51 protein-coding genes (2 of these 51 running past the window's edge) are annotated in these 56,705 nt (G+C 63.2%); 29 read left to right on the forward strand and 22 right to left on the reverse strand.

The window, feature by feature from the left end; translation table 11 throughout:
- From ACR0DA_RS13675 to ACR0DA_RS13685, 3 genes are all read right to left on the reverse strand, one after another.
- A protein-coding gene (locus ACR0DA_RS13675) for a bifunctional 2',3'-cyclic-nucleotide 2'-phosphodiesterase/3'-nucleotidase (protein WP_480754468.1) crosses the window boundary here: on the reverse strand, positions 1-1,811 show its 5' portion. 169 nt of this gene lie to the left of the window's left edge; the window shows 1,811 of its 1,980 coding nt (coding positions 1-1,811); its start codon is at positions 1,809-1,811; its stop codon lies beyond the left edge, outside the window.
- Positions 1,812-2,034: 223 nt separating this feature from the next.
- Positions 2,035-2,754 (reverse strand): glutathione S-transferase family protein, encoded by a 720-nt coding sequence (locus ACR0DA_RS13680; protein ID WP_480754471.1) that lies wholly within the window; start codon positions 2,752-2,754, stop codon positions 2,035-2,037.
- Complete coding sequence (locus ACR0DA_RS13685; protein ID WP_170435746.1) at positions 2,741-3,349, reverse strand: NAD(P)H-dependent oxidoreductase; 609 nt, start codon at positions 3,347-3,349, stop codon at positions 2,741-2,743. The genes ACR0DA_RS13680 and ACR0DA_RS13685 overlap by 14 nt, the downstream gene beginning before the upstream one ends.
- A gap of 128 nt (positions 3,350-3,477) precedes the next feature.
- Here ACR0DA_RS13685 and ACR0DA_RS13690 point away from each other — a divergent pair, with 128 nt between their 5' ends.
- Positions 3,478-3,843 carry a winged helix-turn-helix transcriptional regulator gene (locus tag ACR0DA_RS13690; protein ID WP_480754474.1) on the forward strand — a complete coding sequence of 122 codons (366 nt, stop codon included), beginning with the start codon at positions 3,478-3,480 and terminating at the stop codon, positions 3,841-3,843.
- A gap of 4 nt (positions 3,844-3,847) precedes the next feature.
- On the opposite strand, the gene ACR0DA_RS13695 is transcribed toward ACR0DA_RS13690, so the two are convergent.
- Complete coding sequence (locus tag ACR0DA_RS13695) at positions 3,848-4,861, reverse strand: LacI family DNA-binding transcriptional regulator (RefSeq protein WP_480754475.1); 1,014 nt, start codon at positions 4,859-4,861, stop codon at positions 3,848-3,850.
- A gap of 246 nt (positions 4,862-5,107) precedes the next feature.
- Here ACR0DA_RS13695 and ACR0DA_RS13700 point away from each other — a divergent pair, with 246 nt between their 5' ends.
- The 6 genes from ACR0DA_RS13700 (at position 5,108) to ACR0DA_RS13725 (ending at position 10,983) form a co-directional block, all read left to right on the forward strand.
- On the forward strand, positions 5,108-6,376 hold the full coding sequence (locus ACR0DA_RS13700) for an ABC transporter substrate-binding protein (RefSeq protein WP_170599930.1): 1,269 nt from the start codon (positions 5,108-5,110) through the stop codon (positions 6,374-6,376).
- 108 nt (positions 6,377-6,484) lie between these two features.
- Positions 6,485-7,330 carry a carbohydrate ABC transporter permease gene (locus tag ACR0DA_RS13705; protein ID WP_480754477.1) on the forward strand — a complete coding sequence of 282 codons (846 nt, stop codon included), beginning with the start codon at positions 6,485-6,487 and terminating at the stop codon, positions 7,328-7,330.
- Positions 7,327-8,166: a carbohydrate ABC transporter permease gene (locus tag ACR0DA_RS13710; protein ID WP_170599929.1), complete on the forward strand. Its 840-nt coding sequence runs from the start codon at positions 7,327-7,329 to the stop codon at positions 8,164-8,166. The genes ACR0DA_RS13705 and ACR0DA_RS13710 overlap by 4 nt, the downstream gene beginning before the upstream one ends.
- A gap of 21 nt (positions 8,167-8,187) precedes the next feature.
- Positions 8,188-9,228, forward strand: a complete 1,041-nt coding sequence (locus ACR0DA_RS13715) for an ABC transporter ATP-binding protein (RefSeq protein ID WP_170599927.1) — start codon at positions 8,188-8,190, stop codon at positions 9,226-9,228.
- Positions 9,229-9,238: 10 nt separating this feature from the next.
- Positions 9,239-10,516 carry an amylo-alpha-1,6-glucosidase gene (locus ACR0DA_RS13720; protein WP_480754479.1) on the forward strand — a complete coding sequence of 426 codons (1,278 nt, stop codon included), beginning with the start codon at positions 9,239-9,241 and terminating at the stop codon, positions 10,514-10,516.
- A gap of 44 nt (positions 10,517-10,560) precedes the next feature.
- Positions 10,561-10,983: a GNAT family N-acetyltransferase gene (locus ACR0DA_RS13725; RefSeq protein WP_170529897.1), complete on the forward strand. Its 423-nt coding sequence runs from the start codon at positions 10,561-10,563 to the stop codon at positions 10,981-10,983.
- Between the two features lie 17 nt (positions 10,984-11,000).
- On the opposite strand, the gene ACR0DA_RS13730 is transcribed toward ACR0DA_RS13725, so the two are convergent.
- The 4 genes from ACR0DA_RS13730 to ACR0DA_RS13745 are packed head-to-tail and all read right to left on the reverse strand — an operon-like array spanning position 11,001 to position 15,161.
- Entirely contained in the window at positions 11,001-11,984 is a 984-nt protein-coding gene (locus tag ACR0DA_RS13730) for a glycosyltransferase family 4 protein (protein WP_480637901.1), read from the reverse strand.
- Positions 11,985-11,998: 14 nt separating this feature from the next.
- A complete protein-coding gene (locus tag ACR0DA_RS13735) occupies positions 11,999-12,985 on the reverse strand; it encodes a glycosyltransferase family 2 protein (RefSeq protein ID WP_480754481.1) in 987 nt (328 codons plus the stop codon).
- A 20-nt stretch (positions 12,986-13,005) separates the two neighbouring features.
- On the reverse strand, positions 13,006-13,926 hold the full coding sequence (locus ACR0DA_RS13740) for a glycosyltransferase family 2 protein (RefSeq protein ID WP_170599919.1): 921 nt from the start codon (positions 13,924-13,926) through the stop codon (positions 13,006-13,008).
- Positions 13,923-15,161 (reverse strand): oligosaccharide flippase family protein, encoded by a 1,239-nt coding sequence (locus ACR0DA_RS13745; RefSeq protein ID WP_170599917.1) that lies wholly within the window; start codon positions 15,159-15,161, stop codon positions 13,923-13,925. The genes ACR0DA_RS13740 and ACR0DA_RS13745 overlap by 4 nt, the downstream gene beginning before the upstream one ends.
- A 195-nt stretch (positions 15,162-15,356) precedes the next feature.
- On the opposite strand from ACR0DA_RS13745, the gene ACR0DA_RS13750 reads away from it, so the two are divergent.
- Positions 15,357-16,586, forward strand: a complete 1,230-nt coding sequence (locus tag ACR0DA_RS13750; RefSeq protein WP_480754483.1) for a polysaccharide biosynthesis/export family protein — start codon at positions 15,357-15,359, stop codon at positions 16,584-16,586.
- Here the strand turns inward: ACR0DA_RS13750 and ACR0DA_RS13755 are convergent.
- The 4 genes from ACR0DA_RS13755 to ACR0DA_RS13770 all read right to left on the reverse strand — a co-directional run bounded on the left by ACR0DA_RS13755 (position 16,576) and on the right by ACR0DA_RS13770 (position 22,079).
- On the reverse strand, positions 16,576-19,134 hold the full coding sequence (locus ACR0DA_RS13755; protein ID WP_480754484.1) for a hybrid sensor histidine kinase/response regulator: 2,559 nt from the start codon (positions 19,132-19,134) through the stop codon (positions 16,576-16,578). The genes ACR0DA_RS13750 and ACR0DA_RS13755 overlap by 11 nt on opposite strands.
- Before the next feature lie 61 nt (positions 19,135-19,195).
- A complete protein-coding gene (locus ACR0DA_RS13760) occupies positions 19,196-19,696 on the reverse strand; it encodes a putative pterin-binding protein (RefSeq protein ID WP_254437706.1) in 501 nt (166 codons plus the stop codon).
- Positions 19,697-19,796: 100 nt separating this feature from the next.
- Positions 19,797-20,684: a UTP--glucose-1-phosphate uridylyltransferase gene (locus ACR0DA_RS13765; protein ID WP_170588923.1), complete on the reverse strand. Its 888-nt coding sequence runs from the start codon at positions 20,682-20,684 to the stop codon at positions 19,797-19,799.
- Between the two features lie 21 nt (positions 20,685-20,705).
- Positions 20,706-22,079, reverse strand: a complete 1,374-nt coding sequence (locus ACR0DA_RS13770; protein ID WP_480754486.1) for a WecB/TagA/CpsF family glycosyltransferase — start codon at positions 22,077-22,079, stop codon at positions 20,706-20,708.
- A 253-nt stretch (positions 22,080-22,332) separates the two neighbouring features.
- Here ACR0DA_RS13770 and ACR0DA_RS13775 point away from each other — a divergent pair, with 253 nt between their 5' ends.
- The 3 genes from ACR0DA_RS13775 (at position 22,333) to ACR0DA_RS13785 (ending at position 25,824) form a co-directional block, all read left to right on the forward strand.
- The gene (locus ACR0DA_RS13775; RefSeq protein WP_170341595.1) at positions 22,333-22,947 is read left to right on the forward strand and encodes a response regulator transcription factor; all 615 of its coding nucleotides are present in this window, start codon (positions 22,333-22,335) and stop codon (positions 22,945-22,947) included.
- A 115-nt stretch (positions 22,948-23,062) separates the two neighbouring features.
- Positions 23,063-24,544, forward strand: a complete 1,482-nt coding sequence (locus ACR0DA_RS13780) for a GumC family protein (RefSeq protein ID WP_480754488.1) — start codon at positions 23,063-23,065, stop codon at positions 24,542-24,544.
- Positions 24,541-25,824, forward strand: a complete 1,284-nt coding sequence (locus tag ACR0DA_RS13785; protein ID WP_480754489.1) for an O-antigen ligase domain-containing protein — start codon at positions 24,541-24,543, stop codon at positions 25,822-25,824. Before ACR0DA_RS13780 ends, ACR0DA_RS13785 begins: the two co-directional genes overlap by 4 nt.
- Here the strand turns inward: ACR0DA_RS13785 and phoB are convergent.
- From phoB to ACR0DA_RS13815, 6 genes are all read right to left on the reverse strand, one after another.
- Positions 25,809-26,492 (reverse strand): phosphate regulon transcriptional regulator PhoB, encoded by a 684-nt coding sequence (phoB, locus tag ACR0DA_RS13790; RefSeq protein ID WP_480754491.1) that lies wholly within the window; start codon positions 26,490-26,492, stop codon positions 25,809-25,811. The genes ACR0DA_RS13785 and phoB overlap by 16 nt on opposite strands.
- Positions 26,492-27,220, reverse strand: a complete 729-nt coding sequence (phoU, locus tag ACR0DA_RS13795) for a phosphate signaling complex protein PhoU (RefSeq protein WP_244952437.1) — start codon at positions 27,218-27,220, stop codon at positions 26,492-26,494. The genes phoB and phoU overlap by 1 nt, the downstream gene beginning before the upstream one ends.
- Entirely contained in the window at positions 27,217-28,014 is a 798-nt protein-coding gene (gene pstB, locus ACR0DA_RS13800; RefSeq protein ID WP_480754493.1) for a phosphate ABC transporter ATP-binding protein PstB, read from the reverse strand. Before pstB ends, phoU begins: the two co-directional genes overlap by 4 nt.
- Positions 28,015-28,033: 19 nt before the next feature.
- Positions 28,034-29,338, reverse strand: coding sequence for a phosphate ABC transporter permease PstA (pstA, locus tag ACR0DA_RS13805; RefSeq protein ID WP_170341613.1), 1,305 nt, complete (start codon positions 29,336-29,338; stop codon positions 28,034-28,036).
- A gap of 11 nt (positions 29,339-29,349) precedes the next feature.
- Positions 29,350-30,726, reverse strand: coding sequence for a phosphate ABC transporter permease subunit PstC (pstC, locus tag ACR0DA_RS13810; protein WP_244952436.1), 1,377 nt, complete (start codon positions 30,724-30,726; stop codon positions 29,350-29,352).
- 66 nt (positions 30,727-30,792) lie between these two features.
- Complete coding sequence (locus ACR0DA_RS13815; RefSeq protein WP_093963304.1) at positions 30,793-31,830, reverse strand: substrate-binding domain-containing protein; 1,038 nt, start codon at positions 31,828-31,830, stop codon at positions 30,793-30,795.
- A 303-nt stretch (positions 31,831-32,133) separates the two neighbouring features.
- Here ACR0DA_RS13815 and ACR0DA_RS13820 point away from each other — a divergent pair, with 303 nt between their 5' ends.
- The gene (locus tag ACR0DA_RS13820; RefSeq protein WP_170599907.1) at positions 32,134-32,796 is read left to right on the forward strand and encodes a L,D-transpeptidase; all 663 of its coding nucleotides are present in this window, start codon (positions 32,134-32,136) and stop codon (positions 32,794-32,796) included.
- Between the two features lie 4 nt (positions 32,797-32,800).
- Here the strand turns inward: ACR0DA_RS13820 and ACR0DA_RS13825 are convergent, their stop codons facing one another.
- Positions 32,801-33,073, reverse strand: coding sequence for a hypothetical protein (locus tag ACR0DA_RS13825; protein WP_170341585.1), 273 nt, complete (start codon positions 33,071-33,073; stop codon positions 32,801-32,803).
- 249 nt (positions 33,074-33,322) lie between these two features.
- On the opposite strand from ACR0DA_RS13825, the gene ACR0DA_RS13830 reads away from it, so the two are divergent.
- The 17 genes from ACR0DA_RS13830 (at position 33,323) to ACR0DA_RS13910 (ending at position 53,479) form a co-directional block, all read left to right on the forward strand.
- Positions 33,323-35,833 carry a heavy metal translocating P-type ATPase gene (locus ACR0DA_RS13830; protein WP_170341621.1) on the forward strand — a complete coding sequence of 837 codons (2,511 nt, stop codon included), beginning with the start codon at positions 33,323-33,325 and terminating at the stop codon, positions 35,831-35,833.
- Positions 35,834-35,846: 13 nt separating this feature from the next.
- A complete protein-coding gene (cueR, locus tag ACR0DA_RS13835) occupies positions 35,847-36,233 on the forward strand; it encodes a Cu(I)-responsive transcriptional regulator (RefSeq protein WP_170359527.1) in 387 nt (128 codons plus the stop codon).
- Between the two features lie 177 nt (positions 36,234-36,410).
- Complete coding sequence (locus tag ACR0DA_RS13840; RefSeq protein WP_170599904.1) at positions 36,411-37,076, forward strand: Crp/Fnr family transcriptional regulator; 666 nt, start codon at positions 36,411-36,413, stop codon at positions 37,074-37,076.
- 96 nt (positions 37,077-37,172) lie between these two features.
- The gene (locus ACR0DA_RS13845) at positions 37,173-37,388 is read left to right on the forward strand and encodes a YgaP family membrane protein (RefSeq protein ID WP_170421196.1); all 216 of its coding nucleotides are present in this window, start codon (positions 37,173-37,175) and stop codon (positions 37,386-37,388) included.
- A 1-nt stretch (position 37,389) separates the two neighbouring features.
- Positions 37,390-37,821, forward strand: coding sequence for a YeeE/YedE family protein (locus ACR0DA_RS13850; protein ID WP_170341626.1), 432 nt, complete (start codon positions 37,390-37,392; stop codon positions 37,819-37,821).
- Positions 37,822-37,825: 4 nt separating this feature from the next.
- Positions 37,826-38,263 carry a DUF6691 family protein gene (locus ACR0DA_RS13855; RefSeq protein WP_480754495.1) on the forward strand — a complete coding sequence of 146 codons (438 nt, stop codon included), beginning with the start codon at positions 37,826-37,828 and terminating at the stop codon, positions 38,261-38,263.
- Positions 38,264-38,348: 85 nt separating this feature from the next.
- A complete protein-coding gene (locus ACR0DA_RS13860; RefSeq protein WP_170341794.1) occupies positions 38,349-39,233 on the forward strand; it encodes an MBL fold metallo-hydrolase in 885 nt (294 codons plus the stop codon).
- Positions 39,234-39,248: 15 nt separating this feature from the next.
- A complete protein-coding gene (locus tag ACR0DA_RS13865; RefSeq protein WP_480754497.1) occupies positions 39,249-40,931 on the forward strand; it encodes a bifunctional protein tyrosine phosphatase family protein/NAD(P)/FAD-dependent oxidoreductase in 1,683 nt (560 codons plus the stop codon).
- Positions 40,932-40,996: 65 nt separating this feature from the next.
- Complete coding sequence (locus tag ACR0DA_RS13870; protein ID WP_480754499.1) at positions 40,997-42,733, forward strand: SulP family inorganic anion transporter; 1,737 nt, start codon at positions 40,997-40,999, stop codon at positions 42,731-42,733.
- Between the two features lie 88 nt (positions 42,734-42,821).
- Complete coding sequence (locus ACR0DA_RS13875; RefSeq protein WP_480754501.1) at positions 42,822-46,382, forward strand: AAA family ATPase; 3,561 nt, start codon at positions 42,822-42,824, stop codon at positions 46,380-46,382.
- A 30-nt stretch (positions 46,383-46,412) separates the two neighbouring features.
- A complete protein-coding gene (locus tag ACR0DA_RS13880; RefSeq protein ID WP_093963294.1) occupies positions 46,413-46,670 on the forward strand; it encodes a DUF4242 domain-containing protein in 258 nt (85 codons plus the stop codon).
- A 105-nt stretch (positions 46,671-46,775) separates the two neighbouring features.
- Positions 46,776-48,191, forward strand: a complete 1,416-nt coding sequence (locus tag ACR0DA_RS13885; RefSeq protein WP_480754503.1) for an FAD-binding oxidoreductase — start codon at positions 46,776-46,778, stop codon at positions 48,189-48,191.
- 105 nt (positions 48,192-48,296) lie between these two features.
- A complete protein-coding gene (locus ACR0DA_RS13890; RefSeq protein ID WP_170365764.1) occupies positions 48,297-49,112 on the forward strand; it encodes an ABC transporter substrate-binding protein in 816 nt (271 codons plus the stop codon).
- A 1-nt stretch (position 49,113) separates the two neighbouring features.
- Positions 49,114-49,947, forward strand: a complete 834-nt coding sequence (locus ACR0DA_RS13895; protein ID WP_480754505.1) for an amino acid ABC transporter permease — start codon at positions 49,114-49,116, stop codon at positions 49,945-49,947.
- Positions 49,947-50,678: an amino acid ABC transporter ATP-binding protein gene (locus ACR0DA_RS13900; RefSeq protein ID WP_480754507.1), complete on the forward strand. Its 732-nt coding sequence runs from the start codon at positions 49,947-49,949 to the stop codon at positions 50,676-50,678. The genes ACR0DA_RS13895 and ACR0DA_RS13900 overlap by 1 nt, the downstream gene beginning before the upstream one ends.
- 96 nt (positions 50,679-50,774) lie before the next feature.
- Positions 50,775-52,619, forward strand: a complete 1,845-nt coding sequence (locus tag ACR0DA_RS13905) for an amidohydrolase (RefSeq protein WP_480754508.1) — start codon at positions 50,775-50,777, stop codon at positions 52,617-52,619.
- Between the two features lie 41 nt (positions 52,620-52,660).
- Entirely contained in the window at positions 52,661-53,479 is an 819-nt protein-coding gene (locus tag ACR0DA_RS13910; protein ID WP_480754509.1) for a M90 family metallopeptidase, read from the forward strand.
- Between the two features lie 7 nt (positions 53,480-53,486).
- Here ACR0DA_RS13910 and nadC read toward each other — a convergent pair whose 3' ends face one another.
- The 3 genes in view from nadC to nadA are tightly spaced (at most 8 nt apart) and all read right to left on the reverse strand, a layout consistent with a single transcriptional unit that may run on beyond the window.
- On the reverse strand, positions 53,487-54,335 hold the full coding sequence (gene nadC / locus ACR0DA_RS13915; protein ID WP_480754510.1) for a carboxylating nicotinate-nucleotide diphosphorylase: 849 nt from the start codon (positions 54,333-54,335) through the stop codon (positions 53,487-53,489).
- Positions 54,308-55,900: an L-aspartate oxidase gene (locus tag ACR0DA_RS13920; protein WP_480754512.1), complete on the reverse strand. Its 1,593-nt coding sequence runs from the start codon at positions 55,898-55,900 to the stop codon at positions 54,308-54,310. The genes nadC and ACR0DA_RS13920 overlap by 28 nt, the downstream gene beginning before the upstream one ends.
- 8 nt (positions 55,901-55,908) lie before the next feature.
- On the reverse strand, positions 55,909-56,705 hold the 3' portion of the coding sequence (nadA, locus tag ACR0DA_RS13925) for a quinolinate synthase NadA (RefSeq protein WP_170371795.1). It continues 256 nt past the right edge of the window; 797 of the gene's 1,053 nt are visible here — the last part of the coding sequence; its start codon lies off the right edge, out of view — the gene reads right to left on this strand; the stop codon is at positions 55,909-55,911.

Below are 56,705 nucleotides of genomic sequence, written 5' to 3' on the forward strand. Positions count from 1 at the left end.
ATCGTGCCTTGCTCGACGATATAGCGCACGATCACGTCGCGGTTGGTGTCGGGGGCCTCGAACACGATGGTGTCGCCCATCGCGCCCGGGAACGATCCGCCGCCCGAAGCGCGGTAGTTGTTGGTGGCGATGATGAACTCCATGTCGTCGGTCACCGGGGCACCGTTGAACTGCAGGTTCACGATGCGCGCCGCATCAGGGTTGACCTCTTCGCCCTTCGGCCCAAAACGCGAGGGCTGTGACAGGTCGATCTGGTAGGTCACGCCGTCGATCACGTCGAAATTGTAGGACGGGAATTCGGGGTTCAGCAGCAGCGCATCCTTGGCGCCCGACTCGATCTGGTTGAACATCCCGGCCGAACGCTCCAGCCAGCCGCGCAGTTGCGCGCCGTTCACCCGCACCGCGCGCACGGTGTTGGGATAGAGATACAGGTCGGCCACGTTCTTGATCGCCACATCGCCCACCGGCACGTCGGTATAGTATTCCGGGCCACCCCGGCCACCGGCCTTGAACGGCGCCGCGGCCGACAGGATCGGCAGACCCTCGTGCTCGGTGCCTTTCAGCATCTCCTCAACATACCATTTCTGCGCGATCGACACGATCTGGACCGAGGGATCATCGGCCACCAGCGCGAAATAGCTGTGCAGCGGGGCCGAGGTCTTGCCCACCGCGCGGCGCACATAGGCCAGCGTTTCCTCGTGGTCCCGCGCGACCGAGGCCAGCACCTTGGGGTCGTCCTCGACCAGCGCGGTGATCGAGCGATCTTCGTTGCGCTTCGAGATCGGCCGCGCCTCGGAGGTGGTGGTGACCACGCGCCATTCGTTGCCGTCGCGTTCCAGCAGCAGGTCGAGCACGCCCAGATGCGACCCCCAGAACCCGCCCATGACGGCCGGCTTGCCCATCAGCGTGCCCTTGTCCACGTCAACTCCGGCACGGTCGGCGAAGGTGGGCGAGGGGAAGACCAGGTGGTTGTGCCCGGTCACAAGCGCGTCGATGCCATCGACCCCGGCCAGCGGGACCGAGGCGTTCTCCATCCCGTCCGCGTGATCGGCCGCGCCGATGCCCGAATGCGACAGGGCCAGGATCAGATCGCAGCCTTGCTCTTTCATCTCGGGCACATAGGCCTTGGCGGTTTCGACGATGTCGCGGGCCTGCACGTTGCCTTCCAGGTGGCGGCGGTCCCAGTTCATGATCTGCGGCGGGGTGAAGCCGATGACGCCGATGCGGATCGGCTGCTTGCTGCCATCGCCCAGCTCGATCTCGCGATCAAGGATGACATAGGGCTGCACCAGCGTCTTGTCCGCGCGCGGGTTGGCGCCCTGTTCCTTGGCAATATTGGCCAGCACGATCGGGAACTGCGCCCCGGCCAGCGATTTTTCCAGAAAGCTCAGGCCATAGTTGAACTCGTGGTTGCCCAGCGTCGCGGCATCATAGCCCAACGTGTTGAACGCGTTGATGATCGGGTGGGTGTCGCCGTCGTTCATGCCACGCTCGTAAGCGATGTAGTCGCCCATCGGGTTGCCCTGAAGAAAGTCGCCATTGTCGACCAGCATCGCGTTGGTGGCCTCGGCCCGGATCTCGTTGATGATCGAGGCCGCGCGCGACAGGCCCACCGTATCGCGCGGCTTGTCGGCGTAGTAGTCATAGGGAAAGACGTGAACGTGAATGTCGGTCGTTTCCATGATCCGCAGATGCGCCTGGTTGCTTGCGGCGGCGGCGGAGAACGGGTGCAGGGAAACCATGGCGACGCCGGCCGTGGTGGTGGCCAGAAATTGACGCCGCGACATCGCGAATTTGCTGGATAGAGTCATGAGGCACCTCTCGAAATAAATTGGTCGACGCATCATCTGAACGTTTATGACGACAATGATGTGACAGCGCGGCCCGAGGGGATCACCCGGCGCGCCGATGGTTCAGACTGACCGCTTTTGACACCCGAGTAAAGCGTCCTCCCGGCCATTGACCCGCGCTTGGGCCGTGCGGCGCCCAATGTGCTGTTGTGCGGGCCCGGGCTAGGGAGCCCGGGCCGCGGCTTCAGTCCTTTTTCACGTCACCGGCAAACCGCGCGGCGTTCTCCCGCGCAAAGGCGCTGGCATCAGCCGAGGCATCCCAGAACTGCGGATTGGCCTTGGGAATGGTCAGCGCCTTCTGCACTGCGGGGCGGGCATCGATGCGGTCGAACCATGCGTTCAGATGCGGAAGGTCATCGACCTGAACCCGCGCCCAGACATAGGCCCGGGCCCATGGATACAGCATCATGTCCGCGATCGTATATTGCCCTGCCGCGATCCAGTCGCGCCCATTCAGGCGATCATTCATCACCTCCATTAGGCGGCGGCTTTCGTCCACGTAGCGGCGGATCGAGAACGGTTCGGTATGGCCATTGGGGGCAGCAATGTGCTGGAAATACATGGCCTGGCCCATCATCGGACCCACATGCCCGACCTGGAACAGCATCCACTGCATCACCTCGGACTGCTGCACCGGATCTGAGGGCAGGAACTGACCGTATTTCTGCGCTAGGTGCCACAGGATTGCGCCGCTTTCGAAAATCGCGCGACCTTCGGCCCGGTCCTCGATCACCGGTATCTTGCTGTTGGGGTTCAGCGACAAGAACGCGGGCGACTTTTGTTCCTGTTTGGAAAAGTCGATGGGCGTCAGGTCGTAGGGTACGCCTGCCTCTTCCAGGAAGATCACCGGTTTGTAGCCATTCATCGTGGCCGCGGTGTAGAGGTGAATGTCAGGCTGCGACATGCGCGATCTCCTCGAAATGCTCTTTCAGATGCGCGTCGAACCGCTGGAAATCCTGTTCGATCCGGGGGTTCTTCATCACGTCGAAGGCCGCGAAGGTGGGCAGGGGCTGCATCGCCAGAAACTTGGCGTTCAGGTGCATTGGCCACAGCAGGTCATCGACGCTGGCCCCGGCAAAGAACGGCTCGGCCGGGTTGTCGAACGCCTCGCGCGGGGCGTTGAAGGTGACCGACAGCATGTATTTCGTCCCGTGCAGCAGGCCACCGGTGCCGTAATTGGCCTTGGGCGCCTCGGCGGTCCGGCCGTCGCCGGCCAGCAGCCGGCCGTCCATGCCCGCGGTGTAGACCTCGTCGAGGTACTTTTTGAACACCCACGGTACACCCATCCAATTCACCGGAAACTGCATGATGACCACATCCGCCCAGACATGGGCGTCGATCTCGGCATTGATGTCGTATCCTTCGGCAACCGTGGTCACGCGCACCTCGTGGCCCATGCCGGTCAGCGCGTCCTGCGCCCGTTGCACCAGCGACGCATTCAGGCGGCCAGGTGCGAATTCATAAGGCTGCGTACCGTTCACGATCAGGATCTTGCTCATGTCCATATCCTTGGTTTTGAAACTGCTTGCCCCTTGACTTCGGTCGGGGTGAAACCGAACTTGAGAACAGTAGTGATGAATTGCAACCAGTTTACTTTTTGTAACCTGTGACTGGACTGGATAAGGTGATGCGTGCCCGTATCGAACAGGACGACCAAGGCAAGCGGCAAGCAGTGGATGCGTGCAGCGAACCATGCCCCATCGAGCGCGGCATGCGGATCATTGGTGGCAAGTGGACCGGGTCGATCCTGTGGCATCTCAAAGACGAGCCGGTACGATTCAATGACTTGGCCCGGATGATCGGTGGCGCCAGCAAAAAGATGATCGCCGAACGCTTGCGCCAATTGGAGCAACAGGGCCTGGTGCACCGCCAAGTGCTCGAAACCTCACCGGTTTCAGTGCAGTACTCCGTGACCGAACGTGGACGCACCGCGCTGGGTTTTCTGGACGAGCTGCGGAAGTGGAGCGAGACCTTGCCGGATACGCGCGCCTGATCCGTCAGCGGTCCTTCTGCAGCGGCCCCGTGGTTTCCCGTGCGATGAACCGGGCTGAAACTTCGGACACGATTACCGGCATATCAGGGTCTTTTATCCTGTCCAGCAGAGTGCGCGCGAGCTTGCGGCCCAACCGCTTTGGCGAAACCGCCATGGTACTGAGCGCGGGAATTGCGACCGAGGCATCCTCGGTATCGTCAAATCCAACAATCGAAACATCCCGCCCCGGCTGCAACCCAGCCCGCATCAGACCGAAACACGCCCCCAAAGCGACCATGTCCCCATTGCAGACCACCGCCGTGACCTCCGGATGGGCGTCGTGCAATTTCAGCATCTCCTGCATACCGGCGCGTTTGGTGTCAGGTGACGGCCAGACAATCGGCGGCCCCAAAGACAAGTCCTGCAGCGTGCGCTGATACCCGGATATGCGCTGCTTTCGAACGGGGTTCATGCCGATGCCGCCGAAGAATGCGATGTGCCTGTGCCCCAGTTCCGCCAGGTGATTGGTTGCGGTCGCGGTCGCTTCGGAATTTCTGATGCCCACATGATCAAAATCGGGGCTGACATGGCGCAGAAAGGTCACCGTGGGCAAACCATGCGTGCGCAGCAGTTGAAGAGTTTCGGCCGTGGTCTCCAGCGCAGGCACCCACAGCAGGCCGCCGCGCCCGTTGCGGATGAAATCCCGCAATTGCTTGCCCTGCCGGTCCGCGTCGTCGCGCGTGTCCAGGATCGAAACCAGATACCCCTCGGCCTCCAGCAACTCGACCGCGCCGCTGACCACTTCGGCGTTGAACGGGTTTGCGAACTGGTTCAGAACGAATCCGATTTCCCGGTTCTCGCCTGATCGCATCGACGCCGCCCGCGAGTCCGTGACATAGTGCAAGGCCTCGGCCGCCTGCAGCACTTTCTTACGGGTCTGCTCGGAAATCCGCCCAGTGCCGCGCATCACCTGGCTGACCGTCGGGATCGAGACTCCGGCGGCTTTGGCGACACTGGCGAGGGTGGGTTTGGCGGGCATTTCTCGGACTTCTGATATATCGTTGCATCATCAAAATGCCCAACTCACTAGGGCATTGCAACGAGCAATTCTCACAACTTACTAAAGTTCGGGCCAACCGATTGGAAAATATTCATTGACGGAAGATATATCGTTATACCATGCTAATGACATCGCCTGGGGTGAGTCGCCGCACGACAAGCACAGCAAACCGACCCCACCGGGCAGAACGGGCAAAAGGCCCAATCGAAACTCTGGGAGGAGTCCATGTCAATTCAATCCAAGCTGGTCGGTGCCGCATCCGGCCTTGTTCTGGCCCTGGTCACAAACGTGGCGCAGGCCGAGGTTCTGTTCTGGTCGACACAGGCCAAGCCGGTCGAAGAGGCGCAGGCCATGCGCGAACAGGTTCTTTCAGGCTTCGAGGGTGGCGTGGATTACCAGCCCAATGACGGCGGCCCCTGGCTGACGCGTCTGCAAGCCGAATTGCAGGCCGGCTCGGGCACGATCGGCGTTCTGGGCGCGCTGCATGGCGACTTCTCGGCCATGAACCCCGACGATCTGGTCGACCTGGATGATCTGGGCATCGCCTCGGCCTCGGACACGTTCAACGAACTGGCGACGCTGGGAGCAGGCAGCTTGCAATACATTCCCTGGATGCAGGCCAGCTATATCATGGCGGCCAACAAAGAGGCGCTGCAGTACTTGCCCGAAGGTGCCGACATCAATGCGCTGACCTATGACCAGCTGATCGAATGGGCCGCCAACGCCCATGAGGCAGCGGGCGAGCCGAAATTCGGCTTTCCGGCCGGGCCCAAGGGCCTGAAGCACCGCTTCTTCCAAGGCTATCTGTACCCGTCCTACACGAACGGCGTGGTGCGGACCTTTGCCAGCGACGATGCCGTGACCGCGTGGGAAAAATTCCGCGAGCTGTGGACGCATACCAACCCGGCCTCGACCAACTTCTCGTTTATGCAGGAACAGCTGTTGTCGGGCGATACTTGGATCGTGTTCGACCACACCTCGCGTCTGGCGCAGGCCTTCAACGAGCGGCCTGATGACTTCGTGGCCTTCCCGGCCCCGGCGGGCCCGACCGGGCGCGGCTTCATGCCGGTTCTGGCTGGTGTTGCGATCCCCAAAACCGCACCGGACATGGAAGCGTCCAAAGCTCTGGTCGCCTACATGATGAAGCCGGAAACCCAGATCGCCACGCTGCGCGCGACGAACTTCTTCCCGGTCGTCGCGGTTGATCTGCCCGACGACCTGCCGCCGGCTGTCAAGGCCGCAGGCGACGCGGTCGCCAAGATGAGTGGCTCGGCTGATGCCAACCCCGGGCTGCTGCCCGCGGGACTGGGCGACAAGGGCGGTGACTTCAATCGTGTTTATACCGATGCGTTCGAGCGGATCGTACTGGGTGGTCAGGACATCCGCACCGTGCTGGACGATCAGAAAGGCGCATTGGAGGCGATCATGCAAGAGACCGGCGCGCCCTGCTGGGCTCCGGATGCACCCTCGGACGGTCCGTGCCCCGTCGAATAAGGGTCTGACCTGATCCCGACACCGGGCTTGATGCAGGCCCGGTGTCCCCCCCCCCCCGAACTCTTTGCCCGAAACCACCGGAACTTCCGCAAGGAAAGGAGCGATCTGATGAACGCTCGAGTGTTGCCCTATGTGCTGATCCTGCCCGTGACGGCGTTTCTGTGCCTGTTCTTTCTGTATCCTTTCGTCCTGGTCGCCAAGCAGGCTTTCAACACCGGCGACGGATTCACGCTGGACAATTTCCGGCAGGTGGTCGGGTACTGGAAATTCCCGATCTCGCTGCAGAATACACTGCTGCTGGCGGCGGCGGTGGTTCCGGTGCAACTGGCGCTGGCGTTGCTGATGGCCACGGTGGTCAACAAGATGCAGCGAGGGCGCGACCTGGTGCTGTATGTCTGGACCATCCCACTGGGTATCTCGGATCTGGCCGCGGGCATCATCTGGCTGGCGATCTTCGAACAGTCGGGCTTCCTGAACTCCATGCTTTCTGGGCTGGGCGTAGTGGACCGGCCGGTGAATTTCCTCAGCTATCAGCACCCCGGCGTGGTGTTCCTGGCCATCGCCCTGGCCGAGATCTGGCGCGCCACGGCGATCATGCTGGTAATCCTGGTGGCGGGGATCGGTCTGATCCCCAAGGAATACTACGAGGCGGCCGAGGTCTTTGGCGCCTCGCCCTGGAAACGCTTCACCCGCATCACGCTGCCGCTGCTGCGCCCGTCGCTGCAGACGGCACTGGTGCTGCGCGTGATCCTGGCCTTCGAGGTCTTCGCCGTGGTGCTGGCCCTGGGCGGCACCCTTTTCCCCGTCCTCATGAGCGAAACCTACGCCTATCAATTCGACCTGCTTGACAGCGGCGCAGCGGCGGCGATGGCGCTGATCATCCTCGCCATCTCGATCGGGTTCACCCTGATCATCCTGCGCGCCCTGCGTGTCCCGAAAGGAGCCACGATATGACGACCGTCACGACCGATGTCGCCGCGCCCGATACGCGCCGGGCCGGACGCTATGTCTACATCGCCGCGGTGGTGCTACTGTGCGCCTGGGTGCTGGTGCCGCTGTATTTCCTGCTGATCAACACGCTGTCTTCGCCGGAAACGGTGAACAGCTTTCCCAAGCCCTTCATCCCCGAATTCGACCTGGGGAGCCTGGGGTTCTTTGCAGGCTTCGCGGGCATCCTGACCGCGCTCAAAAACTCGATCCTGGTGGCCGGGCTGACGATGATCATGTCGATCCTGATCGGCGCGCCGGCAGGCTATGCCCTGTCGCGGTTCGACTTTCGCGGGAAAGAGGTGTTCCGCCTGCTGATCCTGCTGACCCGCGCCTTTCCGCTCCCGCTGCTGGCACTGCCCTTGGCGGTGATGTTCATCCAGACCGGGCTGGATGACACGGTATTCGGCCTGTCGCTGGTGCACACCACATTGGCCATCCCGTTTGCGGTGCTGATCACGTTCTCGCTGTTTTCCGGCATCCCGCTGGAACTGGAAGAGGCCGCCTGGACGCTGGGCTGCACCCGGCTGACCGCCTTCACCAAGGTGGTGCTGCCGTTGATCCTGCCGGGGATCACGGCCTCGGCCATCTTCGCCTTCGTGATCTCGTGGAACGAGGTGTTCGCCGCCGCCGTCCTGACGATCGAGAACCGGACCCTGACGGCCTTTTTGCTGCAGAACCTCGACACCTCGCCGCTGCATCTGAAATTCGCGGGCGGTTTCATCCTTGTCGTTCCGGCACTGATCTTCATCTTCGCCGTGCGCAAATACCTGTTCGCCATGTGGGGCATCGCTAACCGCTGACAGCCCCAAGGAGTTGGAATAATGGCAGAAATTCAAATCAAGAATGTCGCGAAACGCTTTGGCAGCTACCAGGCGCTGCACGATATCAACCTGACCATCCAGGACCAGGAATTCATGGTTCTGCTGGGGGCCTCGGGCTGCGGCAAGACCACGCTGCTGCGGATCATCGCCGGGCTGGAGACCGCGACCGAGGGCGAGGTCTGGATCGGCGGGCGCCGGGTGGATCACCTGCCGCCCAAGGATCGGGGCATCGCCATGGTGTTCCAGAACTACGCGGTATTCCCGCATCTGACCGTGTTCGAAAACATCGGGTTCGGCCTGCGGATGCAGAAACTGCCCAATGACCAGGTCAAGCGCCGGGTCGAGCGCACGGCGGGCCTGATGCATATCGACCAGCTGCTGGGCCGCTATTCGGGCGAGTTGTCCGGCGGTCAGCGCCAGCGCGTCGCCGTGGCCCGCGCCCTGGCGATGGAGCCTGACGTGATCCTGATGGACGAGCCGCTGTCGAACCTGGACGCACTGCTGCGGATGGAGATGCGGGCCGAGCTCAAAGGCGTTCTGGCCGAAAGCAACACCACCGCCATCTATGTCACCCACGACCAGGTCGAAGCCATGAGCATGGCCGACCGGATCAGCGTGATGCATCAGGGCAAGATCGTTCAGGCGGCCTCGCCGATCGAGGTCTACCGCAACCCGGCGGCCGAGTTCGTGGCCGGATTCATCGGCAATCCGCCGATGAACTTCCTGCCCGCCACTCCGACCAGAGACGGCAAATGGACAGTCGCGGGCCAGATCCTCGACGGGCCGTCCCGGACCACGCCGCTACATTTCGCCATCCGCCCCGAGGATCTGCGCCCGGCCGACACGGGCCTGGCCGCCACGGTCAAGGTGGTCGAACCGTTGGGCGCGCACCTTCTGGTCACCTGCAGCGTGGATGGCGCCCTGTTCCGCGCGGTTCTGGACAGCGATCTGACCGTCCGCCGCGGCGACACCCTGACCCTGGCCCCGCAGCCCGACCGGGTGCGCTGGTTCGACCCCGAAACAACCCTGGCCGTGGCCTGAGGAGCGCGCAATGAAACAGGATCTGATCGAACAGGCCCGCGCCGTTCTGGCCCGAAACGACCGGGGCGACTACACGGTGCCCACCCACGGCCTCTATCCGTTCCAGTGGAACTGGGACAGCGCGCTCAGCGCCCTTGGGTTCTCGCATTTCGACGAGGCCCGCGCCTGGCGCGAGATTGAGACCTTGTTCCGGCATCAGTGGGATGACGGCATGGTGCCGCATATCATCTTCCACGAGATGAATGACGGCTATTTCCCGGGGCCGGATGTTTGGGCCACGGGCCGCGCGGTTCCGACCTCGGGTATCACGCAGCCAGCGGTGGCCGGGTTCGCCGTGCGCCGGATCCATGCGCGGGCCAAAAACCGGGCGCTGGCCGATGCGCAGGCCCGCGCCCTGCTGCCCAAGATCCACGCCTGGCATCAATGGTTCTATACCAACCGCGACCCACAGGGTACCGGTCTGGTCGCCATCATCCACCCGTGGGAGTCGGGGCGCGACAACTCGGTCGACTGGGACGCGGCGCTGGCCCGGGTCCCGACCGAGGGCGTGGCCCCGTTCCAGCGTCGCGACGTGGCCCATGCCAACCCGGCGCACAGGCCGACCGATGAGGAATACCGCCGCTATATCTGGCTGGTGCAACATTTCCGCGGCCTTGGCTGGGACAATTCCAAGCTCCATGACGCCTCGCCGTTCCGGGTCGTGGACCCGGGATTCAACGCGATCCTGATCCGCTCGTGCCTCGATCTTGCCGCGCTGGCCGACAACCTGGGCGAAGCCGAGATCGCCAGCGCCTCGCGCGCCTTTGCGCAGGCGGGCATCGCGGCGATGGACGCCCTTTGGAGTGAGACCCGCGGGCAATATCTGTGCTTTGATCGGGTCACCAGGGCGCTGATCGACAGCCCCTCGATCGGCGGGTTGTTGGCGGCGTTCTGTCCCATCCCCGAACACCGCGCGCAGGCCATCGCCCAGCGGTTGGACGCCATCGGAGCCGCAGTCCCGTATCTGGTGCCCAGCCACGACCCGGCGGCCCCTGAATTCGACGGACTAAGGTACTGGCGCGGGCCGGTCTGGCTGATCGTGAACTACATGATCGCCGATGGTCTGAAACGCGCGGGCCAGACCCGGATCGTGCAGCGGATCGTCGACGACAGCCTGCGCCTGATCGAGCAAAGCGGCTTTGCCGAGTATTACGACCCAGTCACTGCCGAACCCTGCGGCGGCAGCAGCTTTACCTGGACGGCCGCGATGGTGATCGAGATCCTGAACGCGGAAACCACCCCGGCATGAACGGCGCTGCACCGGTCCCCGCCCAATGGATACCGGACTGACCGATGGCGGGACCGTCCATTGTTTCCGCCCCCGGGCAAGCGGACTGGGTCGAGCAAGCCCTTCTTGCGGAATTGCGGGCCACTGCGCCCCAAGGGGTCAATGACAGCATCACGCTGATTGCGCAGGACGGCGAGGGCCGGGTTGGCGGCCTGCATGGCGCCACCTCCTATGGGTGGCTGCTGATCAAGACCTTATGGATCGACCCGGCCCATCGACGCCGCGGTTTGGGTCGGCAGTTGCTGGACCACGCCTTTGACGAGGCGCGCCGACGCGGGTGTCATTCTGCGTGGCTGGACACATCCAACCCGGCCGCCACACGGTTCTATCAGGCTTCGGGCTTCGAGCCCTTTGGTCGCCTGGCCAACACGCACACGCAAAACCCGCCCGGACATTGCCGCTGGTTCTTGTGGCGCCCCTTGCCGTAGCCGTGGCCACGCCGCCCTCACAACCGTTTGGCCGGGTCGAACACCTGCTGCCACCGCTGTGCATAGCGGGATCTATCAGCCTTGGGCGCCAGGACGGGAACCACCGGAGGCGTACCCGCCAGAATCGCCTCGATCGACTTGCGCCACGCCTTGGGATCGGACCCGCACGGGATCACGCCGCTTGCCCCGATCCGGTCACGCAGACCGTCGACCATGCTGACGATGACCGGACGCCGCGCCGCGCGCGCCTCATCCGCCACCAGCCCGTAGGCCTCCCATCGCGAGGGCATCGCCACCACGTCCACGACCCGATAGGCTTCGGCCGGGTCGTCGGCGTGGCCCCGAAACTCGATCCGTCGGTCGCCTGCGGCCAAGGCTGCAAGGCGGTCGCGCTGGCTGCCTTCGCCAAAGATCACAAGCCGTGCATCGGGGTTGGGGCACATGCGAAATCCTTCGATCAGCAGATCGAAGCCTTTCTGCGGCTCGAGCCGTCCGATCGCACCGATGACCCGGGCCGCCTCGACCGGCCCGGCTGCGCGCGCAACTGCGCTCAGGTCAACCTGCGGCGAGATCACGCTCAGTTTGGATGCCGGGGCCAACCGACGTTCGGCCATCCAGCCGGCCTGCGCCTTGCTGACGGCGATGACCTGATCGAACAACGAATAGGTCACGCGCAGCATCGCAAAGAACCGCCGCTTGTGCGGCACGTTCAAGGCGGTGAAAGACCGGGTATAGCTGTGTTCGACATGAACCAGCCGCGTGGTGGGATGCATCGCCCGCAAGGCCGAGAAAGCCGGCAGGCAGCGCCAACCGGGGGCGATGTGGCACACGATGACATCGGCGTCGAAACTGCCCCAGCTGAAGGCGCTCCGTTTGACCGGGCGAACCTTTTGGTGGACTTCGTCGGCCAGTTCGGGCAGCTGCGAAAGATGGTCGAGCATACGCATGACCCCACCGGCCGTGGTGTCATCAACAAGGTGAAGAACGGTGATCTTGGACATTTGGAAACCTCGGTTCAGATGGAAGTCTGGCGGCGCAAGAGGCGACCGGCTTGAACAACAGGCGCTGGCCCGACCGCGCGCAGGGCTGCGGCCGCGATGATGGTGGTCAACGTTTTGGCGGGTTCTTCGATCACGGGCAGGGCGCTGGTTGAAACCGACCGCTGCGCAAGCTCCCAAGCCTTGTGCGCATCCAGATTGCTGACCGCGCGGCGCGCAAGATAACGCAGCTGGTAGGCACGCGCCGCCGCCTCGTGCCGGGCAAAGAATTCGGGGTTCAGCGGACGCAGCTTGTCAACCATCCGCTCCCACGCCTGCAACTGCCGGTCCAAGGCCGCCGACAGGCCGGTCGCATGGATCCGGTAGCGGGTCAGCAACCCCGGTACGCCTCCGATTTGCCAATCCGTCGTCAGCATCAGCCGCAGCCAGCATTCGATGTCCTCGGACTGACGAAAGGTTTCGTCAAAGACCCAGTCGCGCTTGGTTTCGAACGCCGGTCGGTAGGCCAGATGGAGCAAGGCGGATTTGCGCATCACCGCTGCTGATCCATTGCCGATCGGGTTGCGTTTCAGGACATGTGCCGCCGTCACGTCCCGCAGGCGCGGCGACTGGCGGACGCGCATCAACCGACCACCCTCGTCGACCATGGCACTGCCGGAATAGCTGATCGCAACGTCGGGTTCGGCCTGCAGGTGGCGCACATGGGTGGCCAGCTTTTCGGGCAGCCACAAATCGTCGGCGTCGCAGAAGCCGACGAAATCTCCCCGCGCGGCCGCGATGCCGGTATTGCGCGCACCGGCGAGGCCGCGGTTTTCCTGCCGGATCACCCGCACTTTTGGGTCGGTCGCGTGAGCGCGGGCAATGGCGGGGGTTTCGTCCTGCGAGCCGTCATCCACGATGATGATTTCGAAATCATCATGGGTCTGCGACAGAAGCGAGGCCAGAGTCTCAGTCAGGGTCGCGGCGGTGTTGTAGGCGGGAACGATGATGGATGCTTGGGGCATTTTGGGTCTCCTGGTTGGGATCAGCGGGCAAACAGCGCCTGACGGATCGGGCGGGGCAGGGCGGGGGCCAGTGCCGCGCCAAGTGCAGTGGGCAAACCGCGCCGGATTGGGTTGAGAAAGCTGCGCGCACTCAGCGTCAGCCCGGCGCGGGCATAGGCGCGGGCCACCGACGGTTCCGCGCCCAAACGCAGCGCGCGCCGGGCCAGATACCGCATATAGATCGCCTCCGAGGCGGGCGACGGCGCAGCGCCATAGCGGACCGCCGTTGCAACCGCCCGTGCGCGCCCGGCCCGCATCGCCTCGAGGTCCGAAGACAGACCGCTGCCGCTGGTCCGGTACCAGACCTGCAGGCGATCAACCCCGATGATCGCGTGGCCTTCGCCCGCCAAGCGGATCAGCAGTTCGAGATCTTCATTGTGGACCGCAGCCGGATTCAGCCCGCCGACAGCAGCGAACACGTGGCGGCGCACTGCAAGGTTCGACATCGTGCACACCGCGTTTTCCGCCAGCAGGTCAGGAATGGTCAGGGGATAAGTGGGAACCGTCGAGCGCGTCGGACAATCGCCGGGGGTTTCGGAAAAGAACCCGATCTGGCCAAAGGCCGCATCAATGCTGGTATCTGCAAACAACCGGTCCAGTTGGGCCAGCTTGTCGGTGACCCACAGGTCATCCGCGTCGCAGAACGCCAGGATGTCGCCGGTGGCCACTGCCGCACCATGGTTGCGCGCAGAGCTGGGACCGCGATTAGGATTGGCCTCAACCCGCACCCGGGCGTCCCGCGCGCAGAATTGCCGGACAACTTCGGTCGTCTGGCGCGAGGGTTTGTCGCCCACGCAGATGAGCTCGAAATCCGCAAAGCTCTGCCCCAGCAGGCTGTTCAGGGTGTCGGCAATGGTTGCCGCATCATTGTGGAAGGGAACGATGATGGAAAACCGGGTCATTGGGCGCGCGCCTCCTGAGTGATTGCAGAACCCCGCGGCAGCAGCGTCCAAGATGCCGCCAGCATGATGGCGCTGCAGGTGCAGACATACCCGACGGCGACGGGCATCAGGCCCAGCGGCGCCATCAGGGCGGTATTCGCGATCAGGCCCACGGCCAGAACTGTGCTGACCCGCAATTCCGTGACGGGGCGGTTTTCCGACCGCAGCCATCCGGCGACCGCCGACCAGATCACCGTCGGCAGGGCCGCCAGGCACAGAACCGACACCACCGGGGCGATCTCGGCCCAGCCCTGTCCCAGAAGCAGAGGCACATAGACCGGGGCCAATGCCGCCTGCAGCAATACCAGCGGCGTCAGGATCAGCAGCGACAGGCCCAGCCCGTGGCGCAGCGCCCCATGCTTGTCCTCGGCCGCGCACAGATGCGGGAACAGAACGACCGAGAAGGCTTGCGTGAACGAAGTGGCCAGCCCAAGCCCCGCATTGAAAGCCATGAAATAGATGCCAAGCGCCTCTGCGCCCATCATCGCGCCCACCACCAGCTTGTCTGCCTGCAGGCGCAGAACCTTGACCAGTTCGACGCCCAGAACGGCCCAGCCGTAGACCACGAAAGGTTTCAAGGCTGCAAACCCGGCCTGACGATCAGGCGACCACCAACGCAGGCGGCGCATCAGCACCAGCCAGACAGGTGCAGTCAGCAGGCGCGGAAGGACCAGCGCCAGGGGCGAAGCCCAGACCACCGCCAGCAGCGCCGTCAGGGCGTTGGCCCCCACGACTTGCCCGCCGGCGATCGCGGCGGTCTGCTGCAGCTTGCCCTCGCGCATTGCCAGTGCGGCCTGAACCAGGCCCGCCGGCATGAACAGGTATTCCCCGGCCAGCACCGCCAGCAGCATCGCCAGCATGGTGTGGCCCATGATGAACAGCGCCGCCGCGACCGCCAGTTGCAGCAGGCACAGCCCCGCGCACCAGACCCAGAAGATGCGGTGCGCCGTGTTGCACCGCCGCGCCAACTCCTCGGACGGAGCCTGAATGATACGCTGGTTCACCCCATTCTCGGTCAGCGCCTTGAGGATGTCGCCCGCCGCCAGAGCTGCTGCGGCCAGACCGATCGCTTCGGGGCTGAGGGTACGGGCAACGGCCACCACGACGACCAGGCGCGACGCCTTGGCCGCCACTTCGGAGGCGGTGTAGGCCAAAAGATGCTGTAGGAAGCCTGATCGTGCAAAGCTGTGCGTCATGACGCCGTTATCCCGAAAAACAGTTGTTGGTTCTGTTGTACGGGTGGCCAGGGTCTGTGTCCCGGACGCGGTCGGACGGGGCAGGGGACCGTTCGGAGAGGGACCTATCCGAATGGGACAAACCGCCATCCCGATGCCGGACTGACGCAGGGCGCGCGGCGCGGTTTATCTTCTGTGACAGATCAGGAGATGAAAATGACCATGAATTTCAAGACCTTCCTTATTACGGCCGTCAGCGCCTCGACCCTGCTGGGGTGCAGCAGCATGCAGACCCCGCGCAACATCGAAGCCGTATCGCGCGGCGAAAGTTATCAGGCGCAATATCGCGAACCCGGTCGTCGGCGGGGCGATACGCAATTGCTGCAGGCCGCCGCGATGAACGGCCAGACCTGCATGCCGCAGGCCGGCGATCAGGGCGCAAATGCCTATGCGAAATGGTCGCAACCGGCGCTCAGCCCCTTGCTGGGCGAGAAACTGTCGCGCAACGACATGGTCCAGATCACCATCGAAGGGGACGACCTGCTGAGCGACGCTTATGTCGTCTCACGTGACGGAGACCTCAAGCTGCCCTACCTGCCGCCCGTGCGCGCCCAGGGCCGCACCACCGAGCAGGTCGAACAAGAGGTGGCCCGCGTTCTGGTTGCGGCCCAGTTCTATGACATCGAACCCCGCGTGACCGTACGGGTCAGCGATTTCGCCTCGGTGACAGTGGGTGTCCGCGGCGCGGTGTTCGAGCCGCACTCGGTCGAGATCGGCGGCGTTCCGGGCGATTCCCTTGACCGTCGGCGCCAGGGCGCGCTGGGGGCCTCGACCGAGGGGCGCAACCTGTCGGTGGCGCTGCGGGCCGCGGGCGGGGTGCGGCCGGATGCCGATCTGTCGGCGGTCGAACTGCACCGCCAGGGGCGCATCTATCGCATGGATCTGCGTGGTGTGTTCGAAGGATCGGACCCCACCGACATCATGCTGCTGACCGGCGACCAGATCGTGGTCAACAGCCGTGGGTGTTTCCAAGACGCGCTGATGCGTCCCAGCCCGATCAGCCCGCCCGGCGTGACAATGTACATGTCGAACCTGACCCAACCCGCTGCGGGCAATGCAGAATCCGCCATCGGGCGCGACGTGCGTGAAGTGCCTTATGGCACCCGTTTCCTGCAGGCCGTGGTCGACAGCAACTGCGTCGGCGGGTCTAAGACGACAAACGCCAACCGCAGCGCAGTGCTGTTCACGCGCAACCCCGTGACCGGATCCTCGGTCGTGATCGAGCGCAATATCGAACAGCTGCTGCGGCGCGGAGACCGCGACGACTACGATCCCTATGTTCTGCCGGGTGATGCCGTTGCCTGTTACGACAGCAAAGTCACCGGAGTGACCGAAATCGCCCGGTCGCTGGGCATCGTCGGGGCCGCGGTTCTGCTCAGCCCTTGACCGCACCGGGGGCGGGCAGGGCAGCCTTTGCCCGCTCCCAAACCTCGGGCAGACCCGTCAACAGGTCGGCGACCTGCTGACGGTCTGCGGATTTTGCGGCGATCTCGATCGCAATCAGCGCATCACGGAACCCCATCGCACCAAAGGTCGCCGCGCTTCCCGCCAGCCTGTGACACTCCTGCGCGACCTGGTCCAGATCGGCTTCACCGGCCTCCAACTGGGCAAGCTGCGCAACGACGACATCCCCCTCGGACAGGTACTTGCCAAGCAACCGGTCAAAGACGTCGGCGCCGAGGCTGGCGCGCAGATCTCCGATATGATCCGTTTCGTCCTCGGACCGGGTCGAAGCTCCGGGGCCGGTGACCACCGACAAGGCCTTGCGCAAGGCATCTAGGGCAATCGGCTTGCCCACAAAGGCTGTCATACCGGCGGCGCGGAACGCGTCGACCGAATCAGGCAGCACGTTGGCCGAAACGGCAATGATCGGCATCTCCGCCGAAGGCCCGCCCCCGCTGCGGATGTGGCGCGTGGCCGTCGGGCCGTCCATGATCGGCATGCTGATATCCATCAGGATCACGTCGAACCGATGCGCAGCCGCCGCGTCCACGCCCAGTTGGCCATTCTCGGCAACCGTCACCCGGTGACCGTCCAGTTTCAGCATGTTGCAGATCACTTCGCGGTTGATCTCGTTGTCTTCAACCACCAGCACGTCCAACGACTGGGCGCGCTGAACCTTTGGCTGGTCACTGTCTACGTTGGCGTCCAATTCCGCGTCCTGCAGCGGCAGACGAACCCAGAACACGCTGCCCGCGCCGGGCGTGCTTTCAACGCCGATCTCGCCGCCCATGGCCTCAGCAAACCGACGTGCGATGCCCAGGCCCAGACCGGTACCGCCGGTGGCCCGACCGATGCTTGGATCGCTGGTGTGAAAATCATCAAAGATGACGTCGACCTCATCCGGGCCGATACCGATGCCCGTGTCGATGATGCGGAATTCAAAGATGTTGACGCCTGCAGCGGGGCCAGGCTCGGTTACTTCGACCTCGATCGAGATCCGACCGTTTTCGGTGAACTTGATGGCATTGCCCACAAGGTTCAGAAGAATCTGCCGCAATCTTTGAGCATCGGCGGCGACGCAGGGGCGCGCATCGCCCACCCATTGCCAAGAGATGGAATTCCCCCGCGAGGCAGCGTTGCCGCTTTGACCGTCCACAATCTCTTGCAGGATATCGTTCAGGTTCGAGGGCTGCAACGCCACCGACAGTTTCCCGGCCTCGAACCGGGCGATGTCCAGAACGGTGTCGACGTGGCTCAGGAGGATCTGGCCCGAGATTTCCATGTTCTCGACAAACCGTGCCTGTTCCCGGGTCGTGCGGGTGTTTTTCAACAGCGTGAGGTTGCCCAGCAGCCCGTTCAGCGGCGTGCGGATCTCGTGGCTCATCACGGTCAGGAAATCGGCCTTGGCCTTTTCGCCGGCAAGGGCCTGGTCGCGGGCATGGATCAGTTCCTGCTGCGCCGCCACCTGCTGCGAGATGTCGCGGACAAAGCCGATGACGATTTCCTGATCGCCCGCCCGGGCCGACTGCAGCGCCAGTTCGACCGGGAACTGTTCGCCATCCGCGCGCATCGCCTCCAACTGGACACGGCCTTTGCCGACGACATGACGTTCTCCACCAGACTGCATTCGCACCATGCCGGCGCGATGTGCCTCACGCAGATGCGGCGGCACGATCAGGCCACCGATCGAGCGCCCCCGAGCCTGATCCGCCGTATAGCCGAATATTGCCTCGGCAGCCGGGTTGAACTCGATCACGTCGCCCTTGGCATCGACCACGATCACCCCGTCCAACGAGGTGGAGAGGATCGTGTTCATCCGTTCATTCGCCTGCCGCAGCGCCCGCCCGCGCCGCGTGGCGCGCCGGTTGACCACCAGAAGATAGGCGCTGACGGCGCCCAGGGTCAGAAGCAAGGCCCCCGACAGAACCGCCAACCGCAGCAGGTTTGCCGCCGTCTGGGTGCGCTGCTGGTCTGACTCGGTGGCAAAATACGAGATGCCCGAAACGGCCAACGTGCGGACATGCGGACCGATCTCAAGGGCCGCGCGTTTCAGATCGTCCAGTTGTTCGGACAGCTCGGCATTCGGCGCGTCGATCAAGGGGATTGCGGCGTTCAGGTGCCGGGTCACCCGCTCCAACGGCAGGCGGAACCGGTCATCCTGGCGCAACGGCTGGAACACGCGGGATTGGGCCAGCGTATCGACACGGCTGTAAAACAGATCGAACCGCCGGCGCACCAGATCCAACGTGCCATTTTGCGCGTCCTGCGCCGTCGACGCGGTTTCCAGAGCGTTCAGGTAGGACAGATAGTCGACCTCGACCTGCGACAGCGTCCATTGGACATTGTCCGAAGGCGCCGCTCGCCGATCGTTGAAATCGGTAAACACCTGCGCCGACAACCACGCCACCGCGACCAGACCCAACAAAACGCCGAAGCCGATGAGCCCGAAGACCCATCGGCGGCGCAAAACCTGCGTATCGGTATCGCTCAATCCGAGCCTCATCGATTGTTCACTGCGCTTTACTCATTACTGCACTCATTCCGGTTGCAAGCTATTTAACGACCTCGAGGCGATCGAGTTGCCAGATGCTGCGCGAATAGGTCACCTCGGTCTGGTATTTCGGATCGCTGTCATAGGGGTAGACGATCCACAGCGGGCCTTTCTGCCGACGCGACATCTCGGCACCGTCCATCTCATAGGCCACGATCGGGTCGCTTTCGGTGACCGAGTCCATGGGGATTTCGACCGCATAGTCGTTGATCGCCGTGGCGCGGATCATGCTGCCATCTGCACCGACCGCCTTTAGCACCACAGACAACGGCACGCCGACAAAGGTGTTTTGACCTTCGGTCCAGATCGTCGAGGTCGCAAATGTCCGAGCGGGCAAGGCTTTCAACATGTCCATGTCGAACCGTGCACCATCCTCGGCTCCGGGCTGGGTCAGGTTGCCGGTGATCGTCAGAACCACCTCTCCGGTGGGTTCGGCCAGATCCTGGGCCTGTGCCTGGCCCAGGGTCAGAATCATTGCCAGGGCTGCAAGTAAAATCCGCATGTCATTCTCCTAGTGTCCAACTGCACAAGATCAGAAAGCGTGACTGGGCAACAGACGGGCATCGGGATAAGCACCTATCCGAACGGATAGGTGCCCGCCGTTAAGCGGCCGGGCGCAGGTGGCCCATGCGCTGTGCCATGATCCGCTCAAACCCTTCGCGCAGCTCTGACCGCTGCAGGGCAAAGACCGCGGTGGCCTCAAGATATCCGGCGACCGACCCGCAGTCGAAGCGTTCACCCGCGAAGGCGTAGCCCGAGCAGCCAGCGGTTTCGATATCGGCAGCGATGGCGTCGGTCAGCTGGATTTCATTTCCCGCACCCGGTGCCTGGCCGGCCAGACGATCAAAGATCGACGGCTGCAGGATATACCGCCCGACGATGCCGTAGTTCGACGGCGCCTGTTCGGGGCTGGGCTTTTCGACCAGGCCGCGCAGTTTTTGCACACGCCCGGCCTGCAGGGCGATATCGACCACCCCGTAGGACCCGATCCTGTCGGACGGCACGGATTGGGTCGCAACCATGTGGCCGCTTTGGTCACAATAGCTTTGGACCATCTGTGATAGGGCCGGGCGTCGGCCGCTGATGACGTCATCGGGCAGGATCACCGCAAACGGCTCATTGCCCACACACTCGCGCGCCAGCGACACCGCATGGCCCAAACCACGGGGCGCGTCCTGCCGGACAAAGCAGTATTTGCCATCCTCCAGATCGGCGCAGCGCAGGTTGTTCAACAGCTCGGTCTTGCCACCATCCTTCAACTTGCGTTCAAGCGCCGTATTCCGCCCGAAATAGGCCTCGAGCGCGGTTTTCTCGGGTGACGTGATGAAGATGAACTCTTCAATCCCGGCCGCGCGCGCCTCGTCGACGGCATATTGGATCAGCGGGCGGTCGATCAGGGGCAGCATTTCCTTGGCCACGGTCTTGGTCGCGGGCAGAAACCTTGTGCCCAGCCCAGCGACGGGAAAGACGGCTTTGCGAATCTTGGTCATATCAATTCTCCTTGGGTTTTCTCAGTAGGCGCCGCGGCCGGACACGACGGCCCGCACGGTCATGGCAATCAGCATCAGATCCAGAAGGGCCGAGCGGGACCGCACATAGGCCGTGTCCAGATCGATCATCCGGTCAAAGTCGATGGCGGCCCGGCCCGACACCTGCCACAGGCCGGTGATCCCGGGGCGGACGGCCAGGCGTTCAAGCGCGCGGGGCGGGTATTTGGCGACCTCCTCGGGCAGGGCAGGGCGCGGTCCGACGATCGACATGTCGCCCTTCAACACGTTGAGGATCTGCGGCAGCTCATCCAGCGAAAAGCGCCGCAGAACCTTGCCCACCCGCGTGACACGCGGATCGTGACGGGCCTTGAAGCACACGCCTGCGCGGTCGGACAGCGCCAGCAGGCTGGCCCTTTGCGCTTCGGCGTCGGTGGTCATCGAGCGGAACTTGTAGACGGTGAAAGGCACCCCGTTCCTGCCCACCCGCGTCTGCCGGAACAGGGCCGGGCCGCGGCTGTCCAGCCGGACAAGGGCGGCAATGGCCAGCATCGGCAGGGCCAGAACCGTCATGGCCGCCAGCGCGACGGTCAGGTCAAGAATCCGGTTGGGCGTCAGCCCGCCAAGAGCCTGGGCGACGCACCGGCCCAGAAATTCGAAATTTCCGATCAGATAGCGGCGGGCCATGCGGCGTGGCTCCATCGCCAACCGCCACGCCCATTCCATCCGGACCCGCCGCACGACCCCGGGCGCCCGCCGGACGTTGCCCGTCAGAAAGTCGAACAACGCGCCGACACCCAGCACCAGGTTCGGGTTCAGCCGTGCGCGGTGCCGCGTAATCCACAGTTCTTGCAGCGGAACGCCCATGGCCACCAGCAGGATATCTGCGCCGGACTGGTTGATTTCGTCCAGGGCTTCGTCCGTCCGTTCGATGCCACTATACCCGTCGCGGCAACCGGCAATCCTCAGGCCGGGCGCCATGTCTTGCAGGCGCGCTGCCGCGGCCTGTGCGGTGCCGGGCGTTCCGCCCAGCAGATAGACCGACTGCCCCAGCTTGGCCGCGCGCCGGACCAGGCGCGGGACAAAGTCGGTTCCGTTCAGGTTCTCGGCCAGGTGTTCGCCCTGCATGACGGCGGCAAGCTCGACCCCGATCCCGTCGGGCAGGACGAGGTCGGCTTGCGTCAGGGCTGCTCGGTATTGGTCATTCTTTGCCCGGACATTTGCGCAATGGGCGTTCAGGAAAAAGACGGTCCGGCGGTGACCATCCAAAAGCGTGGTGATGACCGGCCCGGATTCTGCATTCACCACCGGCTGCCCGAGGATTTCGGTGATCGGCAGCGCGGTGCCGAGCGTGGTGTGTGCGCCGTCGAAAAGGGCGTGAGCGGCTTGAAAGTGCATGGAACTCTCCGAACATGAACTGAACTGTTGCTCTGAACCTGCCCGTTGTGCCGGCACCGCAACAGACGAGCATCGGGAGAGCGCGCGGAGAAATCGGCTGACTGACACGGCCCGGATGCGGCACCGCGTGGACATCCGACCAGCTGCTCCTATCCGATCGGGTATCTGCCTGTCCGTTCGGTAGGCTTCACCGCCAATCATCAATGGTTTATTAACCTTTTCAGGTCTGGGTGGAGGCACATGGAGTTCATTGATGAAAGTTCTTATCGCCGACGATCACGAACTGGTTCTGGACACGCTCGTCGCCTTTATCGAGGCCGCGGGCGGGATCGAACCCACCACGGCGCCGGATTTTGCGACCGCAAAGGCCAAGATCGAATCCGAAGGTCCGTTCGATCTGGTTCTGCTGGATCTGAACATGCCCGGCATGAACGGGCTGAGCGGATTGGAAACCTGCATTGGCATGGATCGCGCGCGGCATGTGGCTCTGTTCACCGGCGATGCCTCGCGCGATCTGGCTGAACGTGCGCTCGAGCTGGGCGCAGCCGGGTTTGTGCCCAAGACCCTGCCGGCCAAGTCTCTGGTAAACGCCATCCGTTTCATGGCCATGGGTGAGCAATATCTGCCCGTCGGTTTCATGAGCGCCGAGCAACCGAACGACACCCACCCGATGGCCAAGAAACTGACCGAGCGCGAGCGCCAGGTCCTCAAAGGTCTGACCGAGGGCAAGTCGAACAAGGAGATCGCCCGCGATCTGGACCTGTCCGAGCCCACGATCAAGCTGCATGTGAAAACGCTGTACCGCAAAGTGGGTGTCAGCAACCGTACTCAGGCCGCGATGGCCGCGCGCGAGGCGGGCCTGTTCTGACCCGCGCCCATCCTTTCGGATAGGGGGCCTGTCCCAACCCGCCCCGGCCTAACCCCTTGCGCAGCGGACAGCCCAAGCCGCATCCGTATATCAATCCTGTAAGAGAGGATTTGATATGCCGAACCAGATCTCCGACAACCAACAAACGCTTGCGCCAAACCGCCCTTGGGACTGGGCGCGCATCAGCCGCACGGACATCCGGTCGCTGGGCTGGCGGCGTGTCCTCAAGGGCGGGCGGCTGACCGATGCCGGACGGCTGCCGCGATACCTTGCGTTGTTTCTTCTGGGGTCCAGCTGCATCTGGGCCCCGATCAGCGGGTATCTGGCAACCGCGCCGGTCAAATACGCATCCCACGCCTCGTTGATCCTGCCGGGGTCGGGTGCGTCGGCCTCGGTCAATCTGGCCAATATCGGGCAGGCCTCGTCCTACGCCAATTCGGCCTTTGCCAACGGCTCGATCAGCCCCACCGAAACCTACAAACGGCTGTTGTCGGCCGATCGCATTCTGGATGCGGCCGCACGCGCCGTCGGGGCCGAGCGCGATGCGTTCGGCAAGCCGCGCATCCGCCTGGTCGACCAGACCAGCCTGATCCATATAGAAATGGAGGCCGCCAGCCCGGGGGACGCGCAACGCCACGGCGATGCCCTTGTTGCTGCGTTCTTCGCCGAGATCGACGCCCTGCGCGCGGACGAGATCGCCACGCGCGAAGCCAGCAACAGCGGCGCGATCGACGACTATCAGCGCTCGGTTCGTGAAACCCGCGCTGCGATCGAGCAGTTGCAGCGGCAGAGTAGGCTGCTCTCGGCCGCCCAATACCGTGAGCAGGTGGCCGCCAATGACCGCGCGCGCCAGACGCTGCGGGCCGAGGAAAGCACGCTGGCCCGCCAGGCCGAGCGGGTCGCGGCTCTTGAGGTCGCGCTGGATCTGCCGCCGGATGCCGCCGCGGTGACGCTGAAGCTGTACGCCGACGCGCAATATATGTCGTTGCTCAAGGATGTTTCGGCCGGCGCGGCCAAGCTGGCGCAGGCCGATGCCAATTACGGGCCGCGCCATCCGGTCTACCGCGCAGTGCGGGACGAATATGAAGGCGCACGGAAGGTTGCCGTCCAACGCGCGGCCGAGGTGACCGGCCTGTCGGTCGAGCAGCTCTCGGGTCTGGACCGCGCCCCCGAGGGCGAGCGCGCGCAGTTGCTCAGCGAGCTTGTCCGCGAAAATGCCCTGCGCGCGGGCCAGGAAAAGCACGTAAAAACCCTCGCCGCACAGGTCGTGGCCGAAACTGCGCGCCTGTCCGCGCTGGCGCCGGTGGCGGCCGAACTTGAAGACCGTCAAAGGGATTTTGCCGTGGCCGAAGCCGTCTTTGCCTCGGCCATCGCCCGGTCGGAATCGAAAAAGACCGATGTCTATGCCTCGTACCCGCTGATCCAGGTGCTGGAAAATCCGTCGCTGCCGGAACGGCCGTCTTCACCCAACAAGAAGCTGTCGATCGCAGCCGGGATTGCCGCCACGTTGATGCTTTTGATCGGGCTGACGCTGGCATGGGTCCGCAACCCGCTGATTTCGCGGCTGCTGAAAGACGCAGGCGAAAACAAGGCATGAGCCAGGCTGCGCCGCAGAACCCGGCCGAGCGGCTTGTCTGGCGCGCGCTGGTCTGGACATGGCCGTTCTATGCCATCGGCGCGCTCTATGTCGTCGGGCCGGTACTGGGATGGTCCCTGGCGGGGTTGGCGGTGTTGGCTTTGTATCTGGGGCCGGCGATCCGTCCGGATCTGCGGGCCACGGGGCCGGTTCCGGCGCTGGCTTGGCTGTGGATGGCCGGCATGTTGTTGATGCTGTTTGCACTGTGGGCCGGCCATCTGGATTGGGGGCTGGGGCTGGGCAAGACCATCAAGTCCTCGATCGGCTGGGCCAAGGGCTGGGCGCTTATTCCATTGTTCATTCTGGCCGGGGCCGTGCTGCCGATCCGGCGCGAGGTTCTGGTGCGAGGCCAGTGCAAGCTGGGGCTGTGGACCCTGTGCCTTGCGCCCCCGCTGTTGGCTGCACCTTATCTGGGCCTGCCCAGCCAGATCTTCACCTCACCGCTCAAGGCGGTCGGTGGGCCGGGCCCCGAGTATTTCTCGGTCTATCTCTACACAATCGACCCGGCCAGTTGGACGCCCCGGTGGCAGTTCTTCGCGCCGTGGTCACCATTTGCCGCCTTGCTGGGGGTATGCATGGTCCTGTTCGCGCTCGAAGAACGGCACCGGGGATGGATGGCCGTCGGGCTGAGCGCGGGTATTCTCATGATCTTGGCGTCGAAATCCCGCATGGGGCTGGTCGGGCTGGTGGCCTGCACGCTGGGGCCACGCCTCTTGCCGCTGGTGGCGCGCAGCATCGGATGGTTTCTGGTGTCGGCCGTGGCGACGGCGTCCGCGGCGTGGGGGGCCGCCGCGATCGATCTTGGCAACCAGGCACTGCAGAATTTCAAATCGGCCCGCGCCGACAGCACCCGCGTGCGCGAAACCCTGCAACGCATCGCCTATGAGCGCTGGCAATCCGACGCGGTGCTGTTTGGTCACGGAACCGTTAAGCCCGGTGCGCATTTGGTCGAGTACATGCCCATCGGAAGCCACCACACCTGGTACGGGCTTCTGTTCGTCAAGGGCATCACCGGCTTCGTGGCTTTTATTGTCCCCTTCGCCGTGCATTTCGGCGTAGTGATCACCGACGCGGTCCGCTCGGCGCGTGGACGCTTGCCGCTGGGCCTGCTGATGACCCTGCTGCTGCTGACCTTCGGCGAAAACATCGAGATCGAGGCCTATCTGCTCTGGCCGGCGCTGCTGATGCTGGGGTGCCATCTGCGCGAAATGGCAGGGACCGGTGCTCAGCCGAGCGCGTAACCGGCCCCGCGTACGGTGCGGATCGGGTCATCCCCCCCACGCACCGTCAAAGCTTTGCGTAAACGCCCGATATGCACGTCGACGGTCCGGGTATCCACGTAGATGTCGCGCCCCCAGACCCGGTCGAGCAATTGTTCGCGACTCCAGACCCGGCCTGGCTTTTCCATGAAGGTCGACAGCAGCCGGAACTCTGTCGGGCCCAGCTTGATGTCCTCGTCCGCGCGGGTCACGCGGTGCGTTTCGGCATCCAGGACGATGTCATCGTATTCCAACCGCTCGCCCACGGCTGCGGGGCGGGTCCGGCGGAACTGGGATTTGACCCGGGCCATCAGCTCGATCACCGAATAGGGCTTGGTGACATAGTCGTCGGCACCTGTCTCCAGCCCGCGCACCTTGTCGACCTCTTCGGATTTTGCCGAGAGCATGATCACCGGAATGGCACGGGTCGCGGCCTTCATCTTCAGTTGGCGGCAAATTTCGATCCCGGAAACGCCGGGCAGCATCCAGTCCAGCAGGATCAGATCGGGCGGCACTTCCTTGATCTGCAACAGCGCCTCGTCACCGGTTTCGGCCTGGCGCACGTCAAAGCCTTCGGCCTCGAGGTTGTAGCAGATGATCTCGCGCTGCGCGGGCTCGTCTTCGACGACAAGGATCGATGGCGTTGGCATCACAGGACCTCGGTGGTTTCCGTTGGTGTCTTGTCGAGGCGCGGGCGGTCATCATCAGGCAACTGCCCACTGACAAGGTAGATGGTCTGCTCCGCGATCCCGGTAGCATGATCACCGATCCGCTCGAGGTTTTTGGCCACGAAATGCAGATGCATGCCCGGGGTGATATTGCCCGGGTTCTCCATCATATGGGTCAGCAGAGCGCGAAACACGTTATTGTACATCGCATCCACATCGGCGTCACGTTCACGGATGGCCTGGGCCTTGTCCGCGTCCCGCTGGATGAAGCAATCCAGGGCATCCGCAATCATGCTCTGCACCAGCTGGGCCTGACGCGCTATGGCCGATTTGACTTCGTCCAAACTCGCCGAGTCCGCCAGGGTCACGGCACGCTTGGCGATGTTTTTTGCATGGTCCCCACTGCGCTCGAGCTGGTTGGCGATGGTGAAGGTCGCCAGGACCACGCGCAGGTCGATGGCCGTAGGCGCGCGCCGCGCGATGATGTTGGCGCTGTCGTTCTTGACCATCTCTTCCAACTCGTCGATGGCGCGATCGGCCTTGACGGTGCGCGCGGCGAGTTCGACATCCTTGTCGCACAGTGCCCGGATCGCGTCCGACAGGCAGCTCTCGACCAACCCACCCATGCGCATCAGGTGCGCCTGAACGGACTCGAGTTCCTGATCAAAAGATCGGACGATGTGCTTGTCCTTCATGGCGTCCTGGGTCATCCGATTCTCCCGGTGATGTAGGATTCCGTGCGCGGGTCTTCGGGATTGGTGAAGATGTGCCCCGTGTCCCCGTATTCGACCAGGCTGCCGAGGTGGAAGAACGCCGTTTTCTGGCTGACCCGAGCCGCCTGCTGCATCGAGTGCGTGACGATCACCACCGAGAAGTTCAGCTTCAACTCGTCAATCAGTTCCTCGACCTGGGCGGTCGCGATCGGATCCAAAGCCGAGCACGGCTCGTCCATCAACAGGACCTCGGGTTCAGTGGCAACCGCGCGCGCGATGCAAAGGCGCTGCTGCTGACCGCCGGACAAGCCGGTGCCGGGCTCGTGCAGGCGATCCTTCACCTCATCCCAGATGGCCCCACGGCGCAGGGATTTCTCAACGATCTCATCCAGATCGGCTTTGGTTCTGGCCAGTCCGTGGATCCGGGGACCATAGGCTACGTTGTCGTAGATCGACTTGGGGAACGGGTTCGGCTTCTGAAACACCATACCCACCTTGGCACGCAGCTGCACCGGGTCGATCCGTTTGTCGTAGATGTCTTCGTTGTCGATCCGGATGTCACCTTCGACCCGGCAGACGTCAATCGTGTCGTTCATCCGGTTCAGGCAGCGCAGGAACGTGGACTTGCCGCATCCGGACGGGCCGATGAAAGCGGTTACCGTCTTGTCGAGAATGTCGACCGATACGTCCTTGATTGCCTGGTTGTCGCCGTAAAAGACCTGGACGCCCTTCGCCTGAATCTTGATGGCGTCGACGGCGGTACTCGGCTCGATTTTGCTCACGTCGTTCATCATGATGACCCCTTTGCGCTTACCAGCTGCGCTCGAACTTGTTGCGGAGATAGATCGCGATTGCATTCATCGTGACCAGGAACCCCAGCAGCACCAGGATCGCGGCCGAGGTCCGACTGACAAAGCCGCGCTCGGGGCTGTCAGCCCAGATGAAGATCTGCGTGGGTAGGGCGGTGGCACTGTCGAACGGGCCAGCCGGGGCCGAGGTGATGAACGCGTTCATCCCGATCAGCAGCAACGGAGCAGTTTCCCCCAAGGCCTGCGCCAGTCCGATGATCGTACCGGTCAGGATGCCGGGCATGGCCAGCGGCAGCACGTGGCCGAATACCACCTGATGCTTGGACGCACCGATGCCCAGGGCCGCCTCGCGGATCGATGGCGGCACCGCCTTGAGCGCCGCGCGGGTGGCGATGATGATCGTCGGCATGGTCATCAGCGCCAGCGTCATGCCACCCACGAACGGGGCCGAGCGCGGTAGCCCGAACCAGCCGATGAACACCGCCAGCGCCAACAGGCCGAAAACGACCGACGGCACCGCGGCCAGGTTGTTGATGTTGACCTCGATGAAGTCACTGACCTTGTTCTTGGGCGCGAATTCCTCAAGGTAGATCGCCGCGCCGATGCCCAGCGGGAAGGAAATCACGAAACACACGAACAGCGCCCAGAACGACCCGATCAGCGCGCCCTTCAGGCCCGCCAGTTCGGGGAACCGGCTGTCGGCATTGGTGACCAGGCCGGTGTTCAGCGGCTTGCTGATCACGCCTTCGGCCTTGAGCTGATCGAACCACGCAATCTCGGCATCGTTCAAGCGGCGGTTCTGTTCGGGCGTGTCGCGGTCGATGGTGCCCTTGTTGAGCTGGTCATACGGGTCAGATACCGGCACGGTCATCGTGATGGTCTGACCAATCAGCGCAGGGTCGGCCACCACCCGGTCGCGCAGATCAAACTGCGCTCCGTTGGACAGAATGCCCGACAGGGCCTTTCGGGTAGCCCGATCGCTGGTGTCCACCTCGGGCAGCAACTCGGACAGCGAGGCTTGCAACACGTCCTTGAAACCGCCCCGCGGCAGCTTTTCGGGCTCGATCTCCTCGGGGTCGACATAGACCTCGAGCGTGATCTTGGTCTGGGTGAACGCCTGATATCCGGATGATACAAGCGAGGCCACCAGGATAAACAGCATCAGAAATGCAAATCCGATGGCGCCCAGGCCAAGGCCCTGCAGTATTTTCTGCTTGCGGTTGCGGCGGGCCAAGCTGGCGCGCACGGCGTCGGCGGTGTCTCCGCCTTTTGGCGAATTGTTTTGTCCTGCGGTCAGGTCAGCCATGATTCTTGGCCTCAGTCATAGGCTTCGCGGTACTTGCGCACGATGCGCAGCGCGAAGACGTTGATGATCAGGGTGACGACGAACAGCATCATGCCCAAGGCAAAGGCTGCCAGCGTCTTGGGGTTGTCGAACGAGGTATCGCCGATCAGAAGCGTGACGATCTGCACGGTCACCGTGGTCACGCTGTCCAGCGGGTTGATGGTCAGCGAGGCGATCAGTCCCGCCGCCATCACCACGATCATGGTTTCCCCGATCGCGCGGCTGACGGCCAACAGGATGCCACCGACGATGCCGGGAATGGCGGCGGGGAACAGCACGTTCAGAACCGTCTCGGCCCGGGTTGCCCCCAAAGCCAGCGCTCCGTCGCGCAGAGATTTCGGCACGGCTGACAGGGCGTCGTCAGTAAATGACGAGATGAACGGGATCAGCATGATGCCCATCACGCTGCCTGCGGCCAGCGCCGTGTTGGGCGACACCGGAATGCCCAGTGAGGCTCCGAAACTGCGCATGGCAGGGGCCACGACCAGGATCGCGAAAAAGCCATAGACCACGGTCGGTACGCCAGCCAGAATCTCCAGCACTGGCTTGGCCACCGCCCGCAAGCGGTCGGGCGCGAATTCGTTCAGGTAGATGGCCGACAACAGGCCCACCGGCACCGCGAGGAACAAGGCGACCACGGTAATGACGATCGTGCCGAGGATGACCGGAAGCCAGCCAAAGGCACCTTCGGCCGCAATCTGGTCCTCGCGCAGAGGAATCTGCGGTTCCCAGTTCAGGCCGAAGAAGAACTCGGTGATCGGCACCATCTCGAAAAAGCGGATGGATTCGAACAGCAGCGCGGCAATGATGCCGACGGTCGTAAAGATGGCGACGGTCGAGCAGAAAATCATCAAGCCGGAAACGATGCGTTCCACACTGTGGCGGGCGCGGAATTCGACACCAACGCGCGACCGGGCAAATGCCACGATAGCCAGTGACAGAATGACAACGATCGACAGCAGAACCCATCCCGACATCTGATGCAGTTCAAGATACCGCTGGGCCGCGTCCATCTTCCACTGTTCCGGCTCGCCGAAGATCTGCCCGCGCGAGATCGACTTGATCTCGGCCAGCACCAATTGACGCCCGCCAGTGTCCAATCCGTCAAGGCTGCCGGCAGGCAGGCCCGACATGACCACATGGTCGATCACCGGCCCCTGCAAGATCAGCCAAAGTACGATCAGCACAAAGACTGGAACCAGCGTGGACAGAAAAGAAAACAGCCCGTGATAGCCGGGCAGGGAGTGCAGGGACGTCCCATCTGCGCGCAGACCGGCCGCGGCCCGTCTGTTCAGCAAATATCCAAGGATACTGACGCCCAACAGCGCCGCAAACACGAAAGTAGTCATCTGCCCCCCAGGCACAAAAATGGGCTGCCCGGTTTCGCGGCCGGACAGCCCTGTGAATTGCAAACCTTACGACTTGGGTTCCATGTTCTGGCCGTCCAGAATTGCGTCCTGCAGCTCTTCACGGCGCTCGTCGGACAGGCCAACCAGACCACGTTCGGCCAGGTAGCCGTCGGATGCCAAAGCATCATCCGACATGTATTCTTCCAGGAACTCGTCCAGGTTCGGGATCACGCCGCGATGCGCGTTCTTTACATAGAAGTACAGCGGGCGGGACACCGGATAGGATTTGTCGGCGATGGTGTCGGCATTCGGCTCGACGCCTTCGATCGTGACCGGCTTCAGCTTGTCCAGGTTCTCGTACAGGAACGAGTAGCCGAAGATGCCCACGGCGTTCGGGTCCGCCTCAAGGCGCTGAACGATCAGGTTGTCATTCTCGCCCGCTTCGACGAAGGGTCCGTCGGTACGCATGCGCGAGCAGTTTTCCTTGACCCATTTCTTGTCGAAGTCACCGCTCTTGACGAAGTCCAGCTCTTTGCAGCCTTCATGCATGGCCAGCTCGACGAACGCGTCGCGGGTGCCCGAGGTCGGCGGCGGTCCATAAGCCAGGATTTCCACGGCCGGCAGGTCGGGGTTGATTTCGTTCCAGGTCTTGTACGGGTTGTCCTTCCACTCGCCATCAACCGGCACCTGGGCGCCGAGAGCCATGTAGATGTCGGCCAGCGACAGGTCCCAATCCTGTTCATTGCTACGCGAGATGGCGATCGACAGGCCGTCGAAACCGATCAGAGCTTCAGAGATGTCGGTCACGCCGTTCTTTTGGCACAGCTCGTATTCCGAGGCCTTCATGGCACGCGATGCGCCGGTGATGTCGGCAGTGTTTTCGCCGATGCCTTCGCAGAAGATTTTCATGCCGCCGCCGGTACCGGTCGATTCGACGATGGGCGAAGCAGCGCCCGTGTTGTTGGCGAACTGTTCGGCCACGGCTTGGGTGTACGGGAATACGGTCGACGATCCGACGATACGGATGGCGTCGCGCGCCGAGGCAGCGGACGCGGCGATCGCGGTGATTGCCAGAACCGAAGCGGTCAGTTTGATGGTGGTCATGGTCACTCCTGAGAATCAGCTTTGGCCGCCCCCTGCGGCCTTGTTGAGTGCAGTAGTCCGGGCGTGCGAAGCTTATGTAACGCTTTCGTAACAGTTTTATGACAACCCACCCGGGGCGGTTCAAAAACTCGTCTGATCCAGATGCGCGGCTTTCGGCAGCCGTTTGTGCACGACCTCAAAACACCAGTTGCGACAAGGTTTTGCGTCAAACGAACAAGTGAATGGACTCGGGGTCTGTTTCAGGGAATCGTTTAGTCCGATCTTTTTTCTTGCTGCCACGGCAAGGCGACTGGAGGTGCAGACATGCTGACCAGAAGACATTTTGTTGCGACTTCGCTTGCTGTTTTCTCGCAACCGATTCTTGGCGCGACATCGGCCGAAGCGTCGACCGCATCTCAATGGGCGGCTTGGGACAGGCAGGTGACGCCGGCCAACTATGACCCGGCCACCTCGAACCCTTGGGGGTTGAATCCCCGGTTTCTGCCGCAACGGGTCGAAACCAATCGGTCGCTGGTGCCCGGTGACATTCACGTGGATGCGGTCGCGCGCTACCTGTATTTCATCGAAGAGGGCGGAACCGCGATGCGATACGGCGTGGCGATCGCCCGTGGCAATCTCTACGAACCCGGGACCTATACCATCCGGCGCAAGGCCAAATGGCCGCGTTGGACCCCAACCGCGGACATGATCAAACGTGATCCGCAAGACTATGCGCAGTTTGCCGACGGAATGCCCGGCGGACCCAACAACCCCTTGGGCGCACGCGCTTTCTACCTGTTTCAGGGCAATCGCGACACATATCTGCGCATCCACGGAACACCCTATTCCCGGTCTATCGGCGGGCGGGCAAGCTCAGGGTGTGTGCGCATGGTCATGGCCCATATCATAGGCCTGTATGACCGGGTGCAGCCGGGTGCGACGGCTCATCTATACCCACCCGAAAGATTTACGACTGCCAGCAGCTGATCCGTTACGCCCGGGCGCAGATCGGGCGGCCATCGGCGGTTCTCAGCGGTAGGTATGTCGTTTCGACCGGACCCACGTAACGGTACCAGTAACAACCGTCTTCGGGCATGATCCGAACGGCAGTCAGGTCCTGCCCCGGCGCGGCGATTTCGACCACGCCCTCGGGCACTTTGGCAAGATCACCGGGGGCTTTGTCGCCGGACATCGACGTGGTCTCGGTACAGGCGGCAATCAGGGACAGCGCGCACAGCCCAATCAATGCTTTCCTCGTTGTCATGCCGCACCTTTCCGATTCCCAAGTGATTCTCTTTGCGTGATACCCTCGCATCCAAGCGATCCCGCTTCAATTCACCAAGGATCCGTCGCCATCCATCGTTGCCCTGTTGCCGACGGAGCACAGCAGCAAACTGCTCTTGCCCTGACGGGATGGTTTGCTTGGTGCGCAGGGATATTCCGCAGAGGGCCTTGACCTTCCACTTGCTGGAACCCTTATGTACAGGGTCGACCGGATAATCGTGGTGACGACATGGCCAATATTTCACATGCCAAATTTCAGGTTCAGGGGATGAGTTGCGCGTCTTGCGTGGCTCGGGTTGAGCGTGCGCTCAGCGCGGTTCCGGGCGTCGACTCGGCTGCCGTAAACCTGGCGAATGAGAGCGTCCAGGTGGATTTCGATGCTCCGGCTGATGTCAAATCCATCGCACAGGCGATGGAGGCGGCGGGCTATCCAGCCGTGACCGAGACCGTCACGCTCAACATCCAAGGCATGAGCTGTGCTTCATGCGTCGGCCGGGTCGAGAAGGCTTTGCTTGCCGGGCAGGGGGTGCTGGCGGCGTCGGTCAACCTCGCCTCGGAAAGCGCGACCGTCCAGTTTGCAACGGGCGCCACGACACCCGAAGCGATTGCTGCACTGGCCAACGCGGCCGGGTACCCGGCGACGCCGCGCAACTCGGCTCAGGCAGCGGCGCAGGATCGCAAAGCTGACGAAATCCGCAAACTGGCACTGCGAACGGGGTTTGCGGCAATCCTGGCCTTGCCGGTTTTCATCCTTGAAATGGGCGCGCATGTCATTCCCGGCATGCATCACCTGATTGCAAGCACCATGGGTCTGCAAGCCAGCCACTACATTCAGTTCGTCTTGACGACACTGGTCCTGTTCGGGCCCGGTCTTCAATTCTACACCAAGGGCTTTCCAGCACTTGCCAAGGGTGCGCCAGACATGAATTCGCTGGTCGCTTTGGGCACGTCGGCGGCTTATTGGTTCTCGCTGATCTCGACCTTTGCGCCCGAAATCCTTCCGACCGGCACGGCCAATGTCTATTACGAGGCGGCCGCGGTCATCGTGGTTCTGATCCTGCTGGGCCGCTTTCTTGAAGCACGCGCCAAAGGCCGAACCGGCGAGGCGATCCGCAAGCTGGTCGGCCTGCAGGCCAAAACCGCGCGGGTCGAACGGGAGAACCGCATCGTCGAACTGCCTATTGATCAGATCGCAGTGGGCGATCTGGTTCACGTGCGGCCCGGCGAAAAGATCCCGGTCGATGGCTCGGTGCTGAGCGGCAGTTCGTATGTTGACGAAAGCATGATCACGGGTGAGCCCGTTCCGGTCGAGAAATCCTCTGACGCAACCGTCGTAGGCGGCACCGTGAACGGTACCGGAGCGTTGACCGTCCGCGCCGAAAAGATCGGAGCGGATACGATGCTGGCGCAGATCATTCAGATGGTCGAACAGGCTCAGGGCGCGAAGCTGCCCATTCAGGGCTTGGTTGACCGTATCACCCTTTGGTTTGTTCCCGCGGTGATCGCGGTGGCGGTCGTGACAGTCCTTGTTTGGTTGCTGTTCGGACCGGACCCGGCACTTAGCATGGCTCTGGTTGCCGGGGTCGCGGTGCTTATCATTGCCTGCCCCTGCGCAATGGGTCTGGCTACGCCGACATCGATCATGGTGGGCACGGGGCGCGCTGCGGAAATGGGCGTTCTGTTCCGCAAGGGGGACGCGCTGCAGATGTTGCAGGAAACCACTGTTGTAGCGGTGGACAAGACCGGCACCCTGACGGAAGGCCGCCCGGAACTGACTGATCTTGTGGTTGCCCAAGGGCTGGATGAGGACACCGTCCTGCGCCTGGTCGCAGCCGTCGAGGCCACTTCGGAACATCCGATCGCCACCGCCATCGTGCGCGCGGCCGAGACACGCGGCCTGAATCTGCCGAAGCCCGAGGATTTCAAGTCGATCACCGGCTATGGGGTTCAAGCGGTCATCGAAGGGCACAGCATCCTCATCGGTGCCGATCGTCTGATGGAGCGCGAAGGCATCGACATCAGTGCGCTGTCAGATCACGGCGCGTCGCTGGCCGCCAAAGGCAGAACACCGCTCTACGCCGCAATCGACGGAACCGCTGCCGCCGCAATCGCGGTGGCCGACCCGATCAAGCCCAGCACACCGGAGGCCATCGAAGCCTTGCACGCGCTGGGGCTCAAAGTGGCGATGATCACGGGCGACAACAGGGCGACGGCCGATGCCATCGCAGCACAGCTTGGGATCGACACAGTCGTCGCCGAAGTCCTGCCCGAAGGCAAAGTCGCTGCACTGGAAAACCTGCGCGTGAACGGCGGCAAGTTGGCTTTTGTCGGTGATGGGATCAACGACGCTCCGGCGCTGGCGGCCGCGGATGTCGGCATTGCCATCGGCACCGGGACCGACGTTGCGATCGAGGCCGCAGACGTGGTGCTGATGTCGGGCGATCTGATCGGCGTGGTCAACGCCTTCGATATCAGCCAGCGCACCATGCGCAATATCCGGCAGAACCTGTTCTGGGCCTTTGGCTACAACACGCTGCTGATCCCGGTGGCCGCGGGAGTTCTCTATCCCTTTGGCGGACCCTTGCTGTCCCCGGTTTTGGCGGCTGGCGCCATGGCGCTGTCCAGCGTGTTTGTCTTGTCAAACGCATTGCGGCTGCGTTGGGTCAAGGCGGCCCGGCCGCCGAGCGGATCCGACCGCAAACCGCAGACCATTGCACACGCACCCACACCCGCCGAATAGGAAAGGAGCCGCCATGAACATCGGGGACGTCGCCGAACGCTCGGGTTTGCCAGCCAAGACCATCCGCTATTATGAGGACATCGGTTTCATCAAACCCAGACGCTCGACCAATGGATACCGCCATTTCGACGAGAAAGAGCTCCACAAGCTGGCGTTCATCGGACGCGCGCGGTCGCTGGGGTTCACCATCGAAGACTGCCGCTCGCTGCTGGCGCTGTATGAGGACAAGCACCGCGCCAGCGCGGACGTCAAGCGGATCGCCAAACAGAACCTCGAAGAAATCGATGCCAAGATCGAAGGTTTGAAAGCCATGCGCGAAACACTGTCGCACCTGATCCACGAATGCGCCGGAGATGACCGCCCGGATTGTCCGATCCTCAAGGATCTGGGTCGCGACTGACAGGATAGACCCGAGGCACCTTCGGACGCTTTCCCTTGATCGTGACTACGGTTCTGTCCTAGGCCATGCAGCAGGTGCACAGGACGCGTTGTTACGAACGTATCGTCCGGGCCGGGCGAAAGACGGCAGAACCGTATTGATCTACGAGGGCTTTGGGTCACCCATGCAAGCAGCCACATGACGATCACTGACTGGACCCAGCGGTTCCATGGAACCAGCCACCTGCCTGAGGCGGTCCGCGCCCGGTTGCGCGCGGCTGCGCGGATCGTGAAGTTCCCGAAAGGGGCCCAGGTGTTCGGGCCCGACAATGTGCCGGACAGCCTCATGTTTCTGTACGAAGGCCGGATCCGCGTTTCACAAAGCTCGGATACAGGGCGCGAAATCGTCTTGTATCGGGTCGAGGCCGGCGAAAGCTGTGTGCTGACCACGGCATGTATGCTGGCCGAAGAGGCCTATAACGCCGAAGGCATTGCTGAAACAGATGTCACCGCGATCGTCCTGCCCAAGCCTGCCTTCGACCGCCTTGCCGCGGAAGAGGACGCGTTTCGCGATTTCGTGTTCCAGGCCTATTCCCGCCGATTGATCGACCTTCTGCGCGTGGTCGATGACGTCGCTTTCGGACGGATCGATGTCCGGCTGGCGGAACGTCTGCTTGCATTGGCCGATCCCGCGAACGAGGTGCAGGCCACACATCAACAACTGGCCAGCGAACTGGGAACCGCGCGTGAAGTTGTCTCGCGGGTGCTCCACGACTTCCAGAAACGCGAGTTGGTTTCGCAAACCCGGGGCAAGATAACGCTCACCGACACAACGGCTTTGCAAGCTTTGGCCCACAGCACCTGATTTTTCGGGAATCTTTTCGGCTTTCGTGACATTGTCACTGAAGAGACGCTCCTGGCGTCATATATGCCATTCAGAAACCTGAATATGGAGGGCGATATGACCAACAACGTCGGAACGATCGACCGCACGCTGCGCGCGGCTCTTGGGTTGGTCCTGCTGTACTTGGCACTCTTCAGCGGGCTGGCCCTGTTCGCCGCACCCCTTTTCAAATATGGCGCTGTGATCGTCGGCATCATCATGCTGTTGACCGCGACCATGAAATTCTGCCCGGTGTACACGCTTTTGGGCATCAAAACCTGCAGGACCAGATAATATGGAAACCGTATTCACGCCTTTTGCATCCTTTGGCGGCGGCCTGCTGATAGGCTTGGGCGCAGTGTTGTTGATGTTGGGCCTCGGCCGCATCATGGGTGCCACCGGGATCATGTCCGGTCTGGTCTTTCCTGACAGCGGGTCCGAGTTTTCCTGGCGGCTGGCGCTTGTTGCCGGAATGATCGTTGCGCCGGGTCTGATCTACGTGCTGACCGGCTCCATGCCGGCCATCGAGGTGCCGATCAGCCCGCTGATGATCGTGGTCGGCGGCGTCATCGTCGGTCTGGGCGCCAGCCTCGGCTCGGGGTGCACCTCGGGTCACGGCGTATGCGGCCTGTCGCGGTTGTCGACCCGGTCCCTGGTTGCCGTTCCGACCTTCATGGTAACTGCCGCCATCACGGTTTTCGTGATCCGCCACGTATTCGGAGGGTGAGGCAATGAAACTGTTCCATACGTTCCTGACCGGCCTTGTCTTCGGCACAGGCATCGCGATCTCGGGCATGATGAACCCGGCCAAGGTGTTGAACTTCTTCGATCTGGCCGGAACCTGGGACCCCAGCCTCGCCTTCGTTATGGGCGGTGCGCTGGCGGTGACATTCATCGGCTATCGCCTGATATGGCGACGCGCCGCGCCGCTTTTTGCGGACCGGTTCCAGATTCCGGGCGCAAAGCACATCGACATGAAGCTTGTCGGCGGCTCAGCCTTGTTTGGCGTGGGCTGGGGCATCGCAGGATTCTGCCCGGGCGCGGCAATTCCGGCCCTGGGCACCGGACGGTGGGAGGTTCTGCTGTTTCTGGGCGCGGTCGCCGCCGGGCTGGCCCTGGCGCGCATTCTGCAAGGGCAACCATTGATTACACGTTCGGCCAAGGCCTGAGCGTCAGAGAGGAGGCACGATCATGACCGACCAAAAGGCAATCGACACCCACAACCAGAAAATGGCTGACGCAATCGCGACACCAATTTCCGCATATCCGGTTGATCTGAGCGTCAAACCCAAGGTTCAGGGCTTCTACGACGAGGCCACGGCGACGATCAGCTACATCGTTTCGGACCCGACATCCAACGCCTGCGCGATCATCGACAGCGTGATGGACATCGACTATGCCGCTGGCCGGATCACATTCGAACATGCCGACCTGCTGATCGCCGAGATCGAAAAGCAGGGCCTGAAACTGGAGTGGATCATCGAGACCCACGCCCATGCCGATCACCTGTCGGCGGCGCCCTACATCCAGCAAAAGCTGGGCGGCAAGATCGGCATTGGCGAGAACATCAAGATCGTGCAGGAGGTCTTCGGCAAGATCTTCAACGAAGGCACCGAGTTCCAGCGTGACGGCAGCCAGTTCGATGCACTGTTCACCGATGGCATGACCTACAAGATCGGCAACATGACCGCCTTCACCATGCACACACCGGGCCATACACCGGCCTGCATGGTGCATGTGATGGGCGATGCGGCGTTTGTGGGTGACACGCTGTTCATGCCCGATGGTGGTTCGGCCCGAGCCGACTTTCCGGGCGGAGATGCGGGAACGCTTTATGACTCGATCCAGAAGGTGCTGAGCCTGCCGGACGAAACCCGGCTGTTCATGTGCCACGATTACGGCCCCAACGGCCGCGACATTCGCTGGGAAACCACGGTGGCCGAGGAAAAGGCGCACAACATTCACGTGGGCGGCGGCAAGTCGCGGGACGAGTTCATCAAGATGCGCACCGAGCGTGACGCGACGCTGGCGATGCCGACCCTGATCATCCCGTCGATCCAGGTCAATATCCGGGCGGGTGACATCCCGACCGACAAGGACGGCAACCAGATGCTCAAGGTTCCGGTCAACAAGATCTGACCGCAGGAGACAACAATGGAAATCCGAAAGATTTCGGGCGCACTCTCGGTGTCGCCACAGGTAACGCTTGCCGATATCCCGGCGATCAAGGCCGCGGGCTTCCGCGCCATCATCTGCAATCGCCCCGACGGTGAAGGGTCCGACCAACCGACATTCGAGGAAATCGAGGCCGCTGCAGAAAAGCTTGGCATCGAAGCCCGGTACGTTCCCGTCCAGACTGGCCTGGTTCGGGATGAGGACGCGCAGGCCTTCGGTCAAGCCCTGACCGAACTGCCAGGTCCGATCCTGGCCTATTGCCGGACGGGCACGCGCTCGGCCACGCTTTGGTCGCTGCACGAGGCCGCGCAGGGCCGAGCCTTGCCTGACATCCTGACCTCAACCAAGGCTGCCGGATATGACATGAGCGGCGTGGCCCGCCGCATCGCCAATGGCGGCAAGACGCCCACCGACACCGGCGACGCGTCCTTTGACGTGGTGATCGTGGGCGGCGGGGCAGGGGGCATCGCCACCGCCGCCAGCCTGCATGCGCGTAAATCCGACCTGTCGATTGCCATCATCGACCCGTCCGACGTGCACTATTATCAACCCGGCTGGACCCTGGTGGGCGGCGGCGTGTTCACGCCGGAACAGACGGCCAAGACCATGGGCGCGCTGATCCCGCGCGGGGTCAAATGGATCAAGGCCGCCGTGGCCGCGTTCGAGCCACAGAACAACGCCGTCATTCTGGATGGTTGCCGAGTGGTCAAATACGACCGTCTGGTGGTGACTCCGGGGCTCAAGCTGGACTGGGGTGCGGTCGAAGGGCTGGAGGAAACGCTGGGCCGCAACGGCGTGACCTCGAACTATCGCTATGACCTGGCGCCCTATACCTGGCAGTTAGTCGAAGGGCTGAAGGCGGGACGGGCGCTGTTCACCCAGCCGCCGATGCCGATCAAATGTGCGGGCGCGCCGCAAAAGGCGATGTATCTGTCGGGCGATGCGTGGGTCCGACGCGGGGTTCTGAAGGATATCGACATCCAGTTCATGAATGCGGGCGGGGTGCTGTTCGGGGTCAAGGACTATGTCCCGGCGCTGATGGAGTATGTCAGGAAATACGACGCCACGCTGAACTACTTCCACAATCTGGTGGCGGTGGACGGGGCGGCGAAAACCGCCACGTTCAAGGTCGCCAAGCACGACGAGCAGCCCGAGCAGGTGACGGTCGAGTTCGACATAATGCATGTCTGCCCGCCGCAGGTGGCGCCGGACTTCATCCGGGTATCGCCGCTGGCAGATGCGGCGGGTTGGGTCGATGTGGATCAGTCCACGCTGCGCCACAAGAGCTTTGACAACATCTGGTCGCTGGGCGACGTGATGAACGCGCCGAACGCGAAAACCGCGGCCGCTGCCCGCAAGCAGGCGCCGGTGGTGGCCGACAACATCGTGGCCGATATCGAGGGCCGCGGCCCGGTGGCGGCCTATGACGGTTACGGCTCGTGCCCGTTGACGGTGGAACGCGGCAAGATCGTGCTGGCCGAGTTCGGCTATGGCGGTGTCCTGAAGCCCAGCTTCCCTAAGTTCCTGATCGACGGCACCAAACCCAGCCGCGCGGCCTGGGTCCTCAAGGAAAAGCTGCTGCCGCCGGTCTATTGGTCGGCGATGCTGAAGGGCAAGGAATGGATGGCCAAGCCCGAGCCGCTGAACGTGGCGGCCGAATAGGTCGCTAGGGCTTCTTGCCCTGCGCCATCCAACACCCGCCCTGTGCCCTCTTGAACGTGGAACCGATGCACAACCTGTTGCGATACTTGCCAATTCTGGATTGGGGCCGCCGGTATGACCGGGCGGCGCTGTCCAATGACCTGATCGCCGCGGTGATCGTGACGATCATGCTGATCCCACAATCGCTGGCCTATGCGCTGCTGGCGGGGCTGCCGCCCGAGGCGGGTATCTATGCCTCGATCGTGCCGATCATCCTCTATGCGATCTTCGGCACCAGCCGGGCGCTGGCGGTGGGTCCGGTGGCGGTGGTGTCGCTGCTGACCGCATCCGCCGTGGGGCAGGTGGCTGAACAGGGCACCGCCGGCTATGCGGTGGCGGCGCTGACACTGGCCTTTCTGTCGGGCGGGTTCCTGGTGTTGCTGGGTGTGTTCCGGCTGGGCTTTCTGGCCAACTTCCTGTCTCATCCGGTGATCGCGGGTTTCATCACCGCCTCGGGCATTCTGATCGCCACCAGCCAGTTGAAACACATCCTGGGGGTCAGCGCGCATGGCCATACCCTGCCCGAGATGCTGGGCTCTATCTTGGCGCATCTGGACCAGACCAGCGGGATTACGGTGGTGATCGGCGCACTGGCCACGGCCTTCCTGTTCTGGGTGCGCAAGAACCTCAAACCCGCGCTGCGGCGCACGGGCGTACCGCCGCTTTTGGCCGATGTGCTGACCAAGGCCGGGCCTGTGGTGGCGGTAGTGGCAACCACGATGGCGGTCTGGGCCTTCAGGCTGGACGCGCGCGGCGTCAAGATCGTGGGCGAGGTGCCCCAAAGCCTGCCTCCGCTGACCCTGCCGGGGCTGTCCTCGGACCTGATCGGCGCGCTGCTGGTGCCCGCCATCCTGATCTCGATCATCGGCTTCGTCGAAAGCATCTCAGTCGCGCAGACGCTGGCGGCCAAGAAACGTCAGCGCGTCGATCCCGACCAGGAACTGATCGGCCTGGGCGCGGCCAATCTGGGCGCTGCGTTCACCGGGGGCTTTCCGGTCACCGGCGGGTTCTCGCGCTCGGTGGTGAACTTCGACGCGGGCGCCGAGACCCCGGCAGCCGGTGCCTTCACCGCCGTTGGGCTGGCGGTTGCCGCACTCTTCCTGACCCCGCTGGTCTATTTCTTGCCCAAGGCGACGCTGGCCGCGACGATCATCGTGGCGGTGCTCAGCCTGGTGGATTTTTCAATCCTCAAAAAGACCTGGGGCTATTCACGGGCCGATTTCACCGCCGTAGCCGCCACAATCGTCCTGACCCTGATGGCCGGTGTCGAAGCGGGTGTTGCCAGCGGCGTGGCAATCTCGATCCTTCTGCATCTCTACAAGACCTCGCGCCCGCATGTGGCCGAACTGGGGCTGGTGCCGGGCACCCAGCATTTCCGCAACATCCTGCGCCACAAGGTCCAGACCGACCCCACGCTGGTCACGCTGCGGGTGGATGAAAGCCTGTATTTCGTGAATGCCCGCTTCCTCGAGGATCTGATCCAGTCGCGCGTGACCGAGGGTTGCGAGATCCGCAACGTGGTGCTGATGTTCTCGGCGGTGAACGAGGTCGACTTCTCAGCGCTCGAAAGCCTTGAGGCGATCAACCACCGCCTGCGCGACATGGGTGTCGGGCTGCACCTGAGTGAGGTCAAAGGCCCGGTCATGGACCGCCTGAAGCAGTCGCATTTCCTCGATGAATTGAACGGGCAGGTGTTCCTGTCGCAATATGACGCTTGGCAAAGACTGACCGCGCCTGACCGGATCACGTGGGCCGCGGAATGAGTTCTGATTTCGCAGTCGCGTAATCATGATTATGTAAAGTTTACTGCTCACGCTTGATTGACGAATTGCAACCACGCATGATCCGCCAATGGGGTTCACGGTCAAAACATGGCTGAACGATCTTGGTCTGGGCCAATACGCAGAGACCTTTGCGGAGAATGACGTTGATGCACGCGTATTGCCTCTGCTGACCAATGACGATCTCCGAGAGCTTGGAGTCAGCCTCGGGCACCGCAAGGTCATTCTGGCTGCCGCCCGCGTCCTGTCTGATGAACAAACGCCCGAGCAGCCAACATCTGACATCGCAGCAGCCGCAGCCGAAATACGGCCCGACACAGATGGGCAACCGTCGCGCGCTCCGGCCGAGCGGCGCCATCTGACGGTCTTTTTTGCCGACCTCGTAGGCTCGACCGAATTGACCAACCGGATCGACCCCGAAGACATGCGGATCCTGTTGCAGCGATACCAGGATTCCGTCGCAGGTGCTGTCAGCCGGTATGGAGGATATGTCGCAAAATACCTTGGCGACGGGCTGTTGGTCTTTTTCGGGTGGCCCCGCGCCTATGAGGATCACGCCATTCGGGCTGTCAAAGCTGGCCTCGAAGCCGTGCGAAGGGTCCGGCAGATGACGACGCCCGACGGAACTCCACTTGCCGTGCGCATCGGCATCGCCAGCGGCGACGTGGTTGTCGGTGACGCAATCGGTGAAAACTCGTTCGAAGAAGGCGCCATGACCGGACCGGTGTTGAACTTGGCCGCCAGGTTGCAGGAAAAAGCCCCGGCAAACGCCGTCGTCATGCCCCGTACAGACTTGACAGGGTCGTTGGATGGCGTGTTCGAGGTTTCATCCTTGGGCAGCGTGCCTTTGAAAGGCTTCGATGTCGCCCACGACCTGGTTCAGGTCATGGGTGAGCGCAGCGCCGAAAGCCGGTTCCATGCGGTTCGCGGGGATGGAGCCCACGGGTTCCTGATCGGCCGCAGTTTTGAAAAGGGCATCCTTCTGCAATCCTGGAAACACGCGCAGGACGGCAAAGGCGAAGTGGTCCTGCTGTCAGGCGAAGCGGGAATCGGCAAGTCGCGCCTGATCGAGGAGCTTCTGCAGGACGAAAGCGTGGTCCATCAGGCCGACATCATCAGACTGAACTGCTCTCCCTATCTCACCAGCAGCCCGTTTCACCCGGTTGCCGAACGGATTTCTCAGGATGCGGGCGTCGACCCGGATTTTGACGACGACAGGGTGCAGGAGAGTGTTCACGACATGCTGGCCCAGCGGCAAGGACTGGATCTGGACCTAGTTCTTCCTGCCTTCGCCGCTTTGGTCGCCCCGCGCAGCACCTTGGCCCAGCAGGTCCTGCAACTGTCGCCCCAGGAACAGCGAGACCTGACGATCCAAGCGCTGATCACCACGGTAAAGGCCCGCGCCGTCCAACGTCCGGTCATCCTGTTTGTCGAGGATGCCCATTGGATCGACGCTTCGACCCACGCGTTGCTGGACCGTTTCAAAGCATTGTGCGTCGACCTTCCCCTTCTGATCGTGATCACGCATCGCCCCGGCTGGGAAATGCAGAAGACCGAAGGGGACAGCCATGTCCAAACCCTGCATCTGGGGCGGCTTGATGCCGAGCAGGTCGCCCATCTGGTGCAACGTGTCTCGGGCCGCGATCCGGATCCGGAATTGGTCGATCTGATTGTCGACAAAACCGACGGCGTGCCGCTTTTTGTCGAGGAACTGACCCGCGCCATACACGAAACCGGCGGGGTCGGTGTGAACGTGCCCTCGTCCCTGAGCGGAGCGTTGATGGCCCGGTTGGACGCCGTATCGCCCGACGCAAAACAAACGGCTCTTGCCGCGTCGGTTATCGGGCGCGAGTTCGAACCGGCTCTGCTTGCCGCGTCGATGCCGGAAGCCCCGGCAGAGCTCGACACTTGTCTGGCTGAGCTGTGTCGCGCTGGTCTGGTCTTTGAAAGCGGGCACCACAAAGGGCACTATGTATTCCGCCATGCGTTGATCAGGGACACCGCCTATCAGTCCATGCTCAGCAGCACACGCAAGGCCCAACACGCCAATGTCGCCCGCGCGCTGATGAAGTTGCGGTCGGCCGAGATTGAACGACGCCCCGAGTTGGCCGCCCGGCACCTGACCGAGGCCGAAGACTGGGCTGCCGCCTATGACCGGTGGCGCGCGGCGACAGAAATGGCCCTGTCACGGTCGGCCAGCCAGGAAGCCCTGGCCAATGCGACGGAAACCCTGAAGGCCGCGCAAAAACTCGGCGACGAAAAAAGCCCTCAGACGATCGTTGGAAACCTGCTACTTGGGCGCAGCTACGACAGCGCAGGCAGGTTGCCGGAAGGCATCGCCAAACTGAAGGAGGCTTCGGACGCCGCCCGGCACTCAGGCCGGACGGACCTTGCTGCGGACGCGGCACATCACTTTGCCGATTCATGCATGATGGCCGGTCAACGGCACGGCCAGGCGATCAGCCTGTGCCTCGAGGCATTGGACAGCTTGCCGCCGACAGATGAGGTTCGGCGGTGTCGTCTGATGGCCCAGATCGCCCGCGCTTACATGTTCATCGGCGACTTTGCCGAGGGCACCAAATATGGCCAGCAATGCATGGAACTGGCCGCCCGGCTGGGGGATCACAAATCCCGGTTCGCCGTCATGATGACCCGCTTCGGCGCTCCCTTCGTGGCGCGCCAGGGCGAAGATCGGCTGAACTGGCGCAAGAACCTCGAATCCATGCACGAAGTGGCGGAAAAGCTTGGAAACATCGATCAGGGTCGCGACCGTACCCTGAGCCTGTTTGTCGGTGCCGAAATGGCGGACCGCCAGTTGGTCGACACCTCGTTGAAACTGCTGACCGAGATCTCGGACAAGGACAACCACCGACAGCTGTACTGGGTCCAGATCCATGCCCGTGCAATGGTGGCCATCCTGGATGGCGATTTTGAACGCGCCGAGACCTATGCGAGCGAAGCCGTCAAAATCGGGCGGCAGACACACGGCGCCCATGTCGAGGGTGTCTACGGCGTTCAGATGTTCACCATCCGGCGCGAGCAGGCCCGGTTGCACGAAGTGGCCCCTGTGATCAAGCGGCTCATGTCCGACAGTCCCGGCGAAACCAGCTGGAAACCCGGATTCGGCCTGATAGCCGCCGAACTGGGGTTTCGCGAGCCCGCCGAGCGTATTCTCAATGAGATCGCGGACACCGGTTTTGACCTGCCTCAGGACGCGATGTACTCGACCACCCTGTCCTATCTGGCGGATATCTGCGTCGCGGTCGAGAACACGCACCATGCCCAAACGCTGATCGACAAGCTGCTGCCCTATAGGGACCTGACGATCACGGCCGGCGCGACAACCGTCTGCACCGGATCCGCGGCCCGGCGGCTGGGAGCGATGGCCGCCGTGTTGGGTGATTGGGACACCGCCGACGAGCTGTTCGAAACCGCGATCCAAGTGGACACAGCGATGGCAGCGCCGCCGTGGATCGCCCACAGCAAAGCCGCGCGCGCCTGGGCTCTTCGCCGTCGCGGCCGCGCTCAGGATCTGCGCTCGGCCCTGTCGCTTGAGGCCGAAGCGTTGGCAAGTGCCCGGGAATTGGGTATGGTTTCCCTTAGGTCAAAACTTGAAGGATCCGCGTCTTAGACTCCGAGCACATGCGCAGGGGGGTGCATAATGCCAAGGTACATCATCGAACGGAACTTCGCCGAACAGCTTGAGCTTGGCGACGATGACAAGGTAAAGATCAAGGAAATCAACGACGAAGAAGGGATCGAGTGGATTTTCTCGTTCCTGAGCGCGGACAAGCGGAAAACCTATTGCCTGTACGAGGCGCCGGACGCGGAAAGCCTGCGCAAGGCGGCCAAGCGTCTGAACATTCCGGCTGACGTCATCACGCCAGTTGATCGGATCGATCCCGGCATCTTCGCCTGAAGCGACCCAATTTGCATTGCGCGCCCTTCGCTCGAATGGGGCGCGCAACCCATTGCCCGAGGCAGCACCGCAGGAAACCTGTCCACCTGATCTGGAGGACTGATCATGTTTGACCTGATAACGCTGAACGGCAGCACCAAAACCGTGGACCAAGAAGCGCTGGACGCTTTGGACGCGTCGCTGCGTGGATCCGTCTTTCTTCCCGGCAGCCCCGAATACGATAGTGCCCGCACCACCTGGAACAGCATCGTCGACCGCAAACCCGGCTTTGTGATCCGGGCGCTCGGGGCCAGCGATGTGCAAAAGGCAGTGAATTTCGTGCGCGAGGCGGGGCTGATCATGTCCGTCCGCTCGGGCGGTCACCAGATCGCCGGACATGCCGTGGCCGATGATGCGGTGATGCTGGACCTGTCGCAGATGAAATCGGTGCATGTCGACCCGAAAGCGCGCACCGCGCGTGTGGCGCCGGGCGCGGTGTTGGGTGACGTGGACCGAGAGACGCAGGCGCACGGGTTGGTGGTTCCGACGGGCATCAACTCGACCACCGGGATCGCCGGGCTGACACTGGGTGGCGGCTTTGGCTGGACGACGCGCAAGTTCGGCATGACCATCGACAACCTGATCTCGGCCGAGGTGGTGCTGGCCGATGGCTCGATCGTGACCGCCTCGGAAAACAGCCACCCGGACCTGTTCTGGGCCATTCGCGGAGGTGGCGGCAATTTCGGCGTGGTTACCTCGTTCGAGTTCCGCCTGCACCCGCTGGGGCCGCAGGTGCTGTCCGGCCTTGTGATCCACCCGCTTGAACAGGGTCCCGCCCTGCTGCCCGAATACGCCCGGATCGCCGACACCGCCCCTGACGATCTGACGGTCTGGACGGTGATGCGCAAGGCCCCTCCCCTGCCCTTCCTTCCCGAAGACTGGCACGGGCGCGAGGTGCTGATCTTTGCCGCCTGCTATGCAGGTACCATCGAAAACGGCGAAGCCGCGATGGAGCCGCTGCGCGCCCTCGGGGACCCGATCGTGGACGTGATCTCGCCGCACGCCTTCGTCGACTGGCAAGCCGCTTTTGACCCCCTGCTGACCCCCGGCGCGCGAAACTATTGGAAAAGTCACGATTTTGATGCCCTGCCCACGGATGCAATCGCAGGGCTTCTGGACAGTATCTCGACCCTTCCGGACCCGTCCTGCGAGGTGTTCATTGCCCATGTCGGCGGTGCGATGGCCCGGGTCGAGGCTGCGGCGACAGCCTATCCCCAACGCTCGGCCCATTTCATCATGAACGTGCACACCCGTTGGGAAGATCCGGCCAAGGATGACACTTGCATCGCCTGGGCACGCGCGCTCTATGACCGCATGACGCCGCATGCAACCGGCAGTGCCTATGTCAATTTCATGCCAGCAGACGAGGCCGATCACCTGTCCGGCGCCTACGGGGCCAATGCCACGCAGCTGTCGCGCATCAAGGGGCGGTACGATCCCGGCAACCTGTTCCGGGTGAACCACAACATTCCGCCTGCGTGACGACTTGAACTTCTTGCAGTGTCTGGCATAGACCGCGACCAACTGGACAGGGTCGGCGGGCAACACTACCGTGGGCCCGACATTCCCAACAGGAGACCCAGATCCATGTCCAAGATGCTTTCGATCGCGGCCGCAACCCTTGCGTTCACCGCAACTTCGGCCCTTGCGGACGGGCACTGCGCCGCGGGCAAGACCCTGACCGAGGGCAAGTTCACCGTGGCCACCGGAAACCCGGCCTATTACCCGTGGGTGATGGATGACGCGCCCGAATCCGGCCAGGGCTTTGAAGCCGCCGTCGCCTATGCCGTGGCCGAGGAGATGGGCTTTGCCGCGGATGACGTGGTCTGGGTCCGGTCGTCCTTTGACGAGGCGATCCAGCCCGGCGCAAAGAATTTCGACGTGAACATCCAGCAATACTCGATCACGCCCGAGCGCGATCAGGTCGTTGATTTCTCGGCCCCCTATTACACCGCGCCGATGGCGGTTCTGGTCAGCGCAAACGCCGTTGAAACCCCGCCCACGCTCGAGGCGCTGAAGGGCCTGCAATGGGGCGCGGTCGGGTCGACCACCGCAGTGCCGAAACTGGCCAGCGTGATCCAGCCGGATGCGGACCCGCTGCTCTATGGCGACAATGCCGATGTGAACGCGGCCATGACCGCCAACCAGATCGACGCCGCGCTGTTCGACCTGCCTACCGCCCTGTTCCTGAGCGCGGTGATGATCGAAGGGTCCAAGGTGATTGGCCAGTTCCCGGCCGATCAAGGCGACAACCCCGACCAGTTCGGCATGTTGATGGAGGAAGGCAACCCGCTGAAATCCTGCGTGGATGCGGCCATCGCCGCGCTGACTGAAAGCGGCAAGCTGGCCGAGATCGAGGCCAAATGGCTGCAGGACACGACGGGCGTTCCGCTGATCAAGTGACATGACACAGAACAGAACGGCGGGCCCGACCCGCCGCGAACTTTTTGAGGCGCAGCAGCGGCGGCGGTCGATCCGGATCGCCGCGACCAGCACCGTTCTGGTCGTCGTGGCGCTGATCGTGCTGGTGCCGCTGGCGCCGGGCTGGGCAAAGGTCCAGCAGAGCTTTTTCAACGGCGAGGTTTTGGTCAAGACCTTCCCGAAGCTGCTCGAAGCCTTCAAGATCAACGTGATGATTTTTGCCTGGTCGGCGCCCGCGATCGCGGTGCTGGGGCTGCTGATCGCGCTGGCCCGCGACACCAAATCGCCCGCGCTGTTCCCGTTGCGCATCTTCGGCGCTGCCTTCACCGACATCTTCCGCGGCGTGCCTGTGATCTTGACCGTCTATCTGATCGGCTTCGGCATTCCCGGGCTGGGCCTGACCCGACCGTGGAACTCACCCTATATCTGGGGGTCGCTGGCGTTGATCCTGACCTATTCGGCCTATGTGGCCGAGATTTTCCGCTCGGGCATCGACAGCGTGCATCACAGCCAACGCGCCGCCGCCCTGTCGCTGGGCCTGACCGAAGGCCAGGTGATGCGCGACGTGGTACTGCCGCAGGCCGTCCGCAACGTCGTGCCGTCGCAGATGAACATGCTGATCGCGCTGCAAAAGGACGTGTCGCTGCTCAGTTTCATCGGCCCGGTCGAGATCTTCCGCCAGGCCGGCGTGTTCAAATCGCTGCTGGCCAATTTCACGCCTTACGTGGGCGCGGCGATCATCTTCCTGATCGTGACCATCCCGGCGACGCGCTATGCCGACCACTTGATGGCTCGGCAGATGCGGGAGCGGCGCTGATGTCGAAACTGAACCTGCAGAACGTCGTCAAACGCTTTGGCGACCGCACCGTCTGCGACGGCATCGACCTGACCGTGGACGAGGGGCAGATGGTCTGCCTGATCGGCGCCTCGGGGGCGGGCAAATCCACCGTTCTGCGCTGCATCAACCTGCTCGAGCCGATCGAGGATGGCGAGATCCTGTTGGACGGGGTCGACATCTCGGTGCCGGGTCTGGATCCGCAATCGGTGCGCGCGCGCATCGGCATCGTGTTCCAGAGCTTCAACCTGTTTCCGCACATGACAGCGCTGGACAACGTGATGCTGGCGCCGCGCCGCGTGCGCGGACGCACGCGCGCCGAACTGCTGCCCCAGATCGAAGAGATGTTCGAACGCTTCGGGCTGGCCGACCGGATGCACAATTATCCTGACCAGCTGTCAGGCGGACAGCAGCAGCGCGTCGCCATCGTGCGGGCATTGGCCATGCAGCCCGAGGTGATGCTGTTCGACGAGATCACCTCGGCCCTGGACCCGCAACTGGTGGGCGAGGTTCTGGACGTTCTGCTGATGCTCAAGCAGCAGGGCATGACGATGGTGATGGCCACGCACGAAATGGGCTTTGCCCGGCAGGCCGCAGACAAGGTGTGTTTCCTGCAGAACGGCCGCATCGTCGAGGAAGGCCCGCCCGAGCAGCTGTTCGACCACCCGCAGCAGGACGACACACGGCAATTCCTGTCGCGCGCGCTCAAGTGAACGCCGACGTCGGATCGACAACTGAACATTGCACGGGCCGGACGCCAACTTCGTGCTAGACTCCAGCGCATTGCCATATGCTGCTGGAGGTTCGGAATGCGTCTTTTGTCCCTGTCTGCCGTGAGCGTTGCTGCGGGTCTGACCCTCGGCAACATGTCTTTGGCCCAACAGCTCGCGGACACGATCTATACCGGCGGTCCGATTTTGACGATCGATGACGCCCGGCCCACGGTACAGGCGGTCGCGGTCAGGGATGGGCGGATCATCGCAGCAGGTGAACTGGCCGAGATACGCAGCCATCAGGGCGACGACACGACGATCTTTGATCTGGACGGGCGCGCGATGCTGCCCGGTTTTGTCGACAGCCACGGCCACGTCGTCATGGGCGGTTTGCAAGCCCTGTCGGCGAACCTGCTGGCCCCACCGGATGGCAAGGTCACCGACATTGCCAGCCTGCAGGCGGCGTTGTCCACGTGGGCCGAGGCCAATAACGACACGGTCGAAGCGATGGGGATGATCATCGGCTTTGGCTATGACAACGCGCAACTGGCCGAACTGCGCCACCCCACGCGTACCGAGCTGGACGCGGTCTCGCGCGATGTTCCGATCATGATCATCCACCAATCGGGCCATCTGGGGGTGGGCAATTCCAAGGCGCTTGAACTGGCTGGGATCACCGCAGAAACCGAGAACCCGCCCGGAGGCGTGATCCGAAGAGACGAAGCTGGCGAGCCGAACGGCGTGCTGGAGGAATACGCATTCTTCGGCGCCTTGGTGCCCTTGCTTGGCGCTGTCGGCGAAGACGGGCTGCAGACTTTCGCGCGCGCCGGCAGCCGGATGTGGGCGCGCTTTGGCTACACCACCGCGCAAGAGGGACGCTCCTCGGGCGCGGTGGTTCAGGCCCTGCGCCGGGTGGCCGCGGACGGCGACCTTCCGATCGACGTCGTGGCCTTTCCCGACGTTCTGGAATCGCGCGATTTCATCGCGTCGGACGCCTCGCGCACCTATGCCGACCGGGTGCGAGTCGGCGGGTGCAAGCTGACAATCGACGGCTCGCCGCAAGGATTTACCGCGCTGCGGGATCGGCCCTACTACGATCCGGTCGGGGATTACCCGCCCGGCTATGCCGGATACGCCGCCATCACGCGCGAGCAGTTGCAGGATGCGGTGAACTGGTGTTTCGAGAACGGTCTCCAGATCCTGACCCACTCCAATGGCGAGGGGGCCACGGACATGCTGATCGCTGCCATCGACGAGGCGCAGCTGACCTATGGCGATCCGGGCAACCGGCCGGTTCTGGTGCATGGTCAGTTCCTGCGGGAGGATCAGGTGGCCAGCCTCAAACGATTGGGCGTGTTCCCATCGCTGTTTCCGATGCACACCTTCTACTGGGGCGATTGGCACCGCGACCACACGGTCGGGCCGGTCAATGCCGACAACATCTCGCCGACCGGCTGGGTGACCGAACGCGGCATGATGTTCGGCACCCATCACGACGCGCCTGTGGCGTTTCCCGACAGCATGCGGGTTCTGGCCGCAACGGTCACCCGGCGCACCAGGTCGGGCGACATCCTTGGCCCGCACCAGCGGGTCGACGTGATGACGGCGCTCAAGGCCATGACGATCTGGCCGGCATGGCAGCATTTCGAGGAAGATCAGAAGGGCTCGATCGAAGTGGGCAAGCTGGCCGATTTCGTGATCCTTTCGGATGACCCGACCGCGGTCGACCCCGAAACGCTGGCCCAGCTTCGGGTGCTGACCACCATCAAAGAGGATGCGGTGATCTTCGACGCCGATACGGCGGTCAAGGAGGGCCAACTGGACCGACGCCCCCTTGCCCCGGACCCGGTGACGGCACATCTGCTGCTGCATGCGCTGTATCAGGGCATGGATGTCGAACGGCCTTGGCTGGCGGACTTCACGCAGCCCTCGACCGAATGAATCGGCTTTCCGAGGTGGGGCAATAGAGATACCGTCGCCACATGGTGCTTTTTCTGATCCTTGTTGCGGCAATCGCCGGTCTATTGGCTTGGTATTTCTGGTCGAAGTCCAGGGCCAGGGCCGAGCTGCTGCAAACACCGCTGAGCGATGAGGAGCGGCGGACCATCCATGCGATGGTGCCGATCCTCGAGCGGTTGCCTGCCAAGTTGCGCGCCACTTTGGAAGGCAAGATCAACCTGTTCCTGAATCAGGTCGATTTCATCGGCTGCGACGGGCTGGAGGTCACGGACGAGATGCGTCTGTCGATCGCCGCACAAGCTTGCCTTTTGGTCGTCAACTCGGACCAATGGTACGACAATCTGACGACGGTCCTGATCTATCCCAATGCCTTCAAGTCCCGCCAACAGCGGCACAGCGGCTATGTCGTGACCGAACAGGAGATCATCCGTACCGGCGAAAGCTGGGACCGGGGGCCGGTGATCCTGTCCTGGGCGCACAGCCGGCAGGGCGCGGCAAACGATCATGACGGACACAACGTCGTGTTTCATGAATTCGCGCATCAGTTGGATGATCTGTCCGGCGGCACCAACGGTGTGCCAGTTCTGGCCAGAGATCAAAGCTATGCCGAGTGGGAACGTGTTTTTCTGGCCGCGTATGACGCGCATCTGCACGCGGTCGAGACAGGCCGGCGCACGGTGATCGACCCCTATGGCGCCACCGGACACGAAGAGTTCTTTGCCGTCACGGTCGAGCTGTTCTTCGAACGCCCCGAGGCCCTCAGGGATACCGCGCCCGAATTCTACGGGCAGCTGTCCAAATACTTCCGGCTGGATCCAATCAAATGGCCGAAACCGTCATGATCTATGATCAGAAATCCAGACCCAGATCGATTGTCCGATAGGAATGGGTCAGCGCCCCGGACGAGATATAATCGACCCCAGTGGCCGCGATCTCGGCCACCGTCCCCACGGTGACATTGCCTGACGCCTCGGTCACAAGACGTCCGTCCACCATCGCCACGGCCTCGGCCAGCATGTCGGGCGTCATGTTGTCCAGCAACACGACATCGGCGCCGCCGGTTTCCAGAACCTCGGCCAGCTGGTCCAGCCGGTCCACTTCGATCTCGACCTTCATCATGTGCGACGCACGCGCCTTGACCGCGTCCAGCACCGCGCGCACCCCGCCGGCGGCAGCGATGTGGTTGTCCTTGATCAGGATCGCGTCGGACAGCGAATGGCGGTGATTGAACCCGCCGCCATGCAACACGGCCAGTTTCTCGACGATTCGCAGGCCCGGTGTGGTCTTGCGGGTGCAGGTGATGCGCGCCTTGGTCCCGGCGGTCTGCGCCACCAGCCCGGCGGTAAGGGTCGCCACCCCGGTCAGACGACCGGCAAAGTTCAGCGCCACGCGTTCGCCGGACAGGATCGAGGCTGCGCCGCCGGTGATCTCCATGAGGGTCTGGCCCTTGGTGCAACGGTCCCCGTCGGCCACAAGCGGCGTGATCTTCAACGTCGGGTCCACCAGCCGGAACGCCAGGGCCGCCACCTGCATGCCCGACACAACCGCATCCTCGCGCGCGTTCAGCCGTGCGGCATAGGTCACGTCCGCTCGGATCACGGTGCGGGTAGTGATGTCGCCGCAGGTGCCCAGATCCTCGGTCAGGGCGGCGCGGACCATCGGTTCGAGGATTAGGTCGGGGACAGTGGCATGATGCATTTTGCGGTTTCCTTGAAGATTTTCGACCGCAGCGCCACGGCCTCGTCCAATGTCAGATCAGACCGCCGCCCCGGCCCTTCGGCCGTATCCGGACAATCCGACCGATAGTGCGCGCCGCGGCTTTCGGTGCGCATCAGCGCTGCTGCCGCGATCAGCGTGGCGGTTGCGGTCATGTTTCGGAACAGGTGCGACTGGCCGTGCAGCGACTCCAACACGGCGATCCGGCCCAAGGCGCGGCGCAGACCGTCCGCGTCGCGCACCACCCCCACGCCATCAGTCATGACCTGGCGCAGTTCGGCTACGGCTTGGGGGTCGGGTTCGGTGCCGCCGGACGGCAGGCCCAGCCGCACCTCGGGCGCGTCGGCCACCGTCAGGGTGCCCGCAATGTCACGGGCGCAGGCGCGGGCAAAGACCAGCGCCTCAAGCAGACCGTTCGAGGCCAGCCGGTTCGCCCCGTGCAACCCGGTCGAGGCCGCTTCGCCACAGGCCCAGAGCCCGGCCAGCGAACTGCGGCCGTTCAGGTCGGTGGCCACGCCGCCCATGTGGTAATGCGCCGCCGCCGCCACCGGAATCGGTTGAGTTACGGGGTCGATACCGTTGCGCAGGCAGGCCTCGGTCACCGCCGGAAACTGACTGCGGATCGCCGCGCCGATCGCTGCGCGCGTATCCAGCGCGGGCCGGTTGTCGGCCTTGGTTTCCAGATAGACGGCGCGCGCCACGACATCACGCGGGGCCAGTTCGGCATCGGGGTGGACACCTTGCATGAACCGTTCGCCGTGGCGGTTGATCAACACGGCGCCCTCGCCACGCAAAGCCTCGGTGGCCAGAGGCATCGGGTCTTCGCCCACGTCAATCGCGGTGGGGTGAAACTGAATGAACTCGGCATCGGCGATCCGGGCCCCGGCCCGTGCGGCCATGCCGATCCCCTGCCCGCGGATGCGCGCCGGGTTGGTGGTGCGAGCATAGAGCCCCGCCGACCCGCCCGTGGCCAGTACATGTGCCGCCCCACGCAGCAACACCGGTTCGGCCCCCGGCGCATCTGTCGGCGCCAGATATACGCCCGAGACCTTGGCCCCGTCGCTTTCCAGCCCCACGGCCAGCGCCCCTTCGATCACCTGGACCGAAGAGCGACGCCGCAGCTCGGCGATCAGGGCGCGCATGATCTCGGCACCGGCCTGGTCGCCTTTGACACGCACCACGCGGGCCACCGAATGCGCAGCCTCCTGCGATTGGATGAATCCGCCATCGGCGTCCCGGTCGAACCCCGTGCCCAGATCGGAAAGGTCCAGAATGTGATCCCGCGCCGCGCGGGTGACGAACTCGGCCACCTCCTGCAGGACCGATCCTGCGCCGGCGCGCATCGTGTCGCGGGCATGGGCTTCGGGGCTGTCGGACGGGTCCATCGCCGCCGCCACCCCGCCCTGCGCCCAGGCCGAACTGGCACCCGAGCCCAGCGGCTCGGGCGAGATCATCACCACCGGGTGCGGAGCAAGCTTGAGCGCTGTATAGACCGCGGCCAGCCCGCCGCCGATGATGACCACCCGAGGGGTCGAGACCGTCTGCATCGCCCCGATCAAATTCCCAGTTTGCGCGACAGGTCGATCATCCGCTGAACCGAAAGGCGCGCTTTTTCCGCCACGTCGGGGTCAACCTCGACCTGGCCGGTCATGGTGTCCAGCGCATACAGAACCTTTTCCAGCGTGATCTTCTTCATGTAGGGGCACATGTTGCAGGGCCCGACGAAATCGACCTGCGGCAGCGCGTCGGCGATGTTCGACGCCATCGAACACTCGGTGATCAGCATCGCCTTTTCGGGCTGTTCGTCGGTGACATATTTGATGATGCCGCTGGTAGACCCCGAGAAGTCGGCCTCGGCCACCACGTCGGGCGGGCATTCAGGATGCGCGATCAGGCGGGTGCCCGGGTTCCATTCGCGGAACTCGCGCAGGTCCTGCGCCGTATACTGTTCGTGCACGATGCACGAGCCCTCCCACCAGACCACGTTCTTCTGCGGCACGTCGCGGGCCACGTTCTGCGCCAGGTACTGGTCGGGGGTCATGATGACCGTGTCGCTGTCCATCGCCGCCACGATCTGCGCCGCGTTGGACGAGGTGCAGCAGATGTCGGATGCCGCCTTCACCTCGGCCGTGGTGTTCACATAGGTCACGACCGGCGCGCCGGGATAGCGGCGGCGCATCTCGGCAATGCCTTCGGCGGTGATCGACTCGGCCAGCGAACAGCCGGCCTCCATGTCTGGCATCAGAACCGTCTTTTCGGGGCTGAGGATCTTCGAGGTCTCGGCCATGAAATGCACACCGCATTGCACGATCACGTCGGCCTCGACCTCGGTCGCCTTGATGGCCAGCTGCA

It is taken from the genome of Ruegeria sp. CI8, assembly GCF_056536865.1.

What these genes read in the sequence shown, in the direction of transcription:
- ACR0DA_RS13735 (WP_480754481.1), bottom strand. Translation starts at nt 12,985, where the DNA reads ATGCCCCAAGCATCCATCATCGTTCCCGCCTACAACACCGCCGCGACC.
- phoB (WP_480754491.1), bottom strand. Translation starts at nt 26,492, where the DNA reads ATGCCAACGCCATCGATCCTTGTCGTCGAAGACGAGCCCGCGCAGCGC.
- ACR0DA_RS13785 (WP_480754489.1), top strand. Translation starts at nt 24,541, where the DNA reads ATGAGCCAGGCTGCGCCGCAGAACCCGGCCGAGCGGCTTGTCTGGCGC.
- ACR0DA_RS13875 (WP_480754501.1), top strand. Translation starts at nt 42,822, where the DNA reads ATGGGGTTCACGGTCAAAACATGGCTGAACGATCTTGGTCTGGGCCAA.
- ACR0DA_RS13910 (WP_480754509.1), top strand. Translation starts at nt 52,661, where the DNA reads ATGGTGCTTTTTCTGATCCTTGTTGCGGCAATCGCCGGTCTATTGGCT.
- ACR0DA_RS13730 (WP_480637901.1), bottom strand. Translation starts at nt 11,984, where the DNA reads ATGTCCAAGATCACCGTTCTTCACCTTGTTGATGACACCACGGCCGGT.
- ACR0DA_RS13850 (WP_170341626.1), top strand. Translation starts at nt 37,390, where the DNA reads ATGGAAACCGTATTCACGCCTTTTGCATCCTTTGGCGGCGGCCTGCTG.
- ACR0DA_RS13895 (WP_480754505.1), top strand. Translation starts at nt 49,114, where the DNA reads ATGACACAGAACAGAACGGCGGGCCCGACCCGCCGCGAACTTTTTGAG.
- ACR0DA_RS13725 (WP_170529897.1), top strand. Translation starts at nt 10,561, where the DNA reads ATGGCGGGACCGTCCATTGTTTCCGCCCCCGGGCAAGCGGACTGGGTC.
- ACR0DA_RS13760 (WP_254437706.1), bottom strand. Translation starts at nt 19,696, where the DNA reads ATGCGGATTTTACTTGCAGCCCTGGCAATGATTCTGACCCTGGGCCAG.
- ACR0DA_RS13685 (WP_170435746.1), bottom strand. Translation starts at nt 3,349, where the DNA reads ATGAGCAAGATCCTGATCGTGAACGGTACGCAGCCTTATGAATTCGCA.
- cueR (WP_170359527.1), top strand. Translation starts at nt 35,847, where the DNA reads ATGAACATCGGGGACGTCGCCGAACGCTCGGGTTTGCCAGCCAAGACC.
- ACR0DA_RS13820 (WP_170599907.1), top strand. Translation starts at nt 32,134, where the DNA reads ATGCTGACCAGAAGACATTTTGTTGCGACTTCGCTTGCTGTTTTCTCG.
- ACR0DA_RS13690 (WP_480754474.1), top strand. Translation starts at nt 3,478, where the DNA reads ATGCGTGCCCGTATCGAACAGGACGACCAAGGCAAGCGGCAAGCAGTG.
- ACR0DA_RS13900 (WP_480754507.1), top strand. Translation starts at nt 49,947, where the DNA reads ATGTCGAAACTGAACCTGCAGAACGTCGTCAAACGCTTTGGCGACCGC.
- phoU (WP_244952437.1), bottom strand. Translation starts at nt 27,220, where the DNA reads ATGACCCAGGACGCCATGAAGGACAAGCACATCGTCCGATCTTTTGAT.
- ACR0DA_RS13865 (WP_480754497.1), top strand. Translation starts at nt 39,249, where the DNA reads ATGGAAATCCGAAAGATTTCGGGCGCACTCTCGGTGTCGCCACAGGTA.
- ACR0DA_RS13775 (WP_170341595.1), top strand. Translation starts at nt 22,333, where the DNA reads ATGAAAGTTCTTATCGCCGACGATCACGAACTGGTTCTGGACACGCTC.
- pstC (WP_244952436.1), bottom strand. Translation starts at nt 30,726, where the DNA reads ATGACTACTTTCGTGTTTGCGGCGCTGTTGGGCGTCAGTATCCTTGGA.
- ACR0DA_RS13710 (WP_170599929.1), top strand. Translation starts at nt 7,327, where the DNA reads ATGACGACCGTCACGACCGATGTCGCCGCGCCCGATACGCGCCGGGCC.
- pstB (WP_480754493.1), bottom strand. Translation starts at nt 28,014, where the DNA reads ATGAACGACGTGAGCAAAATCGAGCCGAGTACCGCCGTCGACGCCATC.
- ACR0DA_RS13695 (WP_480754475.1), bottom strand. Translation starts at nt 4,861, where the DNA reads ATGCCCGCCAAACCCACCCTCGCCAGTGTCGCCAAAGCCGCCGGAGTC.
- ACR0DA_RS13920 (WP_480754512.1), bottom strand. Translation starts at nt 55,900, where the DNA reads ATGCAGACGGTCTCGACCCCTCGGGTGGTCATCATCGGCGGCGGGCTG.
- ACR0DA_RS13680 (WP_480754471.1), bottom strand. Translation starts at nt 2,754, where the DNA reads ATGTCGCAGCCTGACATTCACCTCTACACCGCGGCCACGATGAATGGC.
- nadC (WP_480754510.1), bottom strand. Translation starts at nt 54,335, where the DNA reads ATGCATCATGCCACTGTCCCCGACCTAATCCTCGAACCGATGGTCCGC.
- ACR0DA_RS13830 (WP_170341621.1), top strand. Translation starts at nt 33,323, where the DNA reads ATGGCCAATATTTCACATGCCAAATTTCAGGTTCAGGGGATGAGTTGC.
- ACR0DA_RS13870 (WP_480754499.1), top strand. Translation starts at nt 40,997, where the DNA reads ATGCACAACCTGTTGCGATACTTGCCAATTCTGGATTGGGGCCGCCGG.
- ACR0DA_RS13740 (WP_170599919.1), bottom strand. Translation starts at nt 13,926, where the DNA reads ATGACCCGGTTTTCCATCATCGTTCCCTTCCACAATGATGCGGCAACC.
- ACR0DA_RS13720 (WP_480754479.1), top strand. Translation starts at nt 9,239, where the DNA reads ATGAAACAGGATCTGATCGAACAGGCCCGCGCCGTTCTGGCCCGAAAC.
- ACR0DA_RS13705 (WP_480754477.1), top strand. Translation starts at nt 6,485, where the DNA reads ATGAACGCTCGAGTGTTGCCCTATGTGCTGATCCTGCCCGTGACGGCG.
- ACR0DA_RS13745 (WP_170599917.1), bottom strand. Translation starts at nt 15,161, where the DNA reads ATGACGCACAGCTTTGCACGATCAGGCTTCCTACAGCATCTTTTGGCC.
- ACR0DA_RS13905 (WP_480754508.1), top strand. Translation starts at nt 50,775, where the DNA reads ATGCGTCTTTTGTCCCTGTCTGCCGTGAGCGTTGCTGCGGGTCTGACC.
- ACR0DA_RS13890 (WP_170365764.1), top strand. Translation starts at nt 48,297, where the DNA reads ATGTCCAAGATGCTTTCGATCGCGGCCGCAACCCTTGCGTTCACCGCA.
- ACR0DA_RS13780 (WP_480754488.1), top strand. Translation starts at nt 23,063, where the DNA reads ATGCCGAACCAGATCTCCGACAACCAACAAACGCTTGCGCCAAACCGC.
- ACR0DA_RS13855 (WP_480754495.1), top strand. Translation starts at nt 37,826, where the DNA reads ATGAAACTGTTCCATACGTTCCTGACCGGCCTTGTCTTCGGCACAGGC.
- ACR0DA_RS13845 (WP_170421196.1), top strand. Translation starts at nt 37,173, where the DNA reads ATGACCAACAACGTCGGAACGATCGACCGCACGCTGCGCGCGGCTCTT.
- ACR0DA_RS13815 (WP_093963304.1), bottom strand. Translation starts at nt 31,830, where the DNA reads ATGACCACCATCAAACTGACCGCTTCGGTTCTGGCAATCACCGCGATC.
- ACR0DA_RS13700 (WP_170599930.1), top strand. Translation starts at nt 5,108, where the DNA reads ATGTCAATTCAATCCAAGCTGGTCGGTGCCGCATCCGGCCTTGTTCTG.
- ACR0DA_RS13715 (WP_170599927.1), top strand. Translation starts at nt 8,188, where the DNA reads ATGGCAGAAATTCAAATCAAGAATGTCGCGAAACGCTTTGGCAGCTAC.
- ACR0DA_RS13880 (WP_093963294.1), top strand. Translation starts at nt 46,413, where the DNA reads ATGCCAAGGTACATCATCGAACGGAACTTCGCCGAACAGCTTGAGCTT.
- ACR0DA_RS13765 (WP_170588923.1), bottom strand. Translation starts at nt 20,684, where the DNA reads ATGACCAAGATTCGCAAAGCCGTCTTTCCCGTCGCTGGGCTGGGCACA.
- pstA (WP_170341613.1), bottom strand. Translation starts at nt 29,338, where the DNA reads ATGGCTGACCTGACCGCAGGACAAAACAATTCGCCAAAAGGCGGAGAC.
- ACR0DA_RS13750 (WP_480754483.1), top strand. Translation starts at nt 15,357, where the DNA reads ATGACCATGAATTTCAAGACCTTCCTTATTACGGCCGTCAGCGCCTCG.
- ACR0DA_RS13885 (WP_480754503.1), top strand. Translation starts at nt 46,776, where the DNA reads ATGTTTGACCTGATAACGCTGAACGGCAGCACCAAAACCGTGGACCAA.
- ACR0DA_RS13840 (WP_170599904.1), top strand. Translation starts at nt 36,411, where the DNA reads ATGACGATCACTGACTGGACCCAGCGGTTCCATGGAACCAGCCACCTG.
- ACR0DA_RS13770 (WP_480754486.1), bottom strand. Translation starts at nt 22,079, where the DNA reads ATGCACTTTCAAGCCGCTCACGCCCTTTTCGACGGCGCACACACCACG.
- ACR0DA_RS13825 (WP_170341585.1), bottom strand. Translation starts at nt 33,073, where the DNA reads ATGACAACGAGGAAAGCATTGATTGGGCTGTGCGCGCTGTCCCTGATT.